This is a genomic window from Flavobacterium aureirubrum (genome assembly GCF_038739835.1).
Lineage (GTDB): Bacteria > Bacteroidota > Bacteroidia > Flavobacteriales > Flavobacteriaceae > Flavobacterium > Flavobacterium aureirubrum.
Map to the genome: position 1 here is coordinate 57,672 of NZ_JBCGDO010000006.1, position 57,671 is coordinate 115,342.

General features: G+C 32.9%; 57 protein-coding genes (1 of these 57 only partly in view). 33 read left to right on the forward strand and 24 right to left on the reverse strand.

Features of this window, described 5'->3' with window-relative positions:
- The first annotated feature begins 1,283 nt into the window (after positions 1-1,283).
- The 18 genes from WFZ85_RS06490 to WFZ85_RS06575 all read left to right on the forward strand — a co-directional run bounded on the left by WFZ85_RS06490 (position 1,284) and on the right by WFZ85_RS06575 (position 13,248).
- Complete coding sequence (locus WFZ85_RS06490) at positions 1,284-1,502, forward strand: hypothetical protein (protein WP_342695477.1); 219 nt, start codon at positions 1,284-1,286, stop codon at positions 1,500-1,502.
- 71 nt (positions 1,503-1,573) lie between these two features.
- Complete coding sequence (locus WFZ85_RS06495) at positions 1,574-2,281, forward strand: GLPGLI family protein (RefSeq protein ID WP_342695478.1); 708 nt, start codon at positions 1,574-1,576, stop codon at positions 2,279-2,281.
- The gene (locus WFZ85_RS06500; protein WP_342695479.1) at positions 2,268-3,002 is read left to right on the forward strand and encodes a GLPGLI family protein; all 735 of its coding nucleotides are present in this window, start codon (positions 2,268-2,270) and stop codon (positions 3,000-3,002) included. Before WFZ85_RS06495 ends, WFZ85_RS06500 begins: the two co-directional genes overlap by 14 nt.
- A 211-nt stretch (positions 3,003-3,213) precedes the next feature.
- Complete coding sequence (locus WFZ85_RS06505; protein WP_342695480.1) at positions 3,214-3,483, forward strand: hypothetical protein; 270 nt, start codon at positions 3,214-3,216, stop codon at positions 3,481-3,483.
- Between the two features lie 13 nt (positions 3,484-3,496).
- Complete coding sequence (locus tag WFZ85_RS06510; RefSeq protein WP_342695481.1) at positions 3,497-3,811, forward strand: hypothetical protein; 315 nt, start codon at positions 3,497-3,499, stop codon at positions 3,809-3,811.
- Positions 3,812-3,867: 56 nt separating this feature from the next.
- Entirely contained in the window at positions 3,868-4,608 is a 741-nt protein-coding gene (locus tag WFZ85_RS06515) for a GLPGLI family protein (RefSeq protein ID WP_342695482.1), read from the forward strand.
- 4 nt (positions 4,609-4,612) lie between these two features.
- Complete coding sequence (locus tag WFZ85_RS06520) at positions 4,613-4,792, forward strand: hypothetical protein (protein WP_342695483.1); 180 nt, start codon at positions 4,613-4,615, stop codon at positions 4,790-4,792.
- A 170-nt stretch (positions 4,793-4,962) separates the two neighbouring features.
- The gene (locus WFZ85_RS06525) at positions 4,963-5,214 is read left to right on the forward strand and encodes a hypothetical protein (RefSeq protein ID WP_342695484.1); all 252 of its coding nucleotides are present in this window, start codon (positions 4,963-4,965) and stop codon (positions 5,212-5,214) included.
- A 48-nt stretch (positions 5,215-5,262) separates the two neighbouring features.
- Positions 5,263-5,973, forward strand: coding sequence for a GLPGLI family protein (locus WFZ85_RS06530; protein ID WP_342695485.1), 711 nt, complete (start codon positions 5,263-5,265; stop codon positions 5,971-5,973).
- On the forward strand, positions 5,960-6,235 hold the full coding sequence (locus WFZ85_RS06535) for a peptidase associated/transthyretin-like domain-containing protein (RefSeq protein WP_342695486.1): 276 nt from the start codon (positions 5,960-5,962) through the stop codon (positions 6,233-6,235). Before WFZ85_RS06530 ends, WFZ85_RS06535 begins: the two co-directional genes overlap by 14 nt.
- Positions 6,236-6,362: 127 nt before the next feature.
- On the forward strand, positions 6,363-6,626 hold the full coding sequence (locus WFZ85_RS06540; protein WP_342695487.1) for a hypothetical protein: 264 nt from the start codon (positions 6,363-6,365) through the stop codon (positions 6,624-6,626).
- A 54-nt stretch (positions 6,627-6,680) separates the two neighbouring features.
- On the forward strand, positions 6,681-7,400 hold the full coding sequence (locus WFZ85_RS06545) for a GLPGLI family protein (protein ID WP_342695488.1): 720 nt from the start codon (positions 6,681-6,683) through the stop codon (positions 7,398-7,400).
- A 65-nt stretch (positions 7,401-7,465) separates the two neighbouring features.
- A complete protein-coding gene (locus WFZ85_RS06550) occupies positions 7,466-7,675 on the forward strand; it encodes a hypothetical protein (protein WP_342695489.1) in 210 nt (69 codons plus the stop codon).
- An 82-nt stretch (positions 7,676-7,757) separates the two neighbouring features.
- The gene (locus WFZ85_RS06555) at positions 7,758-8,459 is read left to right on the forward strand and encodes a GLPGLI family protein (protein WP_342695490.1); all 702 of its coding nucleotides are present in this window, start codon (positions 7,758-7,760) and stop codon (positions 8,457-8,459) included.
- Between the two features lie 177 nt (positions 8,460-8,636).
- On the forward strand, positions 8,637-8,843 hold the full coding sequence (locus WFZ85_RS06560) for a hypothetical protein (RefSeq protein ID WP_342695491.1): 207 nt from the start codon (positions 8,637-8,639) through the stop codon (positions 8,841-8,843).
- Between the two features lie 53 nt (positions 8,844-8,896).
- Positions 8,897-9,592, forward strand: a complete 696-nt coding sequence (locus tag WFZ85_RS06565; RefSeq protein ID WP_342695492.1) for a GLPGLI family protein — start codon at positions 8,897-8,899, stop codon at positions 9,590-9,592.
- Positions 9,593-12,247, forward strand: a complete 2,655-nt coding sequence (locus tag WFZ85_RS06570; RefSeq protein WP_342695493.1) for a TonB-dependent receptor — start codon at positions 9,593-9,595, stop codon at positions 12,245-12,247.
- 59 nt (positions 12,248-12,306) lie between these two features.
- Positions 12,307-13,248, forward strand: a complete 942-nt coding sequence (locus WFZ85_RS06575) for an NAD-dependent epimerase/dehydratase family protein (RefSeq protein ID WP_342695494.1) — start codon at positions 12,307-12,309, stop codon at positions 13,246-13,248.
- A gap of 75 nt (positions 13,249-13,323) precedes the next feature.
- Here the strand turns inward: WFZ85_RS06575 and WFZ85_RS06580 are convergent, their stop codons facing one another.
- Positions 13,324-13,818, reverse strand: a complete 495-nt coding sequence (locus WFZ85_RS06580; RefSeq protein ID WP_342695495.1) for a nuclear transport factor 2 family protein — start codon at positions 13,816-13,818, stop codon at positions 13,324-13,326.
- A gap of 139 nt (positions 13,819-13,957) precedes the next feature.
- Here WFZ85_RS06580 and WFZ85_RS06585 point away from each other — a divergent pair, with 139 nt between their 5' ends.
- Positions 13,958-15,547: a L,D-transpeptidase family protein gene (locus WFZ85_RS06585; protein WP_342695496.1), complete on the forward strand. Its 1,590-nt coding sequence runs from the start codon at positions 13,958-13,960 to the stop codon at positions 15,545-15,547.
- A 33-nt stretch (positions 15,548-15,580) separates the two neighbouring features.
- Here the strand turns inward: WFZ85_RS06585 and WFZ85_RS06590 are convergent, their stop codons facing one another.
- From WFZ85_RS06590 to WFZ85_RS06615, 6 genes are all read right to left on the reverse strand, one after another.
- Entirely contained in the window at positions 15,581-16,528 is a 948-nt protein-coding gene (locus WFZ85_RS06590; protein ID WP_342695497.1) for a hypothetical protein, read from the reverse strand.
- Positions 16,529-17,007: 479 nt separating this feature from the next.
- Positions 17,008-18,396 carry an McrC family protein gene (locus WFZ85_RS06595; RefSeq protein ID WP_342695498.1) on the reverse strand — a complete coding sequence of 463 codons (1,389 nt, stop codon included), beginning with the start codon at positions 18,394-18,396 and terminating at the stop codon, positions 17,008-17,010.
- Positions 18,397-19,887, reverse strand: a complete 1,491-nt coding sequence (locus WFZ85_RS06600) for an McrB family protein (RefSeq protein ID WP_342695499.1) — start codon at positions 19,885-19,887, stop codon at positions 18,397-18,399. It abuts the gene before it with no gap.
- An 11-nt stretch (positions 19,888-19,898) separates the two neighbouring features.
- Positions 19,899-20,603 carry a hypothetical protein gene (locus tag WFZ85_RS06605; protein ID WP_342695500.1) on the reverse strand — a complete coding sequence of 235 codons (705 nt, stop codon included), beginning with the start codon at positions 20,601-20,603 and terminating at the stop codon, positions 19,899-19,901.
- Positions 20,600-21,865: a DNA cytosine methyltransferase gene (locus tag WFZ85_RS06610; RefSeq protein ID WP_342695501.1), complete on the reverse strand. Its 1,266-nt coding sequence runs from the start codon at positions 21,863-21,865 to the stop codon at positions 20,600-20,602. Before WFZ85_RS06610 ends, WFZ85_RS06605 begins: the two co-directional genes overlap by 4 nt.
- Positions 21,862-22,077, reverse strand: coding sequence for a helix-turn-helix domain-containing protein (locus tag WFZ85_RS06615; protein WP_342695502.1), 216 nt, complete (start codon positions 22,075-22,077; stop codon positions 21,862-21,864). The genes WFZ85_RS06610 and WFZ85_RS06615 overlap by 4 nt, the downstream gene beginning before the upstream one ends.
- A gap of 383 nt (positions 22,078-22,460) precedes the next feature.
- Here WFZ85_RS06615 and WFZ85_RS06620 point away from each other — a divergent pair, with 383 nt between their 5' ends.
- A complete protein-coding gene (locus WFZ85_RS06620) occupies positions 22,461-22,892 on the forward strand; it encodes a DNA/RNA helicase domain-containing protein (protein ID WP_342695554.1) in 432 nt (143 codons plus the stop codon).
- Positions 22,893-23,333: 441 nt separating this feature from the next.
- Here the strand turns inward: WFZ85_RS06620 and WFZ85_RS06625 are convergent, their stop codons facing one another.
- The 7 genes from WFZ85_RS06625 to WFZ85_RS06655 all read right to left on the reverse strand — a co-directional run bounded on the left by WFZ85_RS06625 (position 23,334) and on the right by WFZ85_RS06655 (position 30,668).
- Positions 23,334-23,744 (reverse strand): hypothetical protein, encoded by a 411-nt coding sequence (locus WFZ85_RS06625; RefSeq protein ID WP_342695503.1) that lies wholly within the window; start codon positions 23,742-23,744, stop codon positions 23,334-23,336.
- Between the two features lie 239 nt (positions 23,745-23,983).
- A complete protein-coding gene (locus WFZ85_RS06630) occupies positions 23,984-25,042 on the reverse strand; it encodes a glycoside hydrolase family 53 protein (protein ID WP_342695504.1) in 1,059 nt (352 codons plus the stop codon).
- An 88-nt stretch (positions 25,043-25,130) separates the two neighbouring features.
- Positions 25,131-27,146 (reverse strand): M13 family metallopeptidase, encoded by a 2,016-nt coding sequence (locus tag WFZ85_RS06635; protein ID WP_342695505.1) that lies wholly within the window; start codon positions 27,144-27,146, stop codon positions 25,131-25,133.
- 85 nt (positions 27,147-27,231) lie between these two features.
- Complete coding sequence (locus tag WFZ85_RS06640; RefSeq protein ID WP_342695506.1) at positions 27,232-28,185, reverse strand: transporter; 954 nt, start codon at positions 28,183-28,185, stop codon at positions 27,232-27,234.
- 3 nt (positions 28,186-28,188) lie between these two features.
- On the reverse strand, positions 28,189-29,226 hold the full coding sequence (locus WFZ85_RS06645; RefSeq protein WP_342695507.1) for a cytochrome-c peroxidase: 1,038 nt from the start codon (positions 29,224-29,226) through the stop codon (positions 28,189-28,191).
- A 161-nt stretch (positions 29,227-29,387) separates the two neighbouring features.
- Complete coding sequence (locus WFZ85_RS06650) at positions 29,388-30,173, reverse strand: MbnP family protein (RefSeq protein ID WP_342695508.1); 786 nt, start codon at positions 30,171-30,173, stop codon at positions 29,388-29,390.
- 108 nt (positions 30,174-30,281) lie between these two features.
- Positions 30,282-30,668 (reverse strand): hypothetical protein, encoded by a 387-nt coding sequence (locus WFZ85_RS06655; RefSeq protein WP_342695509.1) that lies wholly within the window; start codon positions 30,666-30,668, stop codon positions 30,282-30,284.
- 107 nt (positions 30,669-30,775) lie between these two features.
- On the opposite strand from WFZ85_RS06655, the gene WFZ85_RS06660 reads away from it, so the two are divergent.
- The 5 genes from WFZ85_RS06660 (at position 30,776) to WFZ85_RS06675 (ending at position 33,880) form a co-directional block, all read left to right on the forward strand.
- Entirely contained in the window at positions 30,776-31,729 is a 954-nt protein-coding gene (locus WFZ85_RS06660; RefSeq protein ID WP_342695510.1) for a 2-hydroxyacid dehydrogenase, read from the forward strand.
- A 159-nt stretch (positions 31,730-31,888) separates the two neighbouring features.
- Entirely contained in the window at positions 31,889-32,230 is a 342-nt protein-coding gene (locus tag WFZ85_RS06665) for a TM2 domain-containing protein (RefSeq protein ID WP_342695511.1), read from the forward strand.
- Positions 32,231-32,233: 3 nt separating this feature from the next.
- Positions 32,234-32,638: a DUF2752 domain-containing protein gene (locus WFZ85_RS16465; protein ID WP_413789732.1), complete on the forward strand. Its 405-nt coding sequence runs from the start codon at positions 32,234-32,236 to the stop codon at positions 32,636-32,638.
- Entirely contained in the window at positions 32,635-33,075 is a 441-nt protein-coding gene (locus tag WFZ85_RS06670) for a hypothetical protein (protein ID WP_342695512.1), read from the forward strand. Before WFZ85_RS16465 ends, WFZ85_RS06670 begins: the two co-directional genes overlap by 4 nt.
- Positions 33,065-33,880 carry a M48 family metallopeptidase gene (locus WFZ85_RS06675; RefSeq protein ID WP_342695513.1) on the forward strand — a complete coding sequence of 272 codons (816 nt, stop codon included), beginning with the start codon at positions 33,065-33,067 and terminating at the stop codon, positions 33,878-33,880. The genes WFZ85_RS06670 and WFZ85_RS06675 overlap by 11 nt, the downstream gene beginning before the upstream one ends.
- Before the next feature lie 38 nt (positions 33,881-33,918).
- Here the strand turns inward: WFZ85_RS06675 and WFZ85_RS06680 are convergent, their stop codons facing one another.
- Positions 33,919-35,724, reverse strand: coding sequence for a GNAT family N-acyltransferase (locus WFZ85_RS06680; protein WP_342695514.1), 1,806 nt, complete (start codon positions 35,722-35,724; stop codon positions 33,919-33,921).
- A 196-nt stretch (positions 35,725-35,920) separates the two neighbouring features.
- Between WFZ85_RS06680 and WFZ85_RS06685 the strand changes: the two genes are divergently transcribed.
- Genes WFZ85_RS06685 through WFZ85_RS06700 form a run of 4 tightly spaced genes read left to right on the forward strand, consistent with a single transcriptional unit; the run spans position 35,921 to position 42,042 of the window.
- Positions 35,921-36,682, forward strand: a complete 762-nt coding sequence (locus WFZ85_RS06685; RefSeq protein WP_342695515.1) for an exodeoxyribonuclease III — start codon at positions 35,921-35,923, stop codon at positions 36,680-36,682.
- Positions 36,683-36,738: 56 nt separating this feature from the next.
- Positions 36,739-37,704, forward strand: a complete 966-nt coding sequence (locus WFZ85_RS06690; RefSeq protein WP_342695516.1) for an OmpA/MotB family protein — start codon at positions 36,739-36,741, stop codon at positions 37,702-37,704.
- A gap of 22 nt (positions 37,705-37,726) precedes the next feature.
- Entirely contained in the window at positions 37,727-41,002 is a 3,276-nt protein-coding gene (locus WFZ85_RS06695) for an AsmA-like C-terminal region-containing protein (RefSeq protein ID WP_342695517.1), read from the forward strand.
- On the forward strand, positions 41,002-42,042 hold the full coding sequence (locus tag WFZ85_RS06700; RefSeq protein WP_342695518.1) for an aldo/keto reductase: 1,041 nt from the start codon (positions 41,002-41,004) through the stop codon (positions 42,040-42,042). Before WFZ85_RS06695 ends, WFZ85_RS06700 begins: the two co-directional genes overlap by 1 nt.
- A gap of 1 nt (position 42,043) precedes the next feature.
- Here the strand turns inward: WFZ85_RS06700 and WFZ85_RS06705 are convergent, their stop codons facing one another.
- From WFZ85_RS06705 to WFZ85_RS06715, 3 genes are all read right to left on the reverse strand, one after another.
- Positions 42,044-43,444, reverse strand: coding sequence for a PQQ-dependent sugar dehydrogenase (locus WFZ85_RS06705; protein WP_342695519.1), 1,401 nt, complete (start codon positions 43,442-43,444; stop codon positions 42,044-42,046).
- A gap of 88 nt (positions 43,445-43,532) precedes the next feature.
- Positions 43,533-43,919 carry a hypothetical protein gene (locus WFZ85_RS06710; RefSeq protein WP_342695520.1) on the reverse strand — a complete coding sequence of 129 codons (387 nt, stop codon included), beginning with the start codon at positions 43,917-43,919 and terminating at the stop codon, positions 43,533-43,535.
- Positions 43,920-44,058: 139 nt separating this feature from the next.
- Positions 44,059-45,681: a DUF4139 domain-containing protein gene (locus tag WFZ85_RS06715; RefSeq protein WP_342695521.1), complete on the reverse strand. Its 1,623-nt coding sequence runs from the start codon at positions 45,679-45,681 to the stop codon at positions 44,059-44,061.
- 390 nt (positions 45,682-46,071) lie between these two features.
- Here WFZ85_RS06715 and WFZ85_RS06720 point away from each other — a divergent pair, with 390 nt between their 5' ends.
- Both WFZ85_RS06720 and WFZ85_RS06725 read left to right on the forward strand, forming a co-directional pair.
- Positions 46,072-46,290, forward strand: a complete 219-nt coding sequence (locus WFZ85_RS06720) for a hypothetical protein (RefSeq protein ID WP_342695522.1) — start codon at positions 46,072-46,074, stop codon at positions 46,288-46,290.
- A gap of 123 nt (positions 46,291-46,413) precedes the next feature.
- Positions 46,414-46,584 (forward strand): hypothetical protein, encoded by a 171-nt coding sequence (locus tag WFZ85_RS06725; RefSeq protein ID WP_342695555.1) that lies wholly within the window; start codon positions 46,414-46,416, stop codon positions 46,582-46,584.
- Between the two features lie 58 nt (positions 46,585-46,642).
- On the opposite strand, the gene WFZ85_RS06730 is transcribed toward WFZ85_RS06725, so the two are convergent.
- Both WFZ85_RS06730 and WFZ85_RS06735 read right to left on the reverse strand, forming a co-directional pair.
- Positions 46,643-48,502, reverse strand: coding sequence for a DUF4139 domain-containing protein (locus WFZ85_RS06730; RefSeq protein WP_342695523.1), 1,860 nt, complete (start codon positions 48,500-48,502; stop codon positions 46,643-46,645).
- Between the two features lie 126 nt (positions 48,503-48,628).
- Positions 48,629-49,810: a vWA domain-containing protein gene (locus WFZ85_RS06735; protein ID WP_342695524.1), complete on the reverse strand. Its 1,182-nt coding sequence runs from the start codon at positions 49,808-49,810 to the stop codon at positions 48,629-48,631.
- A gap of 149 nt (positions 49,811-49,959) precedes the next feature.
- On the opposite strand from WFZ85_RS06735, the gene WFZ85_RS06740 reads away from it, so the two are divergent.
- The gene (locus tag WFZ85_RS06740; RefSeq protein ID WP_342695525.1) at positions 49,960-51,777 is read left to right on the forward strand and encodes a tetratricopeptide repeat-containing sensor histidine kinase; all 1,818 of its coding nucleotides are present in this window, start codon (positions 49,960-49,962) and stop codon (positions 51,775-51,777) included.
- Between the two features lie 2 nt (positions 51,778-51,779).
- Entirely contained in the window at positions 51,780-52,517 is a 738-nt protein-coding gene (locus WFZ85_RS06745; RefSeq protein WP_342695526.1) for a LytR/AlgR family response regulator transcription factor, read from the forward strand.
- Positions 52,518-52,533: 16 nt separating this feature from the next.
- Here WFZ85_RS06745 and WFZ85_RS06750 read toward each other — a convergent pair whose 3' ends face one another.
- The 4 genes in view from WFZ85_RS06750 to WFZ85_RS06765 are tightly spaced (at most 56 nt apart) and all read right to left on the reverse strand, a layout consistent with a single transcriptional unit that may run on beyond the window.
- Positions 52,534-54,489, reverse strand: a complete 1,956-nt coding sequence (locus WFZ85_RS06750) for a biosynthetic peptidoglycan transglycosylase (protein WP_342695527.1) — start codon at positions 54,487-54,489, stop codon at positions 52,534-52,536.
- A 10-nt stretch (positions 54,490-54,499) separates the two neighbouring features.
- Positions 54,500-55,861, reverse strand: a complete 1,362-nt coding sequence (gene radA, locus WFZ85_RS06755; protein ID WP_342695528.1) for a DNA repair protein RadA — start codon at positions 55,859-55,861, stop codon at positions 54,500-54,502.
- Positions 55,862-55,909: 48 nt separating this feature from the next.
- Positions 55,910-57,154, reverse strand: a complete 1,245-nt coding sequence (locus WFZ85_RS06760) for an alpha/beta hydrolase-fold protein (protein WP_342695529.1) — start codon at positions 57,152-57,154, stop codon at positions 55,910-55,912.
- Between the two features lie 56 nt (positions 57,155-57,210).
- Positions 57,211-57,671, reverse strand: the 3' end of a protein-coding gene (locus WFZ85_RS06765) for a lysylphosphatidylglycerol synthase transmembrane domain-containing protein (RefSeq protein ID WP_342695530.1). 505 nt of this gene lie beyond the right edge of the window; only the last 461 of its 966 coding nucleotides appear in the window; its start codon lies off the right edge, out of view — the gene reads right to left on this strand; it ends in the stop codon at positions 57,211-57,213.

Below are 57,671 nucleotides of genomic sequence, written 5' to 3' on the forward strand. Positions count from 1 at the left end.
TTTTTTAAATTGACAGATAAGTTGGTGGCCATTTTATATCTTCCTTAAAGCATTATGGATCAATAATTAATAATAAAAAAAAACTAAGAGCATTTAATGTTAAAGGCTAATAAAGAGTGAAGATGTCAGCAATTTTGATAAAAAAAACACTGCTATAGCAAAGCCGTAGGCAATAGTAGAATAGTAATAGCTAAATTTTATATGTTAATAGCCAATAGAGATATAAAAATAGTGGCTTACTGGTAAAAAATAATTGTCCGTAAACCAATAGTAGTTGTCCGTAAAGTAAAAATACTCGTCCGAAGAGTAAAAATACCTGTTAGTAGACTAAAAATACTTGTCCGAAGAGTAAAAGTATCCGTCCGAAGAGTAAAAATACTTGTCCGAAGAGTAAAAGTAGCCGTCCGAAGTAAGAAAATATCCCCCTAAATATACATCGGAAGGTTTTTTACACTTTAAATATCAAATAGATAGCGATACAAAAGATAAAACAAAGAAAACAGACGGTTATTTTTTACTAAATAGACGTATTATCTTGCGATAAAACCAGTTAAATAATAAGCCAAGTAGCTGTTTTATTGAGTTTAAAGAAGATTTTAACAACATTGAATTAGTTTTTCGGTGGTCAATTTGTTGATGGATGAATACGATATAGTTTGGATTTTTGATATTTTTTTCAGTAGAAATAGCCATTACTATTTTAGTTATTATTCTCCTTCTCCCAAACCCACACGATTACTGGTGTGGTTTCTGACTCTATAAACAATCCTCGTGAAAGTGCTAATATCATTGCCTTGCCCAAAAGTGAAAACGCCCAACTCAAGTTTGCTATTGCAGATAATAAAGGAAGATACAAGTTAAAGATAAGACAAAGCCTGATGTGCAGTTATGGTATACAATTTAGAAGTAGAGAATACTTTGTTTATACTTTTTAAGAAATAACATACTTCTTGTTAAATATTTATTAATATAGTCATAAAATTTTGAAAAGCTGTTTTTTTTTTTTTTCAATTTTACGTTGGTTAACCAAGAAATTAGTTATAAATTTAAATTTTATTAAAAATGAAAAAATTATTATTTAGTGCCGTGGCACTAGTGGCGTTTAGTAGTGTTTCGATGGGGAATACTATTGATCAGAGTAAAGTTGATTGTGCGGCAGTAAAGTCATCTACCATTATTTATTGCTATAATCAAGGCTTGTAGCCTGCTGAGGCGAATGAGATTGCAAATGCAGTTTTTGAACAATGTATCGGAATGAATGACAAATCAATAAAATAAGTATCATGAAAAAAATATTTCTTTTAGCGAGTTTAATCATGTTGTCAGGTCACGCAATGCCAAAAACATTGGAAGATATACAGGTAAGAGGAACTTGTGCAATTATATATGACAATGTATATAATTATTCCGTTACACACGGCTATTCGGAATGTGAGTCACAAGAAATGGCTGCAGCAGCATTTTTGCAATGTGAAAAAACAACAAAGAAGGGTATTAGATAAAGAAAATATCTATAAATGACTAATCAAATTCAATTAAATTTTAATTTGGTTAGTCACTAAAAATTAATAAAATGCTTCAATTAATATATCGTCATAATTTGTTTCTATTATTTATTCATATTTTCACAATAAGCATTAGTGCTCAGGTCAGAAATGGAAGTGTAGAATATGGATTGATTTTTGCCGAAGATAAAGAACTTGAAAATAGTGTTATGGCAACTTACTTTGCAGAAGCAAAAAAAAATGCTAAGTACATAACATTTACTTTAAATTTTAATAAAGATGAAATGTGCTTTTTTAAAAACAGCATCTTAAATATTGATGGGGTTGATACTACTTTCTCTACAGTTTTTAGTGGAGTAAATGGAAAAACTTATAGGAATAGAAATTCCGATATAATTTTAAATGAACAATATAATAACAATTTAGGTAATATTATTGTAACTAATGAACTCAAAACTAATTGGACATTAACAAAAGAAACAAAATTAATTGATAATTATTTGTGTTATAAAGCTACAATGACAATAGATATTGTAAATAGTGTTGGTACTTTTAAAAGACAAATAGTAGCATGGTATTGTCCTAAAATCCCAGTGCCATTCGGGCCAAAAGGATATGGTGGTTTACCAGGTTTAATTTTAGAACTACAAGAAAAAGGTGCAATTATCGGTGCTAAAAAAATAAGTTTGAATTTAAAAGAGATTGTAATTGCAAAACCCATTCAAGGTAAATTCTTAACACAAAAAGAGCTTAATGATAAAATTGAAAAAAAATAAAAGTAAAAATCTTATAAAAATTATAGTAACTTGTGTTTTTACGTTTTTTTCTGTTTCATTTCTTTTTTCACAAAACACGAAAGTTACTTATAGAGTTACTATTAATGAATACTCAAACTATTCATCTACCGCGACAGATGACCTTTTTAAGGCATCAGAATTTGCAGCAAATTTTACTACTTTTCATTTGATATACAATAATAATGAGATGTTTTTTTTTGCAAAAAAAATGGAAAATCTATCAGATGAAGAATTTGAAAATTTGTTGTTGATTTGTGATATAAATGGGAGTTATTATAGGCAAACAAAAAACGACTTTCTTTATCGCATTGTAGCAGAAAAAAACTTAATTAAAAACTTAACTTGTAAAAGTAAAGTTATAACTAATTGGAAGCTATCCAGCGAAAAAAAAATAATTCTTGGTTACGAATGTGAACGAGCAGATAGTATGGTTTATATTGATTATGGTAATGGAGAAAGTAATGGGACTTATAAAATAACCGCTTGGTACTGTAAGGATTTTAAATCAATATTTGGACCAAAAGGTTTTGGCAATTTGAATGGTTTAATTTTAGAATTAAATCAAAATTTAGTTACCTATACAGCAACAAATATTGAAGAAAGTTTTGAAGAATTTCCATTTAAAATGACTCCCGACTTAAAAATTATAGATGAGAAAGACTTTTTTATTTACTTTCAAAAATTGAGAAATAAAGATTAGTTTTAAATTATTGAATTTTGAAATAACGAAATCAAATCTTGATGTTTAAATTATTGTTAGCATTACTAACATTTTCTTTCTCCTTCTCCCAAACCCACACTATTACTGGTGTGGTTTCATAAATTAAGAGTAATACCAATTTGTTCACTATATTTTCAACAGTTATCTTTTATATATCTTATCAAGGTTGATTAAGAAATTATTTATAAATTTGGATAGTAGAAAATTATTATTTAGTGCATTAGCACTAGTGGCGTTTAGTGGTGTTTCGATGGGGAATACTATTGAAGTTGAGGAAACAGCTATAAATGAAAAGATTGAAGTTGTATCTCATAGATGGCCGCCATCGTTTATAAAAGCTTTGAACGAATGTGCACAAGTTTACAACGAAGTTTTGGCTACGTATACACCTGTTGTTGGCACTTCTCAAGCACAATTAATTGCTCAAGGCGCATGGACTGGTTGTATGGGTGGTATTTAGTTTAATAATAAAAATGAAAAAAATGAAAAATTTAGTATTCACATTAGTTTTAGCGTTTGGAATTAGTTCAGTAGCATTTGCAAATGATATTGAGTTAAAAAAACAAGAGGTTATTGATTGTAAAATCGAAACAAATATTTTAAAAATTGAAAATCAAAAAATTGAAAATTCAATTAATTTTAAAATTCCAAGAGGCATATTTGAACAAATAGCATATTGTGCACAAGTTCAAATGGATGTAAAAGAAACTTATACCGCAATATTTGGACCTGATAGAGCAAACTCTATTGCTTTAGGTGCTTTTATGGGTTGTATGGGTTATTTGTAAATAGTAATCAATCCATTTTTGTCTGAAAATGACAAAAATGGATTTTTTTTAAAAAAATGAAAACATATCTACCTCTCCTTTTATTATTTACATTTTCTTTTATTTACTCACAAAATAAAAGTGGTATTGCGACCTATAAACTTCAAATTGCTTTTGATAAAGATGCCTTAGAAGTGGATAAAAAATATGGTTACCTTCAAAAAGCAATTGATATTTGTAATGATTTAGAATATAAATTGGTTTTTAATAAAAATGAAGCTAATTTTTTTCAAGAAGAAAATCAAAAACTTGATATAGTTGCTACTAATATGGCAAATATTTTATCAGAAACTCCAAAAATATCCTACCAAAATATTGAACAAAATATACTTTTAAGTGAATTAAAAGCCGATGGCATTCTGATTCAACAAAAAGAATTTTTGATAAAAGAAGATTTAAAAATCAATTGGACTATAACATCTGAAAGTAAATTAATTGACAATTATTTATGTTATAAAGCTTTAACAACCAAAATTGTTTATAAAGGTGATAAAGGATTTAATGAAAATGTTATTGCTTGGTTCTGCCCAACTATTCCATTTTCTTTTGGTCCAACAAAATATTCAGGTTTGCCCGGATTAATATTAGAATTGCAAGAAAAAAATATTGCTTTTACTTTAAAATCATTAACTCTTAATGACAATGATATTGTAAAGATTATAATTGCTACAGCAAAAAAAACTATTTCACAAACTGAATATAATGATATTGTAAAAACTAGAATGGAAACCTTGCAGTCAATGAGTAAACAAAAGTAATTGAATGATTAAACTACTTTTTTTCCTCCTTTTCTCAACCCTTTCCTTCTCCCAAACCCACACTATTACTGGTGTGGTTTCTGACTCTATAAACAATCCTCGTGAAAGTGCTAATATCATTGCCTTGCCCAAAAGTGAAAACGCCCAACTCAAGTTTGATTTTGTGGATAAAATAGAAAAATAGCGGTTGAAATTAGCATTTATTATTTTGTTCAAAGATCAAACCAATCACTATTATTATCGTTAAATATTTGTTAATTTTGTCATAAAATTATGAAAAATCGTTTTTTTTTTTTTTCAATTTTACAATGGTTAACCAAAAGAAAAATGTATTAATTTTAAAAATTAGAAAAAATGAAAAAATTATTTTTTAGTGCCGTGGCGCTAGTAGCGTTTAGTAGTGTTTCGATGGGGAATACTACAGCGGTTGAACAAAAAGAAAGTGTTGTTAAAGTTGAAAAAGCTAATCCATGTAGAAGCACTTTTGAATACTACTTTAATCAAGCTTTAACGGCAGGTTATGATGCTGACTCAGCTTGGACCTGGGCAAGTTTTAACTATGATTTATGTACTAGAGGATTATCATGGGCAATTGTCGCTCCATAAATTAATTTAATCAAGCCTACTTTTTACGTAAAGTAGGCTCTTTAAAATATGAAGAAAATATCGTTATTTTTACTATTATCTTTTTGGAATATTTATTCTCAAAAAGACTCTTTACAGGTCGAGTATACTGCATATTATGCCATTGATAAAAGTGCTAATTCAAGTTCCGAAATAGATAAATCATTATCGCTTTTATCAGAAACTAAAACAAGTTTAAACTTTATTTTAAATGCAACTGGCAACGAATCATTTTTCTATCACAAAGATTTAGACAAAGATCTAAACATGAATTCAAAATTAGCATTAGCCTTGTCGGGCTACTTTGCACCAGTTTATTTTGAAAAAAGTAGTTTAAAAATTTTAGAAGACCATGACGATATGATTTTGGGAAAATATGTTTTATCGAAAAAATATAAATATCATAATTGGATAATTACAAACGAAAAAAAGCAGATTGCTTCTTTCACTTGCTATAAAGCATATGTAGATATAGTAATTACAAATCCAAAGGGGCAGTTTACTAATCGTATTTTTGTTTGGTTTACTAATGAAATACCATTTTCTTTTGGACCACTAGGATTTTCAGGACTACCAGGATTGATTTTGGAGATGGTTAATAAAAATGTCATTTATGGCGCAAAAATAATACGATTTAAACAATTTGATAATTTTAAAATCAACAAACCTGATGATAAAAATGCTATTACAGAAGACAAAGTAAGAGAATTAAGAGAAGATTTTTTGAATGGCAAAGATTAAAATGAAGCCGCTTCTTATTTTTATATTTTTTACAATTTTCTCCTTCTCCCAAACCCACACTATTACTGGTGTGGTTTCTGATTCTTTAAACAATCCTCTAGAAAGTGCTAATATTATTGCTTTGCCAAAGAGCGAAAATGCGCAACTCAAATTTGCTATTGCAGATAACAAAGGTCGATACAAGTTAGAGATAAGACAAAGCCTGATGTGCAGTTATGGTATACAATTTAGAAGTAGAGAATACTTTGTTTATACTTTTTAAGAAATAACACACTTCTTGTTAAATATTTGTTAATATAGTCATAAAATTTTGAAAAGCTGTTTTTTTTTTTTTTCAATTTTACGTTGGTTAACCAAGAAATTAGTTATAAATTTAAATTTTATTAAAAATGAAAAAATTATTATTTAGTGCCGTGGCACTAGTGGCGTTTAGTAGTGTTTCGATGGGGAATACTATTGAGATTAAGGAATTGGTTGCGAAAGATAAAGAAACCGAAATTGTTGCCGCAAGGATTTTTAATGATCCATGTTTAGGATCGTTTTTAAACACTTATGCTGCCAATGTACAAGAGTATGGCAGTGAAGTTGCCGGACAAATTGCGATAGGCGCATGGAATGCATGTAGAAAAGCGCTAAGCTTAGATGGTAATTAATTAAACAAGATATCACAAACTATTTTTTAATAGTTTGTGATTTACTTAACTATTATGACAAAAAAATTAATCATTATTTTAATAATTACAAATATATCCTGTTTGTTTGCACAAATTAATTCAGGCTCGGTTACTTACAAAATTTTATTTTCTTTTGGTGATGTAAAAAATGATATTTATAGAAATCAAGCAGTTTTAAATTCTGAAAAGTTGGAATATACTTTAACGTTTAATCAAAACTGTTCACTTTTTTCAGAAACTGACAAATTAACCGAAGATAAATCATCATTACGATTGGCAAGTGCCTTTACTGGTTACATAAATCCTGTGTATTATTCAAACATTGACAAGTCATTTACCTATAACAATTCATTTTCGCCACTCGTAGATTATTTTGAGTTTAGAATAAAGTTTATCGACACAATCGGATGGAAAATTAGTGATGAAGTTAAATTCATAAATAATTACAAATGTTTTAAAGCAACAAGCCAACGCGTTCGATATAAAAAGGATCGTGCATATACCTTCCCAGTGACCGCTTGGTTTTGTCCAGAAATTCCCCTACCATTTGGACCAATGGATTGCGCAGGATTACCCGGTTTAATTTTTGAATTAGAATACGAAAATGCCTCTTTTGTTTTGGACAAAATGGAATTAAATAAAAATGTAAAGGTAGAAGAGGTCAAAAAAGGACATATCGTTACTGTAAAAGAGTTTAATGATATTTTTAATACTAGACTTAATGAAGCAACTAAATATTTAAAAAATAAGTAAATTTTCTACTTTTCCGTAAATTATTTTTTAGTGCCTACGCACTAGTGGCGTTTAGTGGTGTTTCGATGGGGAATACTGTTGAAATCGAGAAAAAACAAATAGTTAAAAAATTTGAGAAAAAACAAATTAAAAAAAATAGTGATTGTCATGCTCTTAGTTTTACAGTTTATATAGCATCTAGAGAATCTGGTTTATCAGTTGAGGAATCTACAGCCAATTCAAATACAGCATACTGGCAATGTATGGGTGCAGCCCTTCCAAAAGGCATTAGATAATAAATTTAATAACTAACTGTAACTAACCCATGTCACTTTTTATTAAAATTGAAAGTGACTTGGGTTTTTAAATAATTTTAAAATGTTGAAAAAAATCTATTTATTATCTATTTTTTCGTGTTTTTTTGTTTTTTCGCAAGGAAAAACTATTGAGGTTGAATATGGTATTATGATACTTCACGAGGAAAATTTATTTGAAAACAACCAAACCTTGAAATCAATGCTTGAAAAAGCTACGGTGAATGCAAAAAATGAAACATTTAAACTTTTATTAAAAAACGGAAGTTCTAAGTTTTTTCATTACAACATATTAACCAATGAACAAAGTAATCATTCTACTCCATTGTTTGTGAATTATAATGGTAAAGTTTATTCTGTAAAAGATTCTATTTATTTACAAAGTAGCATTCTGGGTGAAAATATTTATGTAAAAAATAAGCAAAAGGAAGATTGGAATGTAACTAATGAAAGTAAGTTAATTGACAACTATAAATGTTACAAAGCAACAAGTATTTATCAAGTTATAAGCCCAAATAAAGTATTTAATCATCCTGTAACGGCATGGTTTTGTCCAGATTTACCTTATAATCATGGTCCAAATGGATATGGTAATCTACCTGGTTTAATTTTAGAATTACAAATAAGAAATGCAGTCTACGGCATTAAAAAAATAATTTTTGACTCAAAAGAGAGCTTTAGTTTACAGGAATTACAAAATATAAAAGTTTTAACAGAAAAGGAAAGAGATGAAATATTGGAAAAAGGAGTCCTAGAAAGGAAATAATTATAAATGCTAAAAATCTCATTGCTCTTTATTTCCATAGATGTTTCCTCCCAAACTCACACTATCATCGACGTGGTTGCTGTTTTTACAAACAAATATCTTTTACAATTATAACTAGGGGTTAACCAAGAAATTAATTGTAAGTTTGAATTGTAGGTAGAATTATTATTTAGTGCCGTGGCACTAGTAGCGTTTAGTAGTGTTTCGATGGGGAATACTATTGAGGTTGAGGAGGAAAAAGCAGTAGATTGTATTGCAGTTGCAGTTGCAGCACTAGATGCTGCAGATCCAAATAACCAATGGACAACATCGCAATCAAATGCTTTTTATCAAGGACAACTAAATGCATGTTACAAAAGCACAAAACAGTTGACAGCAAATTAAGTGCTTGATTTTGGGTAGAAATATTTTCTACCCAAATTTTTAAAATTTCTCGTATGAAAAAAATATTAATTATTATTTTTATCTTTACTTATTGTTCGATTTGTTTAGCTCAAAATAAATCAGGAATTATCGAATATGCAATTGCGGCAGTTGATGTGCCATTATTGGACAATAAACCAAGAAGTGAAATGCTTTCAAATATTATTGAAATTGCAAAATCCCAAAAATTTGAATTAAAATTTAATAATAATGCATCTAGTTTTAATCAAATTTTACTATTGGATATTGAACAATATGATGAAAACACGATAAATCTTGCTAAAATTGCTTACACTACAACTGACGCTTATTTTCTAGATGTTAACAGAAAAGAGCTTTTAACTAAAACCGCAGAAAATATTTTATTAAAATCAAGTTCAATAAACTCAGGATGGAAAATTTTAACGGAAACAAAAAAAATTGATAATTACTTGTGCTATAAAGCAATCTATGAGTACGAATATGTTGCTAGAAACAATACAAAAAAAACAAAAATAATTACTGCTTGGTTTGCACCAAGTTTACCTTTCCCTTTTGGTCCGATAGAATTTCATGGATTACCAGGCTTAATTTTAGAATTAAATAAGGACTACACGACTTATCAAGCAGTAAAAATATCATTAATAAATGAACATATAAAAATAGATTTTCCAAAAGGAAAAACAATAACTCAAGAAGAGTATGAGAAAAAAGCGTTATCAGGAAATTAAATGACTAGAATTCTTTTTTTCCTTTTTTGTTCTATTTCCTTCTCCCAAACCCACACTATTACTGGTGTGGTTTCTGATTCTATAAACAATCCTCTAGAAAGTGCCAATATCATTGCGTTGCCAAAAAGCGAAAACGCCCAACTCAAGTTTGCTATTGCAGATAATAAAGGAAGATACAAGTTAGAGTTAGACCAAAACGTAAAATATGAAGTAACGGCTTCTTACATAGGTTATATAGAACAACTTTTAGTCGTTGAGCCCAATTCGACCCTTACTACTCATAATTTTAAACTTAAATCAAGCGGACAACAACTTAAAGAAATTGTTATTAAACACGAGTACAAACCCATTGTGGTCAAGAAAGACACAGTAACTTTTGACGTAAAATCATTTGCTAACGGCAACGAAAGGAAGATGAAAGAAGTACTAGAAAAATTGCCCGGTGTAGAAGTGGATAAAAAAGGAAATGTTACTGTTCAGGGCAAAAAAGTAACTAAAATGCTTGTGGAAGGCAAATCGTTTTTTGGTGGCGGAAGTAAACTCGCCGTCGAAAACATTCCTGCTGATGCACTCGATAAAATAGAAGTGATTGACCATTTTAACGAAGTAGGTTTTATGAAGCAAGTCTCCGATAGCGAAGACCTCGCCATGAATGTAAAACTAAAAGAAGATAAAAAGAAATTTCTTTTTGGCGATATTGAAGCAGGTATTGGTAACGATAAATACAGTTTGGCTCACGCAGGATTGTTTTATTATTCGCCCAAAACTAATGTCAGTTTTATTGGTGATGCTAATAATATAGGACGAAGCACATTTACTTTTGAAGACTTGATGCGCTTTGATGGTGGCGTAAGTAGTTTTCTGTCGGGTAGAAAATCATTGAGTAATTTATATGCATTTGCTAACGATAATAGAGATGTAGTTGCAAACAAGTCGCAGTTTGGCGCACTCAATTTTAGTCTTGATACTTCCGATAAATGGAACGTTTCGGGTTATGGTATTTTTTCAAAAGTGTTTATGGCATCCAGAAATGAAAACACCAACGAATATTTACAAAACAATGCCATTAGTTTTGAAAATCAGTTACAAAACAATGATAATCGTTCGGTTTTAGGCATTGGAAACATCAAGTTTGATTATTCGCCTAACAAAAAAGAAAAATGGTATTACAACGGACAATTACAATCGAGTACCAACGATATTGTAAGCACGTTAAACTCTATTACTAATCTAAATAGCAATACCTTTGAAACCATCAGCAATGCCGATTACGTTTCTGTAAAACAATATGTTGAGTGGCACAAACAATATAAAAACGCCAATCATACTACTACTTTTGTTGTCAATCATGCTTATGAAAACAACCGTCCACAAAATACTTGGTTTACCGATCAACCTTTCCTAGAGGGTTTAATTCCGTTACAAACCGATACAGCGTATACCATTGAACAAGTCCAAAAAATAAAAAACAACAGTGTCGATGCCTTGCTTAAACATTATTGGATTATTAATAACTTCAACCATTTGTATACCGTTATTGGAAATAATTATGGGTATTCTAATTATCAAACTTCCGAAAAACAATTGTTGACTGATGGCTCGGTCAATAACTTTGCATCGGCTGGTTTTGGAAACACTACTAATTATCAATTAAATGATGCCTATATTGGGTTAGAATATAAGTTCAAAATAGGCAAATGGACGAATAAACCAGGACTATATTTACATCAATATGATTTAAAAACTACCCAAGAAAATTCAAATTTTATAATTTCTAAAACACTTTTACAACCCCAGTGGAATAGCGATTATGAGTTTAATAAATCAGAAACGTTGAATTTCAATTACCGTTTAGTCAATGATTTTCCCGAAGTTTCACAACTCGCCAACCGGTTTATGCTACAAAGCTATAACACGGTTTTTCGAGGCAATGCCCTGTTATCAAACGAACGATATCATGCTGGGAATTTGCGCTATTCTAAAATGAATATGTATCGAGGACTTATGGTAAACGCCATGGCAAGTTTTAACAAAAAAGTAAAAACCACCAGAAACGTAATTATTCTTGACGGAATAAACCAGTTTAATACACCTGTATTGTTAGATAATCCAGAAACTAACTGGCGCTTGAATGGTTTTATCAGCAAAAAGATTTATCGATTTAATTTAAAATTGAGTACAAACATTGGCTGGTTTAATTACATCCAAACACTTAATGATGTAACAACTACAAATAATAGAAATAACCAAGAAGTAGGCATTTCTATAAAAACAGCCCATAAAAAATGGCCCGATTTCAGTATTGGTTACACCAAAGGGTTCAATCAATTTTCGGGATTAACTAATTCCAATTTTCAATCAGATGCCATTGATACTAATTTAGAATTTACTTTTTTAAACTATTGGATTTATAAAATGGAATATCAAAATCTACGAAATACCAATAACAACAATCAGACTAACTTTTTTGAAATGGCAAACACGTCGTTGCGCTATCAAAAGAAAAATAGTCCATTTGGTTTTGAATTGAGTGTCAATAATATGTTTAATCTACAAGCCAAGAACGACTTTTCATTTTCCGATTTTGTGATTAGTCAGCGACAAACTTTTGTGATGCCACGAGTAGTTTTGTTTGCTATTAGTTATAAACTTTAGCCGTCAGTAATCATTCCATTATACGAAAACCTTATCTTTGTTTATCTAAAACACATTAAATGGACACAAAAATCCTAATCATTGGTGCTTGCGGGCAAATAGGTACTGAGCTTACTAAAAAGCTTCGCAGTATTTATGGAGTTGATCATGTAATAGCATCAGACATTCGAAAATTGAATATCGATATCGTTAACGAAGGTATTTTTGAAGTAGTTAATGCTTTAGATTACAATCAAATTGAACATTTGGTAGAACAATATCAAATTACAGATGTCTATTTGATGGCGGCTTTACTCTCGGCAACGGCAGAAAAGAACCCAGCATTTGCTTGGGATTTAAATATGAATTCGCTGTTTCATGTTTTGAATTTGGCGAAAGCCAAAAAAATTAAAAAGATATTTTGGCCTTCGAGTATAGCCGTTTTCGGACCTACAACACCACGAGACAATACGCCACAATATACCATCATGGAACCCACAACCGTTTATGGAATTAGTAAACAAACGGGCGAACGATGGTGTGAATATTACCATCATATTTATGGTGTTGATGTGCGAAGTATTCGGTATCCGGGATTAATATCTTGGTCAACTGAACCTGGCGGAGGAACAACTGATTATGCAGTAGATATTTATCACAAAGCGTTGAAAGAAGGAAACTATGAATGTTTTCTTTCCGAAGAAACGGCCTTGCCCATGATGTATATGGACGATGCCATTCGTGCCACAGTCGAAATTATGCAAGCCAAAGACGAAGATATAAAAATTCGTTCTTCCTACAATTTAGCAGGCGTTAGTTTTACTCCAAAAGAAATAGCCGCCGAAATAAAAAAGCACATTCCAAACTTCACAATTTCGTACAAACCCGATTTCCGTCAGAAAATTGCCGACAGTTGGCCAGCCTCTATTGATGACACTGCCGCACAAAACGATTGGAACTGGAAACACCACTTTGACTTGGCTTCTATGACGGTAGAAATGTTAGAAAACCTTAAAAAGTAGTTGGCAGTTTTCAGTCTCAGTCTCAGTCTCAGTTTTCAGTTAATGAAACTAGTGAAAACTGCGACTGAAAACTGTTTACTTCTTCAAACCACCAATCAAAGCATCTTCTATAGTTGCTTTTATTTTTACAACCTCATCCACATTATCATTAGGAATGGTCATGGAAAGGACGTAGTGTTTTATTTTCCACTTTCCATCGGTGAGAACTACTACGCCCGAACCGCGACAGATTTTCATTTGTGTGTCTAACAGTTCGTCAAACCAAGCCAATTTTTTATCCTTGCTGAAATAAATATGTCTTTCCAAAGCCGTAAAACTCCATGCTTTGCCTTTGTCAAAATAAGGTTTTGCATAAGCTTGAAAGGCTGTTTTGTTCCAATGTTCAGTAGCATCAGTGCCAATGAAAATCGCGTCCTCGGTTAGCGCGTCAAAATAATTGTTGAAATTAGCTTCGGCAGCCGCTTTGTGCCATGCATCCAAGGTATTATTAATTTGCTGTTGGACTTTTTCTTGAGCGTTGTGGACAGAGACACAAGATGTGAATAGTATAAAAAGAAGTACTTTTTTCATAAGAAACGGTATTTTGATTTGCGCTATATTCGTGGTTTACTTAGCCATTAAAAAAAGAGAATGATAACAAAAGTAAAGATAGGAATTGCACTATTGATAACGGTGTAGTTTTTGTATTTTTATAAAAAATAATCTAACTATGAACAACAAGCAATTAATGGGTGTTTTGCTCGTGGTAGTACTAATTGGGTTTTCACTTACGAGTTGGTATTGTGCTAAGAAAAGTGCTGATGAAACCACTATTTTGCGCAAAAGTAAATTCGACACACAAGATTTAACCTTGTCTTTTGATAGTTTGCAGGTAACCACATTTTATGCAAAATATCCCAAATTGATTTTGTACAAAAAACAAACCTTAGCGTTTTACCAAAAAAATCAGTTCACCTATATCTGGTTTAATAAAAAAGGAAGAAAAGAAACGGCCGATGTGATTTACAACAAAATAAATAATTTGTTTGAAGAAGGCATTCAAGCCAAAGTGCCCTACAAAGGCGTTATAGATGCCTTGTTTCAAAAGGAAATAGCCAAGCCCAACATCGAAACCGAATTGTTCCTAACCAATTACTATTTCTATTATACAAACAAAGTGCTGCAAGGCATTGACAACGAAAAAATAGAGGAGTTAGGCTGGTTCTTGCCTAGAAAAAAGCAGTCTTATGCAGATTATCTCGACTCGCTATTGATTAATCCAAAATTAATGGAGGAAAAAGAACAGCTGATACCTCAATATTACAAACTCAGAACGGTTTTACAAAAATACAGAACTATCGAAAAAAATGGCGGTTGGGAAACCATTGTCATTCCTGAAGGTTTCACAGCAATAAAAGCGGGTGATAGTACGGCAACGGTAGCGCAAATAAGAAAACGTTTGTTTTTGACTTCCGATATCGACTCTGATAACAAAAGCGCACGTTATGATGAGCCATTGCAACAAGCCGTTGTAAGATATAAAAAGCGAAATGGTTTTACCGAAGACACTGTAATTTTGCCCAAGCACATTGCAGAAATGAATGTGCCAGTGAGTGACCGAATAAAAACTATTATGGTAAACATGGAACGATGCCGATGGATTGCCACCGATATTTCAAAGGCAAAAGAGCTGATCGTTGTAAACATTCCATCGTATCGATTGACCTATTTCAAAGAAGGAAAAGCCGCTTTGGTTTCTAATGTTGTGGTAGGAACAGCCATGAATAAAACGGTGATTTTTAGTGGTATGATGAGTTATATTGTTTTCAGTCCTTATTGGAACGTGCCTACGAGTATTAAGAACAAAGAGCTACTTCCGGCGATACAAAAAAACAAGAATTATTTAGCCAATCACAATATGGAATGGCACAACGGAAACATTAGACAGAAGCCTGGACCGAAAAATTCACTAGGACTGGTTAAATTTCTTTTTCCTAATAACAACAGTATTTATCTGCACGACACACCATCTAAGAGTTTGTTCAACGAAGAAAAAAGAGCGTTTAGCCACGGCTGTATTCGGGTAGAAAAACCCAAAGAGTTGGCCAATTTAATTCTTGAAAATAATCCCAATTGGACACCCCAAAAAATAGAAGCAGCCATGAACGGTGGAAAAGAAAAGTGGTGTACTTTAAAACAAAAAATCCCCGTTTATATTGGCTATTTCACCTCATGGGTTGACGACGATGGCACCATCCATTTTTATAAAGATGTGTATGACAGAGATGCCAGCTTGGCTTCGGTTTTGGTAGAACAGTAGTTGGTTTGAGCTACTTTTTTTTAATCAAAAGCCTTACTTGTTCTTTACAATTGCTTTTTGAATATCTTTCAGGTCAGCCGTTTTAAAATTACTCACAATTGAGTCATACGCCATATACACAATTTCGCCTGTGGCTGCGTTAGTGATGGTGATCATTTTATCTTCAATAGTTTTAACAAACAACAAATAGTAAAACGGCGTTTCAGTAGTCACTATTTTATCGTTTAATGCTGCATCGGGGATTATTTGACACGAAAACGGGATATCTTTCAGCAGCTCTTTTTCCTCTTGCTTGCTTGATTCGTCCTTGTTGTTTTTATTGTATTTCACTAAAACATACTCCGGAATAAAAAGCGTTTGCGAAGCTACTTTTCTCAACTCTTCTTTAGTAACAATAGGCGTTTTGAAAGAACGTTCTTCGGCTTTGAGTAGCAACCGATTCAATTCTTGTACATAATTATAAACAACGCCTTTCCCCCAGTTTTTTAGATTTCCTACGGCATCATAGTCCATTTTATACAACGTACTCGGATTGTTTTGTGTGGTAAAATCGGGGAAAAGTTCTAGTGTGGCGATAGTAATTTTATCGGCTTGATTAAAGTGTTTTCTCTTTTTTGGGTCGTATTTAAACTTGCCATTGGTGGTCCAAAGTTCGAGATAAACATGGGTTTCTGTTGGTGCTGCTGCATTAGTAGAATTGGTCATATTGGCAGTAATAGTCACAAAACTGTTATTGGGTGCGATGTTTTTCTCCACATCGGTATATTTTATACAATCTACTTTAGAGAAATTCCACGCTTTTTTTATCAGCTCCACATACACTTTTGCTTTTGGCGAATTGGGATCACTCATGGCAAAAAACGTAGTGCCTTGTTTGATTTTTGCAATTTCAGCTACGTTGGTAATTGTTATCTGGCTAAAAACTGGGACTATAAAAAAAGTAAAAGCTAGTGTACAAAAAAAGGGAATTCGTAGTTTCATGACGAGAGCATTGTTTTGGTAATCAAACTTAGGAAAAAAAATGAAATAGGACGCTTTTTAAAAGGGATTTCATATGCTTGGTTTATAGTGGTAGAACATATTAGTTACTATATAGTTACTATAATGTAGTTACATACTAAGCATATTAATGACATATTTATAGTTGAGGGTTATTTTAGGCAAAACTATACTATGGTTTGCGTTTACATAATATAATGGTAATGTAAGGACAAGTAATTTACCTAGCTTATAAAAAACAGCTATTACTTTAAGAAAATAGAGTCTAGATGGTATTCTAGAAATTCTTTTTTTGGGAGATATTTAACAGGTTCTGTTATTTTGATATTTTCAGTATTTACGGCAAGTTTGTTCTGGATTTATAATAGCGGTTTGCGGGTAATAAAAACAAAGATAATCTTTGCCTTATCATTTAAATTTTTAGAAACATTATTTGAAAAAAAAATAGCATAGAAAAAGATTTATTCGGCTGCAAGTCCCGGTATATAATCATCCGTTATTTCAGTGTAAGTATTTGATTTTATTAAAAAAAATTCATTAATAATTTTTCTAATCTCATTTTCTGGCTTTTCACTGAAATCAAATGGTAAAACATCTAGATAAATGTCACCATTGTAACGGAACTGTAATAACTTTTCTTGAAAAAATGGGTTTTGAGGATATACAAGAGCTAATCGTGGTTTTCCTAAAACAGTATTATATGTTGTGCCATAAGCGTGCATCTGATAGATATCAGCTTCTTTGATATCATATTTTCTACTCTCAGAATTTAAAATTTTCCACTTAGTATCAATTATCAATTTATGTTCATTAATTACTAAATCAGGTTTAAGCAAAAATTTATTTAAAGTATATTCTAAATCATCATCATTTATTTTTTGACCAACCAAAAAGAACCTACTGTCTTGAGTTTTAATTGAAAAACCATCACAATATTTTTTTAATAAATGAGCAATATAGCTTTCAAACAACTTTTCCATAGGAAATAATATTGCTTGATTAATGGAGTTGCCGCTAAAGTTTGTAAATGATTTATTCTTTAAAAAAATTTCACTCCAATTAATTAAGTTACCATAATTGACTAGTGCTTTCTCTCTTGTTCTACAATAGGCAATATCAGCATTAATATCGTTGCATTTATTAACCGATTCAAAATGCTGAATTGATTTTAGTATTTTCTTTTTATTATTATTAGAAGTTGTAATTTTATTCAACTTTAATAGTGTAGACTTTATTAATTTATTTGGCGGAATGTTAGTATTGAATTCATCAAATTGACAATAAAAATTGGACTTATTAAACGAATTTAATTTGACATGTTCTTTTAGCAGCAATTTTCCTTTCAGAAACTTACAATTATCTTCAACTTTAATGTAATCACCTCTTAACTCTTTAGAAGTTAATTTTATTAACTCCTCTAAATAAGAAGCAATGAAAACTTCTAGTATTGGAAAGTTTTTTTGTTCTTTTAAATGAGCAACATTAAGATTTATAAAAGGAGAATTCTTTAATGTTTTAAGCATTGTAAGAAGTAAATTTCTTGAATCGTTTACATTTGCTTCTTCACCATTTTTACCAATAAAAGTTTTTGGCAAAATTTCAATTGAAACTTTTTCTTTGGTTTCAATGACACCAACATAGTTTTTAACTTTTATGAAACGTTGTCCTCTTTTTCTAAAAATTGAAAATGCTTTATCAAAATCTTCTTGTGATTGATTTTCTTCAATAAAGTTTGTTAAGGAATCAAAAATTTCTTCTTGTACTTCTAAATAACTATTGTTATTTGATGGCAAGTTTTTTTGACCAATTGTTATGGTACCATACTCTTTTATGTATAGTGTTTCTTTCAATTATGCTTTGAATCCTTTTATAAAAAATTGTTCAGATAATTCATTATATTTTTTATCAACTAATTTTTGATTGATATAATATTGATTTTCATCAAACTCCTCTTCGATATTATTGTTTTTACCAAACAAAGTTTCAGATGAATATTTTTTCTTTAAGATAAATTTTTCATCTTCATTCTTTTGCCAAGAATCGTTATCTCCAAGAACTAAAGCAATTTTTTCCCAATCATTATAAAAATACTCCTGTAGTAATGGAATTATATTATTTCTGAACTTACTACATAAATTATCCCAATCATTAACACCAATAAAGTAAGAATGACCAATTAAATGATCTCTATCTAAAAGATATTCTATTCGTTCATTTAAAATTCTAAGAACATCTTGTAAATTAATAGTATTACCATTTTTCTCTACGGTTTTAATCATTTCATGATTGTGTAAAGGAGGAAATTCTTCAAAAACAAATCTTCTTCTCAATGCAGTGTCTATATTCGTAATAGATCTATCAGCAGTATTCATAGTTCCAATAATGTACAAATTATTTGGAACCCCAAAAAGTGATTTACTATATGGTAATGTTACTTCTTGAGGATGTTCGATAGGTGTGTTAAACAATCTTTTTGATGGTTCAATTAAAGTGATTAATTCTCCAAATATTTTAGAAATATTTCCTCTATTAATTTCATCAATTATCAAAACATAATTTGCATCAGGATTTTCTTTTGCTTTTAATGAAAGTTGTTTAAAAAGTCCATCTTCCAATTTATAACTTAACTCAGTATCAGAACTTAAATCTGGTCTAATGCCTTCAATGAATTCTTCATAAGAGTAGGATTGATGAAAGGTAATAAATTGGATTTGACCATTTTTAACACATTCTTCATATTCATTTATTAAGGATGATTTTAAGTTAATATCATTTTTTTGTTTTTCAATTAACTCTTTGAAATTATAATCTTTAACTATGGAAAGTGCAAAGGAAAATGTATTGAAGGTTTTTCCTGTTCCAGGTGGACCAAAAAAGATTTGATTTAAAGGATATTTGCTGCTATTAGAATTTAATTTAATTTCATTTTTATCATGCTCAATAATGACTTCATGGTTTTTACCATTTAGAATAGCTTTATAATTGTTGTATAGTGTTGTCCCATTTGTTATATATTCGAACTCATAAAAATCAGAACTTATTGTTCTGAATAAAATTATATCATCAACTTTTGCATTTAATATATCTCTTAAGAATTGCTTAAGTTCACCATCAATTCTAGATTCACTTCCTGCTGAATAAAGCCTTGTATTAATTATTTTACCATTATGAGAATAAAAAGGTGAATTTTTCTCTTTTTCTTTGAATTTGAAACCAATTTTTCTATCAGCATCTTTATTGCTAAAACTAAATTTGAAAAATATGTTAGATGGTTCTGTTGGAAATGCAATTTGTTTACCATCTCTTAAATCTTGGAGAAATAAATTTCTAATATATATCATAATTTATGTTTTTAAATATTTGACCATTGATTAGCCATTGCATTAGCAATACCTTCAAAAGTTTTACTTCTGAGAGTTCTTCTTAATTCAGTTGAAATAGAAGTGTGGAAAGAATCAGAATACCATTTAGGTAAAGACCTTCCACTTGAAAGAACAACTCTTTCTCCTTTACCAACTATATTAGTTGGTACTAATTGCGGTAAATTTTTTAACCACAGACAAGTTGATTTTGAAGCTTCATCTCCAAACATCCAAGGTTGTACTGTTTGATCAGGTTTTCTGTATTTTGAACTTACTATACCAACAGGATTTTCTATTGCAATTTTTTCGATTGGTGACTCAAAAAGTTTAATGAAAAAATTTAAAGCATCTTCTCTTTCTTGAGCTCTGTTAGGAAATCTTGGATGAGGTCTTCTTAAATCAACAGGTAAATGCTTGTCTTCTGGATGATAAAACCAACGTGCTCCGCTTACTGACAGATATGTACATGGTGGGTGTGCAATCATTAAATCCCAATTTCCATCAACATAATGAATATCTCCACTTTCCAATAATCCTCCGTTATTATTTATAATTTCAAAAACATCAGTCATGTAATGCCATTCAGGATGACCGCCACTTGAAGGTAGAATATCGCAACTAAAAGCCTCAAAACCTAGATTTCTGAATGCTTTACACACAGATTGACTTTCTTCACATGCAATTAATATATTCATTTGTTATTTGTTATCTTTTGTTTGTTATTTATTACTTCAAAAATTGATTCACTAATGTATTTAGCAAATAATACAGGAACTGCATTACCTATCATTTTATAGCAGATTGCGTTTGAACCGCAAAACTTAAAATCGTCAGGAAAAGTCATCAGTAAAGACGCTTCTTTTACTGTTATACTTCTTGCCTGATTAGAGTCAGGATGTATAAACATTAATCCATCTTTTTGTAAATGTGCAACTATAGTATATGATTGTTTTTCCCATTCTAGACTTCTATACTTACTATACAAAGTTTTTTTTGAAGTCATCTCTTCATAAAATTTTACCTTTTCATGATGAGATATGTAGTTCATTTTTTCTTCCACCCATCTTTTAAAAATTTTTACATCTCTAACGTTATGGTATCTAGCTACATGGAAATCATAATTGTTTTTTTTTGAAAAATGCGAAACATTTTTGCCTTCAATTTTTAACGGAGTTGGCAAAGGCATAATTTTTGGTAAATGACCAATTGCATCTTTAACCGTTTTTTTGTTTACTTTATTAGCTTTTTCAAAAATTTTTTTATAAAAATCATTCAAATCAAACTTAGAGTTTTCTTTAATCCCAATGATTAAAACTCTTTTTCTATTCTGTGGAACTTGAAATTCAGAACAATCAAACAATCCTTTATTTAATTCGCTTGGTGTTAGTATTTTATAACCAATTTTATGAAATTCATCATAAATTCTCTCTTTTATTGGAATTCCTCCCGGATTAGCTGTTAGTATGCCTGGGACATTTTCAAAAACAAAAACCTTTGGTTTAAATTCATTTACAATTTTTGCAAAACTTTCGAATAAAAAATTTCTATAATCATACCGCATAGAATTTTTATCTGTTGCTCTTCCGTGTATAGAATATGCTTGACACGGTGGTCCACCAATTATAATATCAACTTTTTCATTATTTAATAAACCTTTAAGTCCTTTATTTACAATTAATTCATGATTTTTAAGTGCAAATTTTTTTTTTGTTTCTACAGTCCAATTACCATTTATAAGTTCCTCTGTTTTTTGTATATCAAAATATACTGTCCTCATTTTTGCTTCATCGTCAGTGTGTTTCCATTTAGAAATCAATCTATTCCTTAATGTTTCAACCATCGGTAATTCCCATTCCACATGAGCCAAACCTTCAAAATATCCAGATTGTAAAAATCCTTCACTCAATCCACCACACCCAGCAAAAAGATCAATAAAAGTTAATTTTCTCTCTTTCATTTCTCAAAAAAGTATTCTATAGGTTTTTTGTAATATTCAGCTAAAACAAAAAGTTTAGCAGCACTAATGTTTTTCACTCCATTTTCAATTTTGGATAAAGTACTTTGTTTAATAATTTTATCTTGTTGTACCTTCATTTGTGTAAAGCCCAATTCTTCTCGAGCTTTAACTAATTGATGTGAAATGGTTTGATTAATTTTTTTTTCTGTCATAGTAGTAGAAATAATAAATTATTCCAATAAGCAATATTCGCAATATTAATTTGCTATTCCATTTTGGAATATTGTAAAACTGTTTTAAATCAACCAAACCACACTCATTGTGTGTAATCATTTGATTTAGATCAAATTACACTTGCATAATCAAAATAATGATCTAATATTTGCAACAAATCCAAGTGCATGAATACCTCATTTGAACGTTGCGAGAACACTAAAGTAGAATGGCTAACAGTAGCATAATTAGTCAAACAAATAGATGAACTTAATTTAGTTACTTGTTGTATTATTGATGCGCTCTTTTGGTATGTAAAGAAATAATACACCATCGTAGAAAATGGCTAAATAACAAATCATAAGGAACCAAAAGAGCAGGTATTTTGGCTTCGTCTGGAGGCATTAGATTGAGGCCTTTTGGATTAAATGTAAAAGCTAAAATAGATGCACCAATATGGTTTCTCAATGACAAAGATGATATTCGTTCTTCCTATTTTTTAGAAGAAGTTGCTACTGAGTTTGATATTCAAGGTTTAGAATTAGACTGGACTTGTGTTGCGTGGGATGGTGATTTATTTCATTATGATAATAAATGGAATTATAGAAAATTTAAGGGCACAAAGTGGCAATATATTAACAGCCCTGAAATAACCAATTATCTAATTAATTCATACAGAGTTTTACTAACAAGAGCTCGACAAGGAATGATTATTTACATTCCTTATGGTAATGATGAGGATATCACAAGGCCATCCTTTATGTACGATGGCACTATAGATTTTTTTAAATCTATAGGAATAGAAGAAATCTAATTCTTTATAAGATCTTTTAAAGTAGTTAATGCGATTCCTCCTTCGCCAGAATGACAAAAGAGGAATTTTTATTTCCCTGTTCAAAAAAAAACACTAAGATTGATTGTGTAGCGGTTGGTAAAATCAAGTAGTGCGCGGGTATTTTTGATTTGTAATAAACATTTTTTGTGTTCAACCTTATGCTTTTTATAAAAGATGTACTACTCTTACCAAAAAGATGTACGGCTTTTACTAAAAAGATGTAGGGCTTTTGTATAAAAGATGTACGACTTTGTAAAAAGTGATAGGGATAAAGCAATAAAAGTAATAGTAAGAATAGAGGCTTATCGGTTGGTCAGTAGCAATATGAGGTTAAGGAAATGCAGCGTTGTGGTAGCCTAATTAAAAAATGCCTCAAAAAGTGGGGAACTTCTTGAGGCAATAAAAACACGGGTCTTGTAACTATTTCCCAAAAGGGTTATCATAAGTAAGTGCTTTTTTAAAATAGTCGAGAATGAAAACGTGTTGCTCTTCAAAGCTCATTTTACCCGCTGTTTTGGTTTCGATTTTAATTTTGTCATACTTGTGTTCTTCTCGTATCAAGTTAAACAACTCGGTTTTTGCAGTAGTAGGACCAAAAAGCACTACTTCGTCATAGTCTTTTATCACCGCTATCAACGAGTTATAGTACGCTCTTACTACTTGACTTTCTTTGTTGTGGAGCAAACTTTCACTATGTTGTGCTTTCTCTTGGTGGTCTAATTGGTTGGAATCGGGAGTAATAGTTTGTATATTAAAATTTTCGATATTGTATTCCATCAATCGGGCAACAGCATGGTCCATCCATATTCCTAATCTTTTTGTAGCTTTCATAACTGACATTGTTTTGGGTTAAATTCTCTATTAAAGTTACGAAATAAAACGACTGAAAGTGGTTTTAATAGCGGAAATAAAAGCAAAATTAAAAGGCGCGCCAATATAGACTATGGCGCCACAATAGCTTAGGTAAGAAAGGTGTTTTTTTAAAAAAAATAGGAGTGAAACACACCAATATGGTCTGAAAGAAGGATAGTACAACCACACAGGCACAACAAATCCAATTTATTGTCAATTTATTCTGCGCTAAAGGCTTCTAAAGCGGGCAACGCATTGAAGTTAAAATCCCAAAGTGCTTGATTTTCCCACGAGGAACCGTTAGTGGATTGTGTGCCACGAAAAGCAACCCATTCTGAACCCCAATAACAAAAACCTATCCCGTTTTGCGATTGTTTAACCAAGTTTTTTATAGCGATGAGGTAGTTTTTTTGTCCCGTAGTAGTAGCAGGATAACCAGGATGTAATTGATTGTCTAACCCTAAAACATTATTGGTAAAGTCATTAAATCCAAGCGTAAAAGGATAAGAAGTTTCAGCAAGGATTATTTTTTTGTTATGGGTTGTGCTAAGCGTATTCATAGTGTTTTGCAGCACGGTTAGATTTTTGCCATGCCAAATGGGATAATATGATAACCCAATGTAATCATAATCGATGGTGGAAGTGAGGTTAAAGAACCAATCGCTACCTTGTGTTCCAGCATAGTGTAGCATGATTTTGGTAGCAGTTGATTGACTGCGAACTGCGCTCACGGCGGTTTGAAGGAGTTCTAAAAACTGGGTTTGGTTACTCGTTATCTTGCCTTCGGGCCAAAGAAATCCGTCGTTTATTTCATTTCCTATTTGAATGATGTCGGGATTTATTTCAGTGATTATTTGTTGCGTGTAGCTAGTAACGGCATTTTTTAATTGGGCGAAAGGTAAACTTTGCCATCCAAGCGGTTTTTGCTGATTTCCTGGATCAGCCCAAGTATCAGAATAATGCACGGTGAGCCACACTTTCATTCCGTTTTGTTTTATTCTAGTAGCAAATGCTTTTACTTCATTAAAACCAGAATGTCCGTTGACAGGGTTGTGCCAAAGCCGAACACGAACGGTATTGCATCCCGCATTTTTAAGCGTAGTGAGCGCATTTTCTGCTACTCCGTTTTTTTTATAAAGGGTTCCTTCACTTTCTATTAAGGGAAGATAAGACATATCGGCACCACGAATAAAGGGATCTGATGTAACCGCATTGGTAGAGTCTTTTTCGCAAGAAAAAAGGAGTAGTGATAGGAACAGCAGGAAACAATTTTTCATAGTAACCCATTTAAAATTGATGTAAAGTTACCTTTTCCAAATTCATATACAAAAAAAATCCTGAGTGATTAGCTCAGGATAATGTATGTTACCAAATTTTTACGCGTTTCTCTGGAGCCAGATAAAGCGAGTCAGAAGGGCTAATTTTGAATGCTTCATAAAACTCGGGAATGTTGCGTACCACACCGTTTATTCTGAATTTGGCTGGCGAGTGTGGGTCACTAGCAATTTGATTGCGAAGTGCTTCTTCTCGTTGTTTGTCACACCAACCTTGTGCCCAACCCATAAAAACACGTTGCATTCCTGTAAAGCCATCTAAAACAGGCGCTTCTTTGCCGTTTAAACTCGCTTTGTAGGCCTTAATCGCAATACTTAATCCGCCTAAATCGCCAATGTTTTCTCCTAGAGTAAAAGCACCGTTCAAATTTAAATCGGGGAACGCTTTGAAACCATTATACTGTTCTATCAAGGCATTGGTTTTGGCTTTGAAAGCGGCTAAATCTTTTGGTGTCCACCAATTTTTCATTACGCCATCGCCATCAAAAGCACTACCTTGATCATCAAAACCGTGTCCAATTTCGTGTCCAATGACAGCGCCAATGCCACCATAATTCACGGCATCGTCAGCATTTAAATCAAAAAATGGCGGTTGTAATATCGCTGCCGGAAAAACAATCTCGTTAAACGACGGATTGTAATAAGCATTAACCGTTTGTGGTGTCATTCCCCATTCGGTGCGGTCAACTGGTTTGCCTAGTTTGTCTAAGTTGCGTTGGTATTCAAAAGCGGTGGCTCTTTGTGTATTGCCATAATAGTCATTTTTGGCGACTTTCATGGTGGAGTAATCGATCCATTTATCGGGATAGCCAATTTTGATTAGGAACTTATCTACTTTTTTCAACGCTTCTTTTTTCGTAGCTTCACTCATCCAATCTAGTTTTTTAATACTTTCGGCATAAGCGTTCAATAGATTTTTTACCATTACGGTCATGCGCTCTTTGGCTTCGGGAGAGAAATGTTTTTTAACATATACTTTGCCTACCACTTCACCCAATCCGCCGTTTACCGCATTAACAGCTCTTTTCCAGTCTTCTTCTTGTTTTTCAGTTCCATTGAGTGTTTTGCCATAAAACGCAAAGTTTTGTTGGTCTAAAGCAGTAGTTAGTGCAGAACTGGCGTTGTTTAAAACACCCCATTTTAAATAGGTTTTCCAGGTAGCAATAGGTGTATTTTTGATAATATCATTCAATTTTTTGGTGTATTCCACCTGAGTAACCACGATATTTTTTTCTTTTTGAACTCCAGCAGTTGTAAGCATGGCGGTCCAATTAAAATCGGGCATCAATGTTTTTAGCTCTTTGACTGCATAGGAATTGTATAATTTTACAATGTCGCGCGTGTCTTCTTTTTTCATGTGATGTGTTGCCAAGGTGGTTTCTAACGCCATTATTTTGGCAGCGCTTTCAGTCGCGTTTGGCATTCCAGCTAATTGGAACATTTTCTCAATATGTGCAACATATTTTTCACGAATGGCAACCATTTTAGCATCAGTAGCGATGTAATATTCTCTTTCGGGCATTCCCAAACCATTTTGCCAGGTGATTAAAACATATTTTGTTGGGTCTTTAAAATCAGTATTAACCGAAACGTTAAACGGAATGTTGACGCCACTTCGGTTAGCTTGACCAAAATATTTTGCTAAATCGTCATAGGTTACTATGGCATCAATCGCTTTTAATTCGGGTTGAATTGGAGTAATTCCTTTAGCATCTCTCGTTTTTCTGTCCATAAAAGAAGCATAGTAATCGCCTATTTTTTGTTCGTCTGTACCTGCTGCGTTATTACTTTTTGCGGCTTCTTCAATGATGGTTTTTACATCTTTTTGTGATTGATCATATAAAATATCAAATGAACCATAAGAGGCTTTATCGGCTGGAATTTTTGTGTTTTTTATCCAGGTTCCATTAACATAGGCTGCAAAATTATCGCCAGGTTTTACCAGCGTATCCATATTTTTTTTATTGATACCTGAGGTGAGTTCTTTTTGATTGCAACTGCTCATTAACATTGCAATAATTGATAGCGGAAGAACTATTTTTTTCATTTGTTTGAAGTTTAATTAAAAATAAATTAGTAGCTGGACAAATATAATTGAAAATAGGTCTTTGATTACTGTTTTTTGTTACACTTTATAGCGCATAGTTCAAGTTAACACTCCATCTATAATTGGCTTCAACGTTACCACCATTTAGGTTTTGTTTGATAGGTATCATAGCATTGGCGCCAAAGGACCATTTGTTTTTACCCAATTCAAATCCTACTCTACTCAAGAAAATAGAACCCGATGTGTTTCTTAGTCGCTGTCCGAGTTGGTAGTTACTTTCATAGATTTCGCCGGCAAGACCTAGTTGTGGCACGAAAGAGAATTTAGGTCTATCGATTATATAAAAGAAAGTTCCCGCATAATTTGTTTGGTTTCCAAAACGATAGTTTCTATCGTTTTCGGTTTTTATGGTATAATTGAGCATGGCGTTGAAGCCCAATTGTTTTTTTTTGATTACATACTCTGTTGTGATTATATAATCCCAACTGCCTGTTCCAAGTTGATATGATGGATTAAAACTCCCGTTATTGGTTTCGTCAAATTGTCCAAAAGGCACTTTTATTCCGCCACCTAGTTGCACCACTTGACTAAGACTTGTAGAGTCGTTTTTAGTATTAAGAAGTTCATACATGGCGAGTAGTGTAGCATCACCTATTCCTGCTATGGATTGGTTACCCGTTGTGGTTTCTCTGCTGTGAAAATGATAAGGAATAAGAGTAGAAATTTGTATTTTCTTGTGGACAGGTATTCTAGCCCAAATTTGAATAGTATTAAAATTTTCTTCCAACCAAGGCGAGTTGCTATACAAGCCGTCGGTGGTTTTATAGTTTTGATTAAAATAGCGTATCCCTATAAAATTAGTGTCAAGCATCGAAGCAAAACCCATACTTCCTCCGCTAGCAGAACAACCGCAAGCATCGCAGAGTAAGGCACTGGAAAAATGTAGTGCATTAGGTTTAGGTGGATTACCATGAATAATTGCTGTAGATGCAAGGGCAAGTTGGCATGCAAAAAGCATCCATAAAGTGATTTGTTTCATAAATTAAAATTCAGCAAATTTGGGATTGGTTAGAAACTCATTATCCGTAAGCGTTTTTAGGAAAGCGATGAGTTGTGCTTTTTCCGTGGTAGATAATGAAATTCCAAGTGACGTTCCATTACTTAAAAGCGGATCAAGGTTTTGTGTATTATTCACGCCAGAAGTATAATGGTCAAGTACGGCTTCGAGAGTATAAAAACGACCATCATGCATATAAGGTGCTGTTTTTTCAATATTTCTCAAACTAGGTACTTTGAATTTATACTTATCAGCTGGATTTTCGGTAACACGGTATCTTCCTTTATCATTTATAGCTGGATTGATGGGTAATCCATTATTTCTAAAACTATTATCGGTAAATAAATCGGTGGCATGGCAAGAGGCGCATTTTTGATTAAAAACAGTATAGCCAGCTAATTCTTGAGAGGTCATGTTGCCACCTGTTTCGTTTCTGCGGTATTTATCAAAGCGCGAATTTGAGGAAGTGAGCATGGTCATAAACTGTGCTAATGCTTTTAGCATGTTTTCGGCATTTATTTCACCATCTGTAAAGGCTTGTTTGTATAATTTACTGTAAGATGGATCATTTTTCATCATATTGATGATGTTGATGATATTGCCGTTCATTTCTATTTCAGAATTTATAGGTACCATAGAGAGTAACTCAATGTGGTCTGCGGCTCCATCCCAAAAAAATTGTGTTTGGAAAGCCATGTTTTGTATGGGTTGCGCATTGCGTGTACCAATACCTTCGCCAACGCCGTGGCTAAAATCGTGACCATGATGGGTGAAAGCATCGGCTTGAATATGACAAAAGCCACATGATACAACACCATCTGAAGCTAAACGGCCGTCGTAGAAAATTTTTTTTCCCAGTTCAAATCCTTTTTCGGTTAAAGGATTGTTGCTCATGTCGTAAGCTAAAGGCGGAAAGTTTGACGGTACTTTGTAGTCTATTGGTAGGTTTTGGTAATCGGAAGCATCGTCTGTGTTGCAACTTCCTAGAGAAAGAAGTAATGCAAATACTACTATTTTTTTCATGGTATTGAATTTTTAGCCTAGATAGTAATGGAAAGCCCGTAAAGGAAAAACAAATGGATTTTGTTGTAAAAAAAGGCGGCCATAGAAGCTTTTTTTTGATTACAAAATTTTTGTTTTTCCTGCGGACTTGTAATGAATAGCTGGATTAGCTTTACATAAAATTAGTCGTTATGAACATGATCTACTTCAAACATAGTAGGCACATTGTTTGCCATTATGTTTTGTACTTTTGCTCCACCCATGACGCTAAGACCTTCTTCGAAATTGATTTTGGTCGTTCCATCGATTACTTTTTTAAAGTCGGCCATGATGTGAACTTGTGGTGTAACGTTAGTTCTAACTAGTGCTTGTTCTGGTAAATCCATTGAAATTTCAGCATAATTATAGATGTCACCAGTTTTGCCGGTGTGAACTCTAAAAACAGCATTAGAGTGAGACGCTGAAGTTACTGTCCCTTCAAATTTGATGAATTTGTAACCTGCAGCCCACGACCATGTCATGCCTAGAGCAGGATCGCTGGCGGTTGCCCATAAATTTCCTTGACCCTCGGCACCTTGATTGAATTGCGCTTGGTCTACACCAACTCCAAATGTTACTTTGGTATAATTAGCAGCAGGGATATTTGGTAAGTTTATGGTTGTACTGGCAGCATCGGCTTCGTTCACAAAAAAGTAGCTTTCGCTTTTTGGCACCGTGTAGGTCGTTCCGTCTTCTTTCGTTAATACAATATTGCTTACAATGTAAATGAGTTTGTCTACCTTAACTACTTCGCCATTACTGTTTGTGTAAGGCGTGTTGAAGGCAAGATTTGCATTGCCATAAATATTATCAAATTTTAGTTTTAAGCTGCCTTCTCCAGTTGGCGTATTATTATCGTCGTTTGAACATGAGGTTAATACTAAAGCCATAGCCAATGCGGCTACATATTTTTTTAATTGTAATTTCATTTTTTTTAAATTATATAGTAAACACTTTGTTTGAATAAAATTCAAACATTTTTTGAACACAGCGGTTCGGAGCAATCTGAATAGTCCAAATTGCTGCTGATAAAAAAACTATGAAATTACAATTGGCGGATGAAAAAAGGCGAAACTATTCGTTGAAGAATATAAATTAGAATAGAATGTAAAGTTGCAATTTTTTGATGATGAGAAATTATTGTTGGTTTCAAATGCAGTTATTTCCTCAAAAAACAAAATTTCAATGGTAGATTGGGCTGTCTTTTTTTCGGTAGAATTTGATTTTTCAGTTGCCGTTTCTGCTTCGGCGGCTTTTGCCATTTCTTTCATCAACTGGCATTTACCATTACAGTGAAGTTCTGGTTTTTCTTTGTTTTCACAAAGTTCTTTTACTATATAGTCATAATTAATAACGTAATCAAAAACCGGAATGATGGGTTTAGATAGAAATAATAACGCTATTACTACGACTAGTTTTTTCACGATGCAAAGATAGTATGGGGAATTATAATAAAAACAAGCCACATCTTCTTTTTTTTAAATTTTAACATATATCAAATTAACAGTATCTTTACTCTTCAATTTATAGCATGAATAAGCAAGATATTAAAATACTTCATTTGGATAGCAATCATCCCTTGTTGTGGAAACAATTGGAACTGGCAGGATTTCAAAACGAAGCCGATTTTACATCGTCAAAAACTGAAATAGAGGCGAAGATTCAAGATTATCATGGCATTGTAATTCGTTCGCGTTTCAAAATTGATAAAGCCTTTATTGATAAAGCTAGTAGTTTGCAGTTTATTGCTCGCGTTGGCGCAGGATTGGAAAGTATTGATTGTGAGTATGCCGAAACCAAGAAGATTCAACTTATTGCTGCGCCAGAAGGCAATAGAAATGCGGTGGGCGAACATGCTTTGGGAATGTTATTGTCGTTGATGAATAAGTTAAATCGAGCGGACAGATTGGTTCGCGAAGGCAAATGGATTCGCGAAGGCAATAGAGGTTATGAATTGGAAGGCAAAACCGTGGGTATTATCGGTTATGGAAATATGGGAAAATCTTTTGCTAAAAAACTCAAAGGTTTTGATGTTGATGTTTTGTGTTATGATATTCAAGATAATGTAGCCGATGAAAACGCCAAACAAGTTTCTTTAAATGAATTACAAGCAAAAACGGATGTGTTGAGTTTGCATATTCCTTGGACTCCGGAAACGGACAAGTTAGTAAATACTGCTTTCATCAATCAATTTGCAAAACCGTTTTGGTTCATTAATACTTCACGAGGGAAAAATGTGGTTACTGATGATTTAGTAGCAGCATTACAGAGTGGTAAAATTCTTGGTGCAGCATTAGATGTTTTGGAATATGAGAAGTTGTCCTTCGAAAATTTATTTATTGATAGCGAAAAGCTTAAAGCTTTTGAATATTTACTTCAAGCTGAAAATGTTTTGTTAACGCCGCATATCGCTGGTTGGACCTATGAAAGTCATCAAAAACTCGCGCAAACTATTGTTGACAAGATCATAAGATTGTATAGTTAGCCTGACGATTGTAGGATTGCTATTCAAGTACAGCACATTTACAAATCTAGCTGCTTTCTTAAAAATTAAATTGACTTTGAAAGTTAAATCATGCTATTTTCTGATATTTTTTATATTTTAGTGGAATAATTAACACATAACCAAAAAACAAACCTAATTATGGACGCACAAAAAGTAGACATGTTTTTAATGATGAACTCAAAATTTTTTGAAAGTTATCATTTAAATGCCGTTAGAGATAAATTAATGAGTTTAGATGAATCAAAATGGGGATTGGTTCAAACATTGCAGTTTAAAGATCCAACAACCGCCTTGATTATTTCTATCGTTGGTGGTGGTACTCTTGGTATTGACCGATTTTTTATTGGCGATACTGGCTTGGGAATCGGAAAACTATTAACTTGTGGTGGATTGGGCATTTGGACCATCATTGATTGGTTTTTAATCATGGGTGCCACTCGTGAGAAAAACATGGAACTATTTCAAACAAGTCTTTATTAAAAAATGTCAAGAAGCAAGCTATATTCCTTTTTGCTTATAGCTTGTTTTTTTGGTTTTATTTATCTTTTTTACTCCGTTCACCATCAAGAAAAGGAGTCTTTTCGGGTGTGTATTATAAAAAATGTGACAGGAATTCCCTGTCCGTCATGTGGTACAACTAGAGCGATAACCTTGCTTTTTGACGGAAGAATAGCAGATTCACTTGCAATGAATCCTTTTGGGCTACTTGTTGGTATGATTATGGTTGTCTTTCCTATTTGGATTTTGATAGATATAATTTTTAAAAAGAACACTTTTTTTCACAGTTATAAAAAATGGGAGCAAATTAGTAGTACTAAATGGCTGGCTGCTTTACTAGTACTTTTAGTGATACTCAATTGGATTTGGAATATAAAAAAACAATTATGATACGAGAAACAACTTTTGCTTATAAACCTACCGAACACGAGCGAGAGAAAGCATCTAATAGCTATTTAATGTCTTTGGTAGCTGTAGTAGCGGGTTTGCCTTTGCCGATTATTAATTTATTTGCCACTTTTTTCTTTTTTTTAGCCAATAGAAACAGCACTTATTTTGTAAGATGGCATTGTTTGCAGGCTTTGTTTTCCCAAATGGCGCTGCTATGTATGAACAGTTTTGGATTTTGGTGGACGGTTTCTATAGTTTTTGATGGAAAAAAACCTACCAATTATTATTTTGCTTACTTGTTTACAGTATTGTTTTTTAACCTGTTAGAGTTTATTTCTACCATTTATAGCGCGGTGCAAACTAGAAAAGGAATTCACGTACAACAATGGTTTTTTGGGAGTTTAACTAATTTAATTTGTAGACCAAATGACAAGTAAAACAATTATTCAAGGACTGGTTATCTTGATTTTCTTTTTCGGAATGTTTTTCGGATTATCTAGAATTGACTTTGTATCCTTATTTGATATACAAAAAAGAACGACTTCGATAGAAAGTAATATTGGCGATTTAATTTGGAATCAAATTCAAGATACCGAAGATGAAGTCATAGATGATACGATAGTAAAAACACTAGATAAATTACTACTGCCTATTTGTAAAGCTAATGCTATTGAACGAGACTCACTTAAAGTTCACATTATTAACAATGATGAAATAAACGCTTTTGCTTTACCAAATAGTCATTTGGTGGTATATACAGGGCTAATTGAAGGTTGCAAAAAGCAAGAAGCACTGCAAGGCGTTTTGGGTCATGAAATTGCTCATATTGAAAACAATCATGTGATGAAGAAACTGTCTAAAGAAATAGGTTTGTCTGTAATTCTTTCTGCGTCAACTGGCGGAAAAGGCGGTCAAATTATAAAGGAAATTTTAAACACGTTGTCATCAACCGCTTACGATAGAGCATTAGAAAAAGAAGCCGATATGGAAAGCGTAAAGTATTTATTAGAGGCCGACATTAACCCTGAACCGATGGCCGACTTTATGTTTGAATTAGCACAAAGTAATCAGACACTAAATGCCTTGGAATGGATTTCAACTCATCCCGACTCAGAGGAGAGAGCGAAGTATATTTTAGCTTATTTAAAAGGGAAAAAATTTAAAAAGACACAAACGTTGACAGCAAAAGAATGGGATGAATTTAAAAAACGAACAAGTGCCGAAACAGCTAGTAATTTATAATTGTGTTAAAAAGATAAACTAAGAAACGTTATAAGTTACTATCCTTTTTCTTTTCGTTCCAATTCTTTCTGAAATTCTTCCATCACCGGTTTCATGGTGCTTTCGGGAATATCCGAAATGCGAATGTACATCAATCCGTCGACAGCATTGTTAAACAACGGGTCAACGTTGAAGGCCACTACACGGGCATTTTGTTTGATGTATTTTTTAATTAACACTGGTAATCTTAAACTTCCGGGTTCTACTTCATCAATAATCTTGTCAAATTTATTTAAATCGGCATCGGTTTCATTGAAAACAAAATCTTTATCGGCGTCTTTTAATTTGACCTTAAACTCTTTTTTAGGATGAATGTATTGTGCCACATAAGGATCATAATAATGGGATTTCATGAACTCAATCATCAATGATTTAGAGAACTCAGTAAATTGGTTGCTAATACTTACGCCACCAATGAGGTATTTATGATCAGGATAGCGCAACGTTATATGAACAATTCCTTTCCAAAGTAAAAATAAGGGCATTGGTTTTTGCTGGTAATCGCTCACAATAAAAGCTCTTCCCATCTCGATAGATTTTGACATCATATCATACAATTCGGGTTCAAACCGGAATAATTCCTGCAAATAAAACCCTTCGATGCCATATTTTGGAAATATCTCAGACCCAAAACCCATGCGATAAGCACCAGCAATTTGTTGCGTATCATCGTCCCACAAAAACATGTGGTGGTAGTAATTATCAAATTGGTCAAGATCGATAGACTCATTTGTCCCTTCGCCAACCGCTCTAAAAGTAATTTCGCGTAAACGGCCAATTTCGTGAAGAATATTTGGGATCACATCGGCTTGTGCCAAAAACACCATATAGTTTTTGCTTTGCAACAAGCGATACTCTCCATTTTTTAAAACTTCAATTTCCTCTAATATTTTATCTTGGTTAGCTGGCTTTACAATTTGCTTAGGATTTTTTGGAAGTTTTAGATTTAAATTCAAATTTTGTGAACTTAACAATTTGCTTTCTTCGTTAAAAGAATTGGCCAACATATAGGTTTTTCTTCTTAAAAACTCTGAATAGTCTTCGATGGTTTTGTGTTCGTTTTGCTCTGTAACCGATATGGGTTTTCCTATTCTTACCTTAATGACACGGTCTTTTTGTGTTAGCAATTCCGAAGGCAATTTTGCGGTGCGCAGTGTGGGATTAATTTTGGATAAAAAATAAAAAAAGCGACTGTTTTTAGCATGAAAATAAATCGGAACCACAGGAACTTGCGCTTTTCTGATGACTTTAATTGCGCCTTCTTCCCAAGCTTTGTCTACCACTAATTTACCATCTTTATAAGTTGAAACTTCGCCTGCAGGAAACATACCCAAAGGTTTTCCGTCACTTAAATGGCGTAATGTTTCTTTAATTCCTATTACGCTTGATTTGGCATCTTTATGATTTTCAAAAGGATTTACAGGCATGATGTACTTCTTCATCGGTTCGATACGATGCAAAAGAAAATTGGCAATAATTTTGAATTTAGGTTCTTTTTCGAGCATTAATTTCAGAAGCAAAATTCCGTCAATTCCGCCCAATGGATGATTGGAAATAGTGATGTAAGCACCGTCTTTTGGAAGGCGTTTAAAATCTTCTTCGGGGATTTCAAATTTTATTTGAAACTCATCTAAAATGGCGTTTAAGAACTCAATTTCGCTTAAATGTTTATTTCGGTCATAAATTTTGTTTAACGTCGAAATCTTTAAAGCTTTCATTAGTAACCAGCCACAAAAAGTTCCAAAAACACCGTATTTATCAGTGTTTATGGCTTTTGCAACTTCTTTGGCAGTAACTAAACCCATATGTAATTTTTAGTTTTTGAGTGGGAAACAAAGATAGTAATTCTGCTGAAATAGCTTGTAGAAAACACAGAAATCAAAGCCAAATTTTAATTTTTAATTATGATTTTAACGTTTCGATTGTTACGGTTTTTAGTTATTTTTGACCCGATGGCGTTTAGCTAAAATCAAACGCAGATAAAATTAAACAACAAACTCGATGAGAATTATTTCTTATAACGTAAATGGTATTCGGGCAGCAATTTCTAAAGGATTTTTAAATTGGTTGCAACAAGCCAATCCTGATGTGATTTGTTTGCAAGAAATAAAAGCTACTGAAGATCAAATTCCGTTACTCGACGTTGAACTTTCGGGCTATCCTTATCATTACTGGTTTCCTGCTCAAAAAAAAGGATATAGTGGTGTAGCCATTTTGTCGAAGGTAAAACCAAACCACGTGGTTTTTGGAACAGGAATTGACCATATGGATTTTGAAGGTAGAAATCTTCGTGTTGATTTTGACGATTTCTCGGTGATGAGTTTGTACTTACCTTCGGGAACAAACATTGATAGATTGGACCACAAGTTTAAATACATGGATGATTTTCAAAATTATATTGATAAATTAAAAATCGAAATTCCAAATTTGATTATTTGTGGCGATTACAATATTTGTCACGAAGCCATTGACATTCACGACCCAATTCGTAACAAAACCGTTTCTGGATTTTTACCCGAAGAACGCGCTTGGTTAGACGGTTTTATGAAGAGCGGCTTTATTGACACATTCCGATTTTTTAATAAAGAACCACACAATTATAGTTGGTGGAGTTATCGCGCTGGAGCAAGAGGAAATAATAAAGGATGGCGAATAGATTACTGTTTGGCTAGCGAATCATTAAAAAGCAGACTAACACGAGCTGTGATTTTAGCAGAAGCAAAACATTCAGACCATTGTCCTGTTTTGGTTGAGATTGAGTGATAGAAAAGTGAGAACATTGAAAATAGAACATAGAAAATAGACTTAAAAAAAGTGTTATGATAAAGAGAGTAGTTTTAGGAATGGTTGTATTGAGTTTGATGACATCGTGTGTATCCAAAAAAATATACACCGATTTAGAGAACAAGTACACCGATTTACAAAAAGAAAATCGCTTGATAAATGATGAAAACGAAGAATTGCGCAAAGCCAATTCCCAATTTAACGACGAAAATATAGCGTTGAAAGCAGAACTAGACAAGCTAAAAGCGGATAGAGACAAACTCCAAGCCGATTGCACGGCAACAGCCAATAATTTGAAAACTTTGAAAGACTCTTATGATGCACTTGAAAAAAACAGTAATGACGCGTTAGAGTCTAACATGAATAAAAATAGAGAGTTATTGGCACAACTTGGCGCCAAAGAAAAAGCATTAGCAGCAGAACAGGATCGTTTAAATAAATTACGTAACGAGCTAGAGTCAAACACCAAACGCTTAAATGAATTAGAAAGCATGATTGCAGCTAAAGATGCTGCCATGAAAAAACTGAAAGATACCTTGTCCAAAGCATTGAATGCCTTTGAAGGAAAAGGACTAACCGTTGAACAAAAAAACGGAAAAGTCTATGTTTCTATGGAAAACAAGTTGTTATTTCAAACGGGTAGTTGGGCAGTTGGCAGTGAAGGAAGAAAAGCTGTAGTAGAAGTTGGAAAAGTTTTAGCCCAAAATCCCGACATCACCGTTCTTATTGAAGGACATACTGACAACGATAAAATACTAGGAAATATTGATGGAGGAATTGAAAATAACTGGGATTTATCGACTAAACGTGCCACGGCGATTGTCAATATTTTGGCAGAAAATGCAGGTATTAGAAAACAAAATTTAACGGCTGCAGGTCGAGGTGAATATGCACCATTAATGAGCAATGATAGCAACGAAGGCAAAGCTAAAAACCGAAGAATTGAAATCATTTTAACTCCAAAATTGGATGAAATTTCCAAAATGTTGAATGAGTTTTAGTCCTTATTTCTGATCCTTGCTTGTGGAAACAAAAAAGAAAAGTTTTTTTACTAAATGGAAGAAAGTAGTATTGGTTTTCTTAGGAATTCCGATACTGCTTTTTGGTATTCTTATTCTGGTTATTAGCCTTAAAAAAGACGCCATTATTCAGGAATTATTGGTAACAGCAAATGCTGATTTTAAAGGAAAAATTGCGCTTTCGGGCACACAAATTTCGCCACTTGAAAATTTTCCTTACATCTCTATAGACATAAAAGATTTCCAAGTTTTTGAAACAAAAGCGGTTAACCAAAAACCAATTATCAATTTAAAAGATGTGTATGTTGGGTTTGATTTATGGACAATAATTAGCGGGAAATATGATGTAAAAACAATTAAACTGGCTAATGGGAAAATTAACATTATCCAATATAAAGACCATTCCTATAATCTTGTTAAAGCATTTGAAACCAATAAAGAAATTGAGGATGTGGAAGAAGAATTCCATATCGATTTACAAAAAATTAAACTACAAAATATTGTTTTACAGAAAACTAATTTAGTCGATGCTATCACACTTAATGCCTATGTAAACAAAGCCGAGACGAAATTTAAAAAAGACGAAACCCATATTAAAATGGGTTTAGACACTAAATTTGTTTTCAATGTAATCAAAGGAAAAGACACCACATTTATAAAAAACAAACATTTTGATATTGCTACTGCATTTTCTTTTCATAAAAAATCGCAACAATTACAATTTGAATCCTCGACTGTTACAATTGAAAATGGCGTTTTTGGTTTGGAAGGAAAAGTAGACATTAAAAATAATTTTGATTTAGACTTAGTTTTCACGGGTAAAAAACCCAACTTTGATTTGCTCATTGCTTTTGCACCGGAGGATTTAATCCCAACGCTAAAAAAGTATGACAATCAAGGAGATATTTTCTTTAAAACTACAGTAAAAGGCAAGTCTATCAACGGAAATCTTCCTGCTGTTGAAGCCAAATTTGGTTGTAAAAAGGGATTTTTTGACAATACTATTACCAATAAAAAACTAGACGATATGACGTTTAGTGCCTATTTTACAAATGGTTCCAAAAGAAATTTAGAAACTTCAGCCTTTTATCTTACTAATTTTTCTGCAAAGCCCGAAGCAGGACGTTTTAAAGGAAATCTGAAAGTGATTAATTTTATTTCGCCCGAAATTGATTTGAAACTCGACTCTGATTTTGATTTGGAATTCCTATCGAAGTTTTTTAATTTAAAAAATTTATCTAATGTCACGGGGAATATTCAACTTAGTATGAATTTTCATGATATTATTGATTTGTCAAATCCTGAGAAAAGTTTGGAGAAATTTAATCAAGCTTATTATTCAGAGTTGTTGGTCACCAATTTGAATTTTAAATCAGAGCGTTATCATTTGCCAGTAAAAAATTTAAATCTAAAAGCGATAATGGATGGCAATGATATCAAAATGGACTATTGCCGTCTGCAATTGGGTAAATCCAACCTTGAGATGAATGGAAAAATCAACAATATTCCAGCCATTATTCATCAAACCAATGGCGAAGTAGTTTCTGAAATTCACGTTAAATCAAAATTATTGGATTTTAAAGAACTCACCGCTTTTGACACCATCAAGCAAAAACCGTTTAATGAAAAGATGCGCAACCTTAAGATTGATCTTGCGTTTAAAGGCGCAGCATCTACTTTTTTACAATCGAAATCATTGCCTGTTGGAAATTACTTTATTCAAAATTTTTATGCCAAATTAGAAAATTACCCTCATGTTTTTCATGATTTTGGCGGTTTGTTTGAAATTACAGAGAATGACATCAACGTCAAGAAATTCAGTGGACAAATCGATACGAGTGATTTTGCTTTTGATGGGAAAATTGCCTCATACAATCTTTGGTTTGCCGATAAAAAAATAGGCGACACACAAATGGAATTTGATTTAACTTCTAATACGTTGCATTTCAAAGATTTGTTTTCTTACAATGGCAAAAATTATGTTCCAAAAGAATACCGCGATGAAGATGTAAAAGGGCTAAAATTTCACGGTCGTGTTGCACTGCATTTTAAAGATTCGCTGCAATCTACTGATTTTTATGTCGACCAATTTAAAGGAAAGTTTAAAGTACATCCTGTTAAATTTGAACAGTTTAAGGGCAATATTCATGCCGAGAAAGATGTGCTAACCATCAACAATGTTTCAGGAACAATCGGGAAAAGTAATTTTACTTTAAGCGGACGCTATCATTTAAAAAACAACAGCTATTACAAGAAAAATGGCGATTACTTCAATTTCCAGTCCACGTATCTAGACTTTGATGAGTTATTTAGCTATAAAGAACAGCCTACAAATAGTAATGTAAAAGTAGATCACGATAGTGGTTTTAACTTGTTTGAAATTCCGTTTAAGAATATAAAAATTGATGCTGCAATTGGGCATTTAAATTACCATAAATACATCATAAAAAAGATGGCTGCCAAGCTGAGAATAAAAGAGAATCATATGGTTCATTTTGATAATTGTCAGTTCAATGCTGCGGGAGGCATTGTAAATTTAAAAGGTTACTTGAATGGTTCAAACCCTAAAAATATTTATTTGAACCCCGATTTGAAAATTCAAAAAGTAAATCTAGATCAAGTACTGTATAAGTTTGATAATTTTGGTCAAGATAAACTCGTTTCAGAGAATCTTCACGGAATATTTACCGGAAGAATTACAGGAAAAATTTTATTACATACCGATTTAACACCGCGTATAGACGATTCCAATCTTCAAATGGATGTAGTTATCAATAATGGCAGATTAGACAATTTTGGACCGATACAAGCCATGTCCAATTTCTTTAAAGATAAAAATCTTTCGAAAGTATTGTTTGACAAATTAGAAAATAGACTGGTGTTGAAAAACGGAAGACTAATTTTGCCTAATATGGTAGTCAATTCGTCATTGGGTTTCATTCAATTATCAGGAAGTCAGGATAGAAATATGAATATGGAATACAATTTGCGAATCCCGCTACGAATGGTAACAGGAATAGCATTTCAAAAACTTTTTGGCCGAAAACGCGAGGCACTCGACGCTAACCAAGAAGACGAAATAATCTATAAAGATCCAAATAAAAGGGTTCGATACATCAATTTAAAAATATCGGGAACACCAAGTAATTATAAAATTTCGTTAGAAAAAAACAAAGACATTAAAAACGGAAAAGGATTTGTCAAAGACGAATCGTTCCTGTTTGACGATTTAGAAAACGAGTCAACAGAAAACACACAAGATACTTTAAAAAACATTTAATGATTTATACCACATTACCACATTCTGATTTGAAGGTAAGTTCCATTTGTCTTGGCACTATGACTTATGGCAATCAAAACTCCGAAGCCGAGGCACATGAGCAGTTGGATTATGCTGTTGAACACGGAATAAATTTTCTTGATACAGCTGAGATGTATCCAATTGGTGGCAATGCAACAATATTTGGTAATACCGAACGTTTTATTGGGAGTTGGATTGCAAAAATTGGTGCTTCGGAAAGAGAGAAATTGGTTGTTGCAACTAAAATCGCTGGACCCAATCGCGGCATGGAATACATCAGAAAACCACTCGATTTCTCCAAAAAAAGTATTGTTGAAGCAGTAGAATTGAGCTTAAAAAATTTACAAACCGAGTATATTGATTTGTATCAAATGCATTGGCCAGAGCGTGTCATGAATATGTTTGGACAACGCGGAATATCCAAAATTGATACGCAATGGCAAGAAAATTTCTTCGAAATATTAAGCATTTATGATGGCTTAATCAAAGAAGGAAAGATTAAACATATCGGGGTTTCCAATGAAAATCCTTATGGAGTGATGAAATTTCTCAATGAAAGCGAAAAGCATAATTTGCCTAGAATTGTTACGATACAAAATCCCTATTCGCTATTAAATCGACTGTTTGAAGTGGGTTTATCCGAAATTTGCCTCAGAGAATCAGTCGGCCTTTTGGCGTATTCGCCTTTAGCTTTTAGCTTTTTAACAGGCAAACATTTAAATGGGATACAACCTAATTCTCGTTTGGGTTTGTTTCCGCAGTTTACAAGATATTCGAGCGAAAATTGTCGAAAAGCTACCCAACTTTACAATCAATTAGCACTTGACAATGGATTAACGTTAACTCAAATGGCATTGGCATTTGTCAAACAACAAGAGTTTGTTTCTTCTACAATTATTGGCGCCACAAGTATAAAACAACTTCAAGAAAACATTGCTGCTTTTGAAGTTGTTTTATCACCAGAAGTACTTGCAGGAATCAATAAAATACAAGCCGTTTATCCCGATCCTGCGCCTTAAATTATTGTTTTAAAATCTTTGAAGTGGCCGATAAACCATTAGGTGTTTGCACCGTAACTAGATACATTCCTTTCGCTAAATTGGCAATATTAATGGCGTTAGAACCGATGTTTTGAATATCTTGATTTAAAACCACTTTGCCTGTTAAGTCAGTAATAGCTATAGTTTGAAGCGCAACATTATTATTGTTTTTAATAAAAAGTTCGTTAGTTGCCGGATTTGGAAAAATTGTCAAAACACTTTCATCAAGAGAGATAGTGCTTAGTGAAGTGTCAACTACTTTTGAAATAGATGAGCCATTGGTAATATATAATTCGCCGTTTTGGTCTTCGCCAAATGTTGTTATTACTCCCGTCAAATTAACAGTCCAAGTTATCACTCCAGAATTGTCAACAAATCCTATTTCTGCTGTACAATAATCGGCAAAAAAATATTTGTTAGCAAAATTTGGATACGTTGTTCCAGTATAAAAATAACCGCCTGTTATAGAACACCTGTTATTAGTTCTTCCATATTGAGTTAATGGGAAAGTCATGGTATTCATTGGATCACAGCCCGAAGTATTAAATGGAGAAGTTGCTTCGTAACAACGCCATCCAAAATTTAATCCAGTATTAGGCAACGGGAATGCAGTTCTGTTGATTTCTTCTAATGAATTGGGACCATTATCACCCACATCAGCTATCCATAAATCACCGTTTAGTCTATTAAATGTATATTTCCATGGATTGCGTAGTCCACGAGCCCAAATTTCACGAAGACCAGCAGTGGTTGCAAAAGGATTAGTCGCTGGAATTCCATAATTTAATGACCCAGAAGTAGTATCAACATCTATGCGCAACATTTTACCTAATAACACTCTACTAGGAAAATTAGGATCTACGGTCATGTTTTGCGAATAACCTTGTGGATCGCCACCACTTCCGCCATCGCCCAATCCGATGTATAAAAAGCCATCACGTCCAAATGCCAAACTTCCACCGTTGTGATTAGAAAAAGGTTGATCTACTGTCATTAAAATGGTTGCAGTAGTATTAGCGATATCTGGATTGGCAGAAACAGAATATCTAGCAATAATCGTGTCACCAGCAGTATTGGTATAATTGATGAAAAACAAACCATTGCTCGCATAATTAGGATGAAAAGCCAAGCCCAATAAGCCTTGTTCGCTGCCACTACTTAAACCAGTAACGGTTAAAAATGGTGTGGCATTTACTGTTCCATTAGGATTTACTATTCTAATTGCACCTGTTTTTTGAACCACAAAAAGGCGAGAGTCATTAGGCGGATGAACTAATGCTACCGCATTGGATAAACCTGTAGCAAAAGTTTGTACAGCTACTGTTTGTGCTGCAACCGAAAAAGTAAAAAGTGTAAAGATAAAGAGTATTATTTTTTTCATAATCTATTTTTTTTTGTAAAGTTAAAAATAAAAAGTTAGGTATCAAATTGTTATAAAAAAATGAAGAAGATAGTGGTTACTGTACCTTTTACTCATAGATATTATTCATAAACAAACTAAAAACGTACTTATTTAAAAGATAATGTTTCACCGAACTAATCATCATGTCTTTAGAATTGGCTGGTGGACATCCAAAAAATAGTTGTTGGTAATCTATTTTTTGAATTCTTTTTAAATCAGAAGGTTTGTTAAATTCAATTTTAGTTTTCAAATGGTTGAATAGGTTGCTATCTACTAACAGTATTGATTGTTGAACTTCTTGTTCGAAAGAAAAAGGATAAAAAACACGTGCCTCTTTTTCAAAAAGAGAAGGTAAATTATTTTTAAAGCTGTACTTCGGAACAGGCAAAATCACTTCCTGACCAAAAGATGGAATTGTACACCAAACAATAACTAATAGTAGCCATTTTTTCATAAAATGATTTTTAGATTGAATGTGTATAAATGTATAAATTTTATTAAAACTATTTCATTAATAGTATGTTAATTAAATGCAAACATCCTAAAACCAATTGTCTTAGGATGTTTTCTTCTTTTATAAAGTATAATTGCTTTTACCTGTTCGAATAATGTATTCTCATTTCCTTAGGATATTTTAGCTCATAAGCAAAGTGTATGATTTCCGTTTTACCGCTTTCTATTTTTCGTTGCCAAAGTATACTTCCAGTTTTTTCATCATAAACGCCATCACTAATGGTTAATGATTTTACGCTAATCTTTTCGTTTTCACTTATTGGCAATTGGTCCAAAACTTCTAAATCTATCGTCTGTTTGGTGTTGTTTCTAATCACTATATCATAGGATTCGGTTTCTTTTTTATTACTATTAAAAAATTTCTTCTCGTCTTTGTCTTCAATTTTTCTCCTTTTTATTACGATTCGTTCGTCTATTCCTAACGAGATAGGAAATTCATCATTCAGATAATTGCTTTGTAAATACGTTTTGCCAATATAATTATCGTCAAAGAACAAACTGGCTTCACCCGAAATGAGATTTAAATTCTGCCAATTTTTCACAATGGCTAATAAGTAAACACTTTGATTAACTTTTGGAACAGCATGATATTTATAGGTTGCCGCTACTTCTTTTTTATCTAAAATTAAAAACTGCTCTTTCTCTTGACTTTTTATCGTTTGAATTTCATTCAGTTCATATAAAATGTTCATTTGACTATCCGATACATTGGCAACAGGCAAATCAAAATAGGAATCTTCTTCATTGGTATTGTTAGCATCACTCCTCATTTGATAGGAATTGGTTGCAGCATTGACCGCTACTTTTTTATACTGATCATTATTCATTTGATTGTAGTTCATTCCTGCCACAAATTCATTGACATATAATGGTGATAAAATCGGTCGGTTTTGATTGTTTTGAGGCAAATAAGTAGACACAAAAAGTTTTACATTGGTCCAATCTTGTCCCGTTTTTTGATATATTTTTCCTTTAAAAACTAGCTCTAATGGACTGTTTACATCGGTTGCTCTGATGTCGTATAATGGCATCCAACCTGCGCTTTGGACAACATAAGTAATTGATAAATCAAAATTTGTTTCCGTTTTAGCTTCGATTTCCAATAACAATTCTTTTTTATTTTTGTTTTTATTGGTCTTTTCTTCTGCTAGTTGATTGACAATATTCGCATTTGCGGCCACTAAGTCATTTTTTTGCTCTTGTAACAAGTACAAGCTGTTTTCGATTTCTAAAAAACGTTTGGCATAAAAAGAAGTCAATTTAATTAACTGTTCTTGGGGCGAAATTTTATCGTTGGTATGCACTTGTAAATTAGAATTGATAATACTTTGTTCACCCAATAGTGTTTTGATTTGAAGCGAAAGTAAATCAATTGAACGCGCATTTTTTTTCTTTTCGGCTTCTAATTTTTGTTCAATTTCTGAAGGTTTATTAGTGTGTAGATAATTGTTTAATGGAGTAATTGCCATTAGGGTTGTGTTTTTCCCTATACCAATTTTATACGTGTTTTCATCAATATCATTGGACAAATTAATGAGTTTAACAAAGTTCCTGCCTTTTTTTAAAACGACTGGAGTGGTTCCTGTAACTTTTGCTCCTTTTAAGTAAATGGTAGCACGTTTAATTTCAATTTCTTTTACTATTTCTTGTCCAAAGAACAACTGAGTAACTAATAACAGCAAGGTTGCATATCTAATTTTCATGGTACAAATTTTTAAATTCTTTATAAAACTACTACTTAGAAAAAGACAAATTTGGCAGACTTGGTAAAAGGGTGAGTTGAATGGGTAAAACGGATATAAAAAATATGGCTCCAAAAAAAAACATCCTAAAATCAATGACTTTAGGATGCTTGTATTTTTACAAATTATCTATAGTTTTATCTTTAGGATATCGGACTTTATAACTTATCCTGACTTTTTTGGTTTCGTTTGGATTGAGTTTTAGATTCCACGTGAGAATGCCTGCATAAAATATAGCTAACGCCTTAGCCAAAAAGGAAATTAATAGCAAACCAAATCGGCTAAAAAATCAATTTTAAATAGATAATCATCACACAAAATCGTTATTTTTACAACATAAAATGATTTGTTATGAATTTACAAGCAACAAAAATGGAACTAATTGAAATGCTTATAAGCACTAGAAAAGTTACTGTATTAAACAAAATAAAAGCAATTTTGGAAGAGGAACAAGACACGCTAACCAAAGAAGATTATGAAATAATAGATGCTCGAAGAGAAAGACACTTAAAGGGTGAAAGCGATTCTTTTACTTGGGAACAAGCCAAACAAAAAATCCAACGAATTTAGTTTGATGAAATATGATTTAGTTATAAAAGAAGAAGCGATTGTTGATATGCAACAAGCTTATGACTATTATGAAGAACGCAAACAGGTTTAGGCGAACGTTTTTTAAACACTTTGGAAGAATATTTGGACAGGGTTCATAAAAATTCACTACACTATCAAATCAAAAGAAAACCTTATCGAGAAGTTTTCATAAAACACTTTCCTTATCTAATCATATATGAAATAGAGACTTCAAATATTATTGTTTATGCTATTTTTAATACGTCCCTAAATCCGAAGAAAAAACCAAAATAACATTTACTATCAAACAAGTATAAAAAAACGCAATCGGTCAGGATTGCGTTTTTGTGTATTACAAATTATCTATAGTTTTATCTTTAGGATATCGGACTTTATAACTTATCCTGACTTTCTTGGTTTCGTTTGGATTGAGTTTTAAAGTCCAAGTAAGAATTCCGGTTTCTTTGTTTGCTGTGGCATTATCACTTTGCAATAATTCGATTTCAATTTCTTTATCGGTGCTCAACGGATATTGATCTTTTAACATAATATCAGCAGCTTCTTTTTTGTTATTTCTGACGGTAATATCAAAAGTAAAAGTTTGCTCTTTTTTGGAAGATAAAAACCGTGTTCCCGATTTGTCCACTACTTTTTCACGCTTGATAGAGATTTTTTTGTCTCTTCCCATACTTAAATTCAAAGTGTCCGAAGTTTGGTTTGTATTGATAAACGTTTTGCCTACATACAACCCTTCAAAAATAATGTTGGCTTCGCCAGGCAATAAATTGTATTTTGAATAGTCGTTAATTTCGGCTAATAAAAAAGCTTCTTTTTCAACTCTTGGTGCCGCATAATATTTATAAGATGCAGGTAGTTTTATATCTTTTAACCCCACACTATGCGGTTTTCCATTCGATAAAATATCATAAGGAATATCAATATCGAAGGAAACATTGAGTTGGTTTTCATTCACTTCTGTATAATCATCCATTCCTTGCTTTGTTGTAATGACCATTACACCATTTGAACCTCGATTTCCATATTGTGCTGTTGCAGATGAGTCTTTTAAGACATCAATATTTTTTATTGCACTAGGTGGAATTTTTCGGAATGTTTCTGCATTTGACGGTACTCCATCAATTACATATAATGGATCAGAATTTGCATTTAAAGAACCTGCACCTCTTATTACAACGCTACTTTTTGAACCTGGTTGTCCATTAGCTTCATTAATATTTACACCAGCTAATTGACCTTGTAAAGAATTTAAAACAGGTGCATTAACATCACCATTTCTATTTTTTTGATAAACGTTTCCTCTATAATAATTAAAATCATTTTGTTCGTCTTGATACCTCAAAAACCAAGAACTCAACAACGGTGCTTGATTGTTTTGATTGGGATTGCCAGAGGACAAGGTGAGTTTTACTTTTTTCCAATCAATGCCAGTCCATTGCGTAACTTGTGCTTTGTACATCATATTGATAGGAGTTGTAATATTCTCAGCTCGTAAATCATAAAAAGGTGTCCATGACGCATTATTGGTAATATAGTTTAGGTCTAAATTTACTACGCCTGCTATTTCATTCATCACCTGAATAATCAATTTTCCTTTGGAACTTTTTTCTTCTTTTTGGGTATTGATTTCTAGTTTGTCGTTGAGTGCTTTGAGTTTTTCATTGAGTTTGGTTTCTTTTTCGGCCAAGGTTACCACAGCATTATCCAATTCTGTTCGTTTTGTTTTATAAAAATCGACCAATTTCATCAGTTCGGCAACATTCAAACCTGTGTTGGCACCACTCACGTTTTGATTGGCATCCAAAAGTGCAATAGTTTGCTGGCTAGAATAGGTGTCTATTTGGATTTTCTTAATTTCTTTTTGAACCAACGTAATGCTGTCCCGTACTTTTTTTATCACCGGATTGGTTTCATCAATTTCATATTCTGAAATATAATTTTGAGTAAACTGCACTGATAAAACTGTAACCGAATTGGGTGCGCCAATTTGCACCGTATTTTCATTGAGGTAATCGGCTACGTTTTTTACCACAATTTCACTTGTTCCTACTGGCAGATTTACGGATGTAGTTTGAGACAATTCAGCCGCATTAAAATAAACGGTTGCCGATTTAACCTTTGCCGTTGTGAAAATAGGTTTTTGGGCAAAACTAATGGTCGAAACCAATACGAATAGAAGAAAAGGGATTTTCATAGGAGTGGAAATTATGATTAATACGCTTTGGAATGTAAATATCGAAAAAATTTGTGATTTATACTAAAATAAAAAACTACAGCTCGTGGTAACTGTAGTTTTAAGGATAAATCGTTAAATATCTGTCTATTTTTCTAAAGTAAATCCTTTTGATTTTGCTAAGGAAACGATAGAACTTCCAATAGCATCGCCCAAATCATCTTGCGTGTTTTTCTTTTTGGCTTCGGCATCAATAAACTCTTGACGTTTTTTTGCCAATTCGGCTATTTCCTTTTGTAATTGTTCTCTTTGTTGCGTTTTTTGTGCCACAATTGCATTAATTTCTTCTTTCGTTTTATTTTGGTATTCTTTAGGCAATTCTTCTTTTTTAAGTTTGGCTAAAACATCCTTGTCTTGTTTAACTTTATCAACTAAATCCCAATTGGTATTAGTGTATACTTTTTTGCTTTTACTGATAGCACGCTCTGTTTTATTGGCATAGGATACGCTTTCGGCATTTTTATCTTGTTCCATTTGGTTCATTTTTTTAGATTCTCCCATTGAACCATAACCAATATAAGTATCATTCATTTTGTCATTGCATATAGAAATTTGGTCATCATAAGGTGTGTTTATGTATTGAACAGCAGCATTAGAATCAATAGTAAAAAATTTCCCTTGACCTTTATCGGCGCCATCTTTCCATAAACCGCTAATACCTTGTGCTTGATTGCCACAAAAAATTGTATTGATAAAAATTTTGTTTTGTAATGCTGTTGCAATTGCTTCTTTATAATTTATTGTTCCTTGAGTGAACGCTTCATTTCCAGCAATGTAAATTAGCTTCATGTTTACGGCACCGTCATCCCATTTGAGTTGATTAGTAGCATCTTGAATAACGGCACCACAATATTCGTTTCCACCGTTTGTTTTGAGCGCAAATAGTTTTTCCGAAATCAAATCCAAATCAGTAGTTAAAGGCGTAACTTGTCTTATAAAATTTGATTTTTCACTTAGATTGTCATTGCCATATTCATAAAGTGCAATTTCGATATCGGGTGTTTTGCCTTCATATTTTAATGTGGTCAAAGTGTTTACAATATTCCAAAGTCTTGATTTGGCTTGGTCTATCAATCCGTCCATACTGTTGGAAGTGTCCAAAAGCAAAGCAACTTGAATTTTGGATTCCTTTTCGACAGTAGGTTTTACTGTTGAAGATTCTTCTTCACGTGGTTGAGCGGTTGTATTATTACATCCCAAAAGCACTGTTGCACTTATAAGTAGCAACCCTAAACCTTGCATTTTTGTTTTCATAAAAGCTGTTTTCATAATTGATGTTTTTAAAGATTTCTATACAAACGTATGCATCAAGAGATTGCTTTTTTTAGAAAAAGGGTGAAACACGCCTTTGACTTGGTAAAACGATTTGTACAACCATTTTAAATTGATTTACTTTACACTACTTATTTTCAAGAAAAATGCGCTATCTTTTTTCATGGTTATCCTTTGTTTTTGTGATGCTTTTGGCTACTACTAGTTCAATGGCACAAGACACTATTAAGAAAAAGAAAACGTCTTTTCAATCGAAAAGTTTAAAAAAAACAGAAGAGTTAAAAAAAGCTTATGATAGTGGCGATGAAGAAAGTATTGCTAAAAATTATGAGCAGTTAGCCGAGGATTTTTATTCAAAGAATAATGAAATTAAAGCCGAAGAATATTATCAAAAAGCATTAACGGTTTATAGAAAACTGAAAAGAAAAGAGGATATTGCACGTGTACTAAGGAGTTTGGCAAAAATTCAAGAAAGTCAAAATAAGTTTGTTCAAGCTTCAACCAATTATAAAGTAGCCAGCGAAGCAACTTCAGACAAAAAACTTGAAAAAATAAATGCCAATGATTTTAATCGTCTTACTAGCTCAAATGCTGTAAAGCAGAAAGAACTGTTGAACTCTAACATTAAAATTTTGGCAGAGGAAGATAAGGTGGAAGAGTTGTCGGATGCTTATCTAAAAAAAGCCGAAACCGATAAACTTGAAAATAAACCTGAAGAGGCTATAAATAATTACAATCAAGCCTTAGTTTATGCTGAGGACAAACCTGATAAAGCGATTTCTATAAAGAATAAAATAGCCGATATTTATGTAGCAAAAAATGAGTTTGGCAAAGCATTAGAAATCAATCAAAGTATTTTAAAAAGTGCCGAGAAGAAGAACGATTTTACAACGCAAATCACTCAAAAACAAAAATTAGCCTCGCTTTATTTTCAAACAAACAAACCCGAAAAAGCGGTCGAAGAACTTAAAACTGCGTATAAACTTGCTTCTAAAAAAGGGAATACGGCTGAGGTAAAACGAAGTTTACTCGCATTAGTTGATTATTACAAACAAAAAGGAAATGACAAAGAACGATTACTTATTTACAATGATTTTTTACAAAATTTTGATGCCATAATTCAATCAGATACTACGCTTATTGACGCTAAAATTTTTCAAGTAACCGAAGAAAAAATCAAACAACTTGAGACAGAAAAGGCCTTAAAAGACGAACTGATTTCAAAGAAAAATACTTTCAATTATTTTCTTATCGGTGCAGTTTTTTTACTGCTACTTTTTTTCGGATTGATAGTCAAAGCATTATTTGCCATCAAGAAAAAGAACAAAGAAATCGCCTTGCAATCGCTCCGTCGTGAAATGAATCCGCATTTTATTTTTAATAGTCTAAACAGTGTGAACCAATTTATTTCCCAAAACAAAGAGTTGGAAGCCAATAAATATTTGACTTCTTATTCTAAATTAATGCGAAACATCATGGAAAATTCCAATAAAGATTTTGTGACACTTACTACCGAAGTTAATCAACTGAAAAAATATTTAGACTTAGAGCATTTGCGTTTTCAAGATCAGTTTGATTATGAAATTATAGTCGATGAACTGTTGGATACCGATGCCGTTTTTATTCCGAATATGATTATTCAACCGCATCTCGAAAACGCTATTTGGCATGGATTGCGCTACTTGGAACACAAAGGTCATTTGCTATTACAATTTAAAATTGAAAAAAATCAGTTAGTCGTTTTGATTGATGACGATGGCATTGGATTAACACGCAGTAAAGAACTCAAAACGGTCAATCAAAAAGTTCATAAATCTCGTGGCTTGACCAATACAAAAGAGCGTATTCAGCTTTTGAATGAGTTGTATAAACACTACATCCGTTTTGAAATCAACGAGAAAAATGCTCCGAGTTCAGGAACTATCATACGAATTGAAATGCCATTAATTACTAAAGTTGAATAACGATGAAGATACGAAGTGTAATTGTTGAAGACGAAGTTGCCGCTCGTGAAGCACTCAAAAATTATTTGAGTAAATATTGTCCGCAAGTAGAAGTAATAGGCGAGGCACAAAACATTAAAGAAGCAGTTCCTTTATTGCATGAAACGAGGCCACAATTGGTTTTTTTGGATGTAGAAATGCCGTTTGGCAATGCTTTTGATGTTTTGGAAGCGTGCAAAGATTTACAATTTGAAACTATTTTTGTCACTGCATTTTCAGAATATTCGTTAAAAGCGCTGAATCAAAGTGCGGCCTATTATTTATTAAAACCCATCAGTATTGAAGAATTGATCGTGGCAGTAAATAAAGTACAGCAACATATTATTAATAATGAATTATTCGACCGAAATAAAATAATTGTAGAGAATTTCCGTGAAACCAAGCCTGAAAAACAACAAGTGATTTTACCAACTTTAGAAGGATTTGAAGTGGTAAAAATGGAAGATATTGTGCGGTTGCGTGGTAATGGAAATTTCACTGATATTTATTTATCCAATGGCAATAAAAAAATGGTTTGTCGTTTTTTAAAACACTTTTCAGAAATTTTGCCTTATCCTTTCATGCGAGTTCACAAATCTCATATCATCAATAGTTCATTTGTGAAAAATTATAATAAAGGCGGATTTGTTACCCTGTTTGACCATACAGAAATTGAAATATCATCAACTTATAAAGAAGAGTTTCTTACACGGTTTAAATAAAAAGGGCAAATTTTGTTTAAAACTCAAATTCATCAATGCTTGTACTATCATTTTCAATGGTATCGGTTGGTTTTTGTTTCAAGTACAATTGTGCAGGGCCAAGTATTTTTGCAGGAACATTTTGACCAATAGTATCGGTTTCAGAAAGTAACTGTCTACGCAACATCAATCGGGTTAGAAATTCATTTTGTTGTTTCGCAAAAGGTTTAAGTTTTTGTTCGGAATCAAAACGAAACATAAATCCTTTTGGTTTTGGGATAATGGTGGCAAGGAACAAACATTCGTTTAAATTCAAATCGGCTGGCGATTTTTGAAAATAAAATTGTGATGCTTCGCCAATTCCATAAACATTTGGTCCCCATTCTATAATATTAAAATACACTTCGAGCATGCGCTCTTTGGAACTGATTCGGTTGTTTTCTAAAATATAAACCAAAAGAATTTCTTCTAATTTTCTTGATAACGTTTTCTCCCTAGTGAGGAAAGCATTTTTCACCAGTTGCATACTGATGGTACTCGCACCGCGTGAGAATTTTTGGGTTCTAATATTTTTTGCGATCGACTGTTTGAACGCTTCATTAATAAACCCACGATGATTAAAAAACGACGGGTCTTCGCTAGTCAAAACACATTTTTGTAGATAGGGAGAAATAGCGTTAAGGGGTGTGTAATTTGGATTGGATGGACCTAAAATTATGGGGCGTTGTGCAATGCCTTTATCCACAGCACGATAGGTAAATTCCCTATTGATTTTATTCAAATCAGCTTCTCCATATTTAGTAATTTTCAATCCTTCGGGGTCTAATTTACTTTCAAAAATTAGCGCATTGGGTTTGTGATTGTTGTATTCAAAGTTTAGGGAGTAACTAAAATTTCCTTTTGCTTCCATGCCTTCAAAATGGTGGAATAAACCTGTTGGTAATGAAACAATAAAGTCTTGCGCTTTCATTTTTGGAATTTTTAATTGAAGGGCATATACTTTATCGGTTTCGTTGGTATAGGATATATAAGGATGGCATTTGATGTTGTTCAATTGCACGGTTGACGTACTGTCCAACGCCATAAATCGTGAGCCAATTACCCAACGATAATCAAATCGGGCTTTCTTTATAATTACATCCTTGTTGGCAATTTTTGGGTGATTGACGATTAAATTTTCAATCGAAGAATAGCCATCAATATACAATTCGCCACTATTCATCGAGAGATTTTCTAAATTGAAATGAATGGCTTTAAAACCCGATTTCAGGTTGAATTTTTTATCCAAATAGGGAATTCTAATGGTGTCACTTTTTGGATTCGAGAATTGCAAATCGGCTTTTCGATCTCTTGGGTCGGCAAAACCGTTGATGCACCATTGTTGTGAAAAATTATCCGAAGTGACTTGAATAATCGTATGGAGTTTTTTTTCAGCCAAAACCAATTGGTTAAAATCAAAAACCACTTTATTTCCTTTGTCATCTATTTTAATAGCAAAGCCTTTAACGTGCATATCCGTTGGAACTAAGTTCAAAAGTTGTGACGAAATTCGGTTCAGAAGTTTGGCATAATTTACTTCGTCGTTGTCTTTTTTTTCTTTTTTGGAACGAAGAAAAGCATCGAAGTTGCTGCCATTTTTGGTTTTTACTAATTGAATATAGCCTTTATTGATTTCTAATTTTCCCAACTGAATATCGCCTAGCAATAACTTCCAAAAGTTCACGCTGGTTTTTAATTCATCAATACGAACCAAAGTATCGGCTTGTTTTGGAACTAATGTAATATCGTGAAACTCTAAATCAGTCAATCCATGAAACTCGGCTCTTTCTATCGAAAAATGACATTGATACTCGCGTTCCATTTTGGCATCAATGCGATGGATAACTTTCTCTAAAATGGTATTTCGAAAAGCAAAAAGCAAAATGATTCCGAGTAAGAGAAGTACTCCAACTATTTTTAGCACTAACAAAACTTTTTTTCTTTGGAGTTTCATTTTGAATTATTTACCCAAACAATTGCTCTACAACTTCTTCAATTTTGGAAACCAAAATCACTTTTATGCCCGGAAATTTTGTTGCTATTTTATTGTATTTCGAAACAAAAATAGTGGCAAATCCCAATTTTTCGGCTTCTTGAATGCGTTGTTCTACACGGTTCACGGGACGAATTTCTCCAGAAAGTCCTACTTCTCCAGCAAAACAAACATCTTTGCCTACAGCAATATCTTCGTTGGAAGACAAAATAGCCGCCACAACAGCCAAATCTATAGCGGGATCATCAACTGAAATTCCACCAGTCACATTGAGGAAAACATCTTTGGTTCCGAGACGGAAACCGGCACGTTTTTCTAAAACTGCTAGAATCATGTTCAATCTTTTGGCGTTATATCCCGTAGTGCTGCGCTGTGGCGTTCCATAAACGGCAGTAGAAACCAGTGCCTGAATTTCTATCATCAAAGGACGCATTCCTTCCAAGGTAGAAGCAATTGCCGTCCCCGAAAGTTCTTCTTCGCGATGTGAAATTAGTATTTCGGAAGGATTTGAAACTTCACGTAAACCAGAACCTTGCATTTCATAGATTCCGAGTTCGGCAGTGGAACCAAAACGATTTTTAAGTGAGCGCAATATTCTATATACATGGTTTCTATCGCCTTCAAATTGGAGCACTGTATCGACCATGTGTTCCAAAATTTTTGGTCCAGCAATGTTGCCGTCTTTGGTAATGTGACCAATTAAGATTACTGGGATATTAGTTTCTTTGGCAAATTTTATCAATTCGGCTGTGGTTTCTCTAATTTGAGAAATGCTTCCGGCAGTGGACTCGATATAATCAGTATGTAAGGTTTGAATCGAGTCGATGATGACAATATCGGGTTCGATTTCAACGATGTGCCGGAAAATATTTTGCGTTTTGGTTTCGGTTAGTATGTAGCAATTATCACTAGTTGGATTGATGCGTTCGGCACGCATTTTTATTTGCTTTTGGCTTTCCTCGCCCGAAACATATAAAGTTTTGTATGGTAATTTTAAAGAAATTTGGAGTAATAAAGTACTTTTCCCAATACCAGGTTCGCCGCCCAAAAGGATTAATGAACCAGGTACAATTCCGCCACCAAGCACGCGATTCAATTCGCCATCAGTAGAATCCATTCGCACTTCTTGTGTGGAATCGATTTCTTTTATTTTAAGTGGTTTTGAGACTCTTTTTGTTTCAGAAGTAGTAGGTTTCCAGCTTGCTTTTTCTTCTTTTTGAATTATTTCTTCGGCAATCGTGTTCCATTCTTTACAAGAATTGCATTGCCCTTGCCATTTAGCATATTGAGCACCACAATTTTGACAAAAAAAGGTTGTTTTTAACTTTGACATTTAGGTTTAATAAGTTTACTGCGTCAGTTAGCTGCGCTCGTATAAGTTTTATTCAGTTTTTTTTTCTTCTACTGGCGTATCAGTTGGTGGTGTTTCTACTGGTGTGTCTGTAGGCGGCGTTTCCTCTATAACTTCGTCTTTTTTATTTTTAACTTGACCTTTAAGTTCATCGGCTCTTTCAAGCATCATGTCTTTGGTCAAATCGCCAATTTCCTCTTTTTGAAAAGCACTTTGGTATGTTTTTATGGCTTTTTTTGTGTCACCTGTTTTTTCATACAATTGTGCCATGTGATAATCAGCAAGCATCGATTTCGGATAGTTTTTTCTGGCCAATTGGGCTAGTTGATCAAATTCGGCATACGCTTTATTTTTAAGAATAGCCGCTTCAATGGCTTTGAAATCATTTAGTCTGATAGTTAACTTCATGCTAAATGTTTTCTCAAGCAATTCATATTTTTTTGCCAAATAATCAACGTATCCTGAGGGTAATGTCACAATTTTTTCTTGAAATTCTGTAGTTGAAATAGGCTGGTAGACCGAGAAAATATGGTACAAAGCACTTGGAATAGAGTTTAGTACTAATGAATAGTGCGATGCGCCTTTAAAATCATCAAACTTATAACTAAGCGTTGGTTTGGTTATTTTTTTGGCTAGTTCGTCAAGCGCTTGAATTCTTTTTCTCATTTTTTTTACATCGCCATCTGCAGAAGAATGGTAATAAAAAACAGGTTTTTCAATTGTGGCTAATCGTTCCGGTATTTGTTCTTCCATGCCAGTAGTAAGCTCAGGACTCATTGAAATATAGGCGTCAAAAACAGGGTTTTCTTTGTAAAGATAAAAATTGGAAAATGCTGCAGTGGTGTCTAATCCTGCAATTAATTTAAAAGGTGCTGTTCGGTATTTTTTTTGGATGTAAGGAATCAATTCCATACCGATAAACTCAAAGAAAAGTTCTCCTTTTTCTGAGGGTAAACCAGTAGCTTCTTCTACTGTGCAATCTGTCTCACGTTCGTTGTTTTTGTTTTGACTAATTCCGATGATGATGACCTCGGGCAAATCGTCCCAATAATAACCATAACTTAATGCACCTTGAAAAGGGTTAAAAAGAAAATCACCATCAAGGAGTAAAAGGATAGGGTATTTTTGGCTCGGATTTTTATCATAAGATGGCGGAAGTCCAATAAAAATCTCTCGGTCCTCATTCAGTTTTTGAGAAGTAATGGTATCGGTTATCTTTTGAGAATAAAGGATATTTGTGCAAACAAAAAGAAAAAGCAAAGCAAGTTTTTTCATGAGTAATGGTTTGATTAAAATAGAATTATTGCAAAAATCAGTAGCAATATAGTAAATTATTTATTGCGATTTAAAATGGGCAATAAAACATAGGAAATCAAACCCAGTAAAATAGCTAAAATAGTTTGTGAGGTCCAAACTAGCCATCCAAAAGCAATTCCAACATTATTTGAAATGCCATAAAGCGAGAAAATTAACGCAATTGAAAATGGATATGCTCCAAGTCCGCCATTAGAAAAACCAACAGCAAGACTACCAAAAATAAATCCCATCACCACAATATCAAAACTGATATCCGTGGTTTCGGGCAAGGCAAAAATGGCCACATAAAACATGCATAAATAAGAAAACCAAATCAAAAAAGAATGAAAAATATACATCCATTTATCTTTCATTTTATAGACCGTTGTCATCCCTTCAATCAGTCCCGATAGTTTTTTCTTTAGTTTTAATATGATATTCCATTCAGCATATATCCATATCAAAATAAAAATAATGAAGAGAATTACAGCAACTA

What these genes read in the sequence shown, in the direction of transcription:
- WFZ85_RS06490 (WP_342695477.1), top strand. Translation starts at nt 1,284, where the DNA reads ATGAAAAAAATATTTCTTTTAGCGAGTTTAATCATGTTGTCAGGTCAC.
- WFZ85_RS06495 (WP_342695478.1), top strand. Translation starts at nt 1,574, where the DNA reads ATGCTTCAATTAATATATCGTCATAATTTGTTTCTATTATTTATTCAT.
- WFZ85_RS06510 (WP_342695481.1), top strand. Translation starts at nt 3,497, where the DNA reads ATGAAAAAAATGAAAAATTTAGTATTCACATTAGTTTTAGCGTTTGGA.
- WFZ85_RS06515 (WP_342695482.1), top strand. Translation starts at nt 3,868, where the DNA reads ATGAAAACATATCTACCTCTCCTTTTATTATTTACATTTTCTTTTATT.
- WFZ85_RS06520 (WP_342695483.1), top strand. Translation starts at nt 4,613, where the DNA reads ATGATTAAACTACTTTTTTTCCTCCTTTTCTCAACCCTTTCCTTCTCC.
- WFZ85_RS06525 (WP_342695484.1), top strand. Translation starts at nt 4,963, where the DNA reads ATGAAAAAATTATTTTTTAGTGCCGTGGCGCTAGTAGCGTTTAGTAGT.
- WFZ85_RS06530 (WP_342695485.1), top strand. Translation starts at nt 5,263, where the DNA reads ATGAAGAAAATATCGTTATTTTTACTATTATCTTTTTGGAATATTTAT.
- WFZ85_RS06535 (WP_342695486.1), top strand. Translation starts at nt 5,960, where the DNA reads ATGGCAAAGATTAAAATGAAGCCGCTTCTTATTTTTATATTTTTTACA.
- WFZ85_RS06540 (WP_342695487.1), top strand. Translation starts at nt 6,363, where the DNA reads ATGAAAAAATTATTATTTAGTGCCGTGGCACTAGTGGCGTTTAGTAGT.
- WFZ85_RS06545 (WP_342695488.1), top strand. Translation starts at nt 6,681, where the DNA reads ATGACAAAAAAATTAATCATTATTTTAATAATTACAAATATATCCTGT.
- WFZ85_RS06550 (WP_342695489.1), top strand. Translation starts at nt 7,466, where the DNA reads ATGGGGAATACTGTTGAAATCGAGAAAAAACAAATAGTTAAAAAATTT.
- WFZ85_RS06555 (WP_342695490.1), top strand. Translation starts at nt 7,758, where the DNA reads ATGTTGAAAAAAATCTATTTATTATCTATTTTTTCGTGTTTTTTTGTT.
- WFZ85_RS06565 (WP_342695492.1), top strand. Translation starts at nt 8,897, where the DNA reads ATGAAAAAAATATTAATTATTATTTTTATCTTTACTTATTGTTCGATT.
- WFZ85_RS06570 (WP_342695493.1), top strand. Translation starts at nt 9,593, where the DNA reads ATGACTAGAATTCTTTTTTTCCTTTTTTGTTCTATTTCCTTCTCCCAA.
- WFZ85_RS06575 (WP_342695494.1), top strand. Translation starts at nt 12,307, where the DNA reads ATGGACACAAAAATCCTAATCATTGGTGCTTGCGGGCAAATAGGTACT.
- WFZ85_RS06580 (WP_342695495.1), bottom strand. Translation starts at nt 13,818, where the DNA reads ATGAAAAAAGTACTTCTTTTTATACTATTCACATCTTGTGTCTCTGTC.
- WFZ85_RS06585 (WP_342695496.1), top strand. Translation starts at nt 13,958, where the DNA reads ATGAACAACAAGCAATTAATGGGTGTTTTGCTCGTGGTAGTACTAATT.
- WFZ85_RS06590 (WP_342695497.1), bottom strand. Translation starts at nt 16,528, where the DNA reads ATGAAACTACGAATTCCCTTTTTTTGTACACTAGCTTTTACTTTTTTT.
- WFZ85_RS06600 (WP_342695499.1), bottom strand. Translation starts at nt 19,887, where the DNA reads ATGATATATATTAGAAATTTATTTCTCCAAGATTTAAGAGATGGTAAA.
- WFZ85_RS06605 (WP_342695500.1), bottom strand. Translation starts at nt 20,603, where the DNA reads ATGAATATATTAATTGCATGTGAAGAAAGTCAATCTGTGTGTAAAGCA.
- WFZ85_RS06610 (WP_342695501.1), bottom strand. Translation starts at nt 21,865, where the DNA reads ATGAAAGAGAGAAAATTAACTTTTATTGATCTTTTTGCTGGGTGTGGT.
- WFZ85_RS06615 (WP_342695502.1), bottom strand. Translation starts at nt 22,077, where the DNA reads ATGACAGAAAAAAAAATTAATCAAACCATTTCACATCAATTAGTTAAA.
- WFZ85_RS06625 (WP_342695503.1), bottom strand. Translation starts at nt 23,744, where the DNA reads ATGAAAGCTACAAAAAGATTAGGAATATGGATGGACCATGCTGTTGCC.
- WFZ85_RS06630 (WP_342695504.1), bottom strand. Translation starts at nt 25,042, where the DNA reads ATGAAAAATTGTTTCCTGCTGTTCCTATCACTACTCCTTTTTTCTTGC.
- WFZ85_RS06635 (WP_342695505.1), bottom strand. Translation starts at nt 27,146, where the DNA reads ATGAAAAAAATAGTTCTTCCGCTATCAATTATTGCAATGTTAATGAGC.
- WFZ85_RS06640 (WP_342695506.1), bottom strand. Translation starts at nt 28,185, where the DNA reads ATGAAACAAATCACTTTATGGATGCTTTTTGCATGCCAACTTGCCCTT.
- WFZ85_RS06645 (WP_342695507.1), bottom strand. Translation starts at nt 29,226, where the DNA reads ATGAAAAAAATAGTAGTATTTGCATTACTTCTTTCTCTAGGAAGTTGC.
- WFZ85_RS06650 (WP_342695508.1), bottom strand. Translation starts at nt 30,173, where the DNA reads ATGAAATTACAATTAAAAAAATATGTAGCCGCATTGGCTATGGCTTTA.
- WFZ85_RS06660 (WP_342695510.1), top strand. Translation starts at nt 30,776, where the DNA reads ATGAATAAGCAAGATATTAAAATACTTCATTTGGATAGCAATCATCCC.
- WFZ85_RS06665 (WP_342695511.1), top strand. Translation starts at nt 31,889, where the DNA reads ATGGACGCACAAAAAGTAGACATGTTTTTAATGATGAACTCAAAATTT.
- WFZ85_RS16465 (WP_413789732.1), top strand. Translation starts at nt 32,234, where the DNA reads ATGTCAAGAAGCAAGCTATATTCCTTTTTGCTTATAGCTTGTTTTTTT.
- WFZ85_RS06670 (WP_342695512.1), top strand. Translation starts at nt 32,635, where the DNA reads ATGATACGAGAAACAACTTTTGCTTATAAACCTACCGAACACGAGCGA.
- WFZ85_RS06675 (WP_342695513.1), top strand. Translation starts at nt 33,065, where the DNA reads ATGACAAGTAAAACAATTATTCAAGGACTGGTTATCTTGATTTTCTTT.
- WFZ85_RS06680 (WP_342695514.1), bottom strand. Translation starts at nt 35,724, where the DNA reads ATGGGTTTAGTTACTGCCAAAGAAGTTGCAAAAGCCATAAACACTGAT.
- WFZ85_RS06685 (WP_342695515.1), top strand. Translation starts at nt 35,921, where the DNA reads ATGAGAATTATTTCTTATAACGTAAATGGTATTCGGGCAGCAATTTCT.
- WFZ85_RS06690 (WP_342695516.1), top strand. Translation starts at nt 36,739, where the DNA reads ATGATAAAGAGAGTAGTTTTAGGAATGGTTGTATTGAGTTTGATGACA.
- WFZ85_RS06700 (WP_342695518.1), top strand. Translation starts at nt 41,002, where the DNA reads ATGATTTATACCACATTACCACATTCTGATTTGAAGGTAAGTTCCATT.
- WFZ85_RS06705 (WP_342695519.1), bottom strand. Translation starts at nt 43,444, where the DNA reads ATGAAAAAAATAATACTCTTTATCTTTACACTTTTTACTTTTTCGGTT.
- WFZ85_RS06710 (WP_342695520.1), bottom strand. Translation starts at nt 43,919, where the DNA reads ATGAAAAAATGGCTACTATTAGTTATTGTTTGGTGTACAATTCCATCT.
- WFZ85_RS06715 (WP_342695521.1), bottom strand. Translation starts at nt 45,681, where the DNA reads ATGAAAATTAGATATGCAACCTTGCTGTTATTAGTTACTCAGTTGTTC.
- WFZ85_RS06720 (WP_342695522.1), top strand. Translation starts at nt 46,072, where the DNA reads ATGAATTTACAAGCAACAAAAATGGAACTAATTGAAATGCTTATAAGC.
- WFZ85_RS06730 (WP_342695523.1), bottom strand. Translation starts at nt 48,502, where the DNA reads ATGAAAATCCCTTTTCTTCTATTCGTATTGGTTTCGACCATTAGTTTT.
- WFZ85_RS06735 (WP_342695524.1), bottom strand. Translation starts at nt 49,810, where the DNA reads ATGAAAACAGCTTTTATGAAAACAAAAATGCAAGGTTTAGGGTTGCTA.
- WFZ85_RS06740 (WP_342695525.1), top strand. Translation starts at nt 49,960, where the DNA reads ATGCGCTATCTTTTTTCATGGTTATCCTTTGTTTTTGTGATGCTTTTG.
- WFZ85_RS06745 (WP_342695526.1), top strand. Translation starts at nt 51,780, where the DNA reads ATGAAGATACGAAGTGTAATTGTTGAAGACGAAGTTGCCGCTCGTGAA.
- WFZ85_RS06750 (WP_342695527.1), bottom strand. Translation starts at nt 54,489, where the DNA reads ATGAAACTCCAAAGAAAAAAAGTTTTGTTAGTGCTAAAAATAGTTGGA.
- radA (WP_342695528.1), bottom strand. Translation starts at nt 55,861, where the DNA reads ATGTCAAAGTTAAAAACAACCTTTTTTTGTCAAAATTGTGGTGCTCAA.
- WFZ85_RS06760 (WP_342695529.1), bottom strand. Translation starts at nt 57,154, where the DNA reads ATGAAAAAACTTGCTTTGCTTTTTCTTTTTGTTTGCACAAATATCCTT.